49 protein-coding genes, 2 tRNA genes and 2 rRNA genes (1 of these 53 running past the window's edge) are annotated in these 57671 nt (G+C 43.1%); 23 read left to right on the top strand and 30 right to left on the bottom strand.

Translation table 11 applies throughout. The features are described 5' to 3' along the window. On the top strand, positions 1-944 hold the 3' portion of the coding sequence (locus BACPLE_RS06290; RefSeq protein WP_081458109.1) for an alkaline phosphatase. The gene continues 475 nt to the left of window position 1, outside the view; only the last 944 of its 1419 coding nucleotides appear in the window; the start codon falls outside the window, past its left edge; the stop codon is at positions 942-944. Between the two features lies 1 nt (position 945). Here the strand turns inward: BACPLE_RS06290 and BACPLE_RS06285 are convergent, their stop codons facing one another. Both BACPLE_RS06285 and BACPLE_RS06280 read right to left on the bottom strand, forming a co-directional pair. Continuing rightward, a complete protein-coding gene (locus BACPLE_RS06285; protein WP_007559969.1) occupies positions 946-1842 on the bottom strand; it encodes a helix-hairpin-helix domain-containing protein in 897 nt (298 codons plus the stop codon). Beyond that, positions 1842-3215: a sodium-dependent transporter gene (locus tag BACPLE_RS06280; protein WP_007559967.1), complete on the bottom strand. Its 1374-nt coding sequence runs from the start codon at positions 3213-3215 to the stop codon at positions 1842-1844. Before BACPLE_RS06280 ends, BACPLE_RS06285 begins: the two co-directional genes overlap by 1 nt. 90 nt (positions 3216-3305) lie before the next feature. Here BACPLE_RS06280 and BACPLE_RS06275 point away from each other — a divergent pair, with 90 nt between their 5' ends. Then, on the top strand, positions 3306-3701 hold the full coding sequence (locus tag BACPLE_RS06275; protein ID WP_007559966.1) for a VanZ family protein: 396 nt from the start codon (positions 3306-3308) through the stop codon (positions 3699-3701). Between the two features lie 106 nt (positions 3702-3807). On the opposite strand, the gene BACPLE_RS06270 is transcribed toward BACPLE_RS06275, so the two are convergent. The 5 genes from BACPLE_RS06270 to BACPLE_RS06255 all read right to left on the bottom strand — a co-directional run bounded on the left by BACPLE_RS06270 (position 3808) and on the right by BACPLE_RS06255 (position 8223). Beyond that, positions 3808-4311: an RNA polymerase sigma factor gene (locus tag BACPLE_RS06270; protein WP_007559964.1), complete on the bottom strand. Its 504-nt coding sequence runs from the start codon at positions 4309-4311 to the stop codon at positions 3808-3810. Between the two features lie 137 nt (positions 4312-4448). Next, a complete protein-coding gene (locus BACPLE_RS06265; protein WP_007559962.1) occupies positions 4449-4955 on the bottom strand; it encodes a CYTH domain-containing protein in 507 nt (168 codons plus the stop codon). Between the two features lie 15 nt (positions 4956-4970). Further along, positions 4971-5111 carry a hypothetical protein gene (locus BACPLE_RS19415; RefSeq protein ID WP_007559960.1) on the bottom strand — a complete coding sequence of 47 codons (141 nt, stop codon included), beginning with the start codon at positions 5109-5111 and terminating at the stop codon, positions 4971-4973. A gap of 86 nt (positions 5112-5197) precedes the next feature. Further along, complete coding sequence (gene prfB, locus BACPLE_RS06260) at positions 5198-6313, bottom strand: peptide chain release factor 2 (RefSeq protein ID WP_007559958.1); 1116 nt, start codon at positions 6311-6313, stop codon at positions 5198-5200. Positions 6314-6408: 95 nt separating this feature from the next. Continuing rightward, positions 6409-8223, bottom strand: coding sequence for an AMP-dependent synthetase/ligase (locus BACPLE_RS06255; RefSeq protein ID WP_007559956.1), 1815 nt, complete (start codon positions 8221-8223; stop codon positions 6409-6411). 124 nt (positions 8224-8347) lie between these two features. Here BACPLE_RS06255 and BACPLE_RS06250 point away from each other — a divergent pair, with 124 nt between their 5' ends. Then, a complete protein-coding gene (locus BACPLE_RS06250) occupies positions 8348-9412 on the top strand; it encodes a M20 family metallo-hydrolase (RefSeq protein WP_007559954.1) in 1065 nt (354 codons plus the stop codon). A gap of 112 nt (positions 9413-9524) precedes the next feature. On the opposite strand, the gene BACPLE_RS06245 is transcribed toward BACPLE_RS06250, so the two are convergent. From BACPLE_RS06245 to dut, 5 genes are all read right to left on the bottom strand, one after another. Next, positions 9525-13340, bottom strand: coding sequence for a TIM-barrel domain-containing protein (locus BACPLE_RS06245; RefSeq protein WP_007559952.1), 3816 nt, complete (start codon positions 13338-13340; stop codon positions 9525-9527). Between the two features lie 439 nt (positions 13341-13779). Next, complete coding sequence (locus BACPLE_RS06240) at positions 13780-15090, bottom strand: murein hydrolase activator EnvC family protein (RefSeq protein ID WP_007559950.1); 1311 nt, start codon at positions 15088-15090, stop codon at positions 13780-13782. Next, positions 15087-15920 (bottom strand): DUF4292 domain-containing protein, encoded by an 834-nt coding sequence (locus tag BACPLE_RS06235; RefSeq protein WP_040312516.1) that lies wholly within the window; start codon positions 15918-15920, stop codon positions 15087-15089. Before BACPLE_RS06235 ends, BACPLE_RS06240 begins: the two co-directional genes overlap by 4 nt. Further along, positions 15917-17701, bottom strand: a complete 1785-nt coding sequence (locus BACPLE_RS06230) for a tetratricopeptide repeat protein (RefSeq protein ID WP_007559948.1) — start codon at positions 17699-17701, stop codon at positions 15917-15919. The genes BACPLE_RS06235 and BACPLE_RS06230 overlap by 4 nt, the downstream gene beginning before the upstream one ends. 10 nt (positions 17702-17711) lie before the next feature. Further along, positions 17712-18146: a dUTP diphosphatase gene (dut, locus tag BACPLE_RS06225; RefSeq protein WP_007559946.1), complete on the bottom strand. Its 435-nt coding sequence runs from the start codon at positions 18144-18146 to the stop codon at positions 17712-17714. 138 nt (positions 18147-18284) lie between these two features. Between dut and BACPLE_RS06220 the strand changes: the two genes are divergently transcribed. Further along, the gene (locus BACPLE_RS06220; RefSeq protein WP_007559944.1) at positions 18285-19616 is read left to right on the top strand and encodes a deoxyguanosinetriphosphate triphosphohydrolase; all 1332 of its coding nucleotides are present in this window, start codon (positions 18285-18287) and stop codon (positions 19614-19616) included. A 9-nt stretch (positions 19617-19625) separates the two neighbouring features. Here BACPLE_RS06220 and BACPLE_RS06215 read toward each other — a convergent pair whose 3' ends face one another. Together BACPLE_RS06215 and BACPLE_RS06210 are read right to left on the bottom strand one after the other, a co-directional pair. Beyond that, positions 19626-20615, bottom strand: a complete 990-nt coding sequence (locus BACPLE_RS06215) for a GNAT family N-acetyltransferase (protein ID WP_007559941.1) — start codon at positions 20613-20615, stop codon at positions 19626-19628. A gap of 28 nt (positions 20616-20643) precedes the next feature. Further along, positions 20644-21462 (bottom strand): 1-acyl-sn-glycerol-3-phosphate acyltransferase, encoded by an 819-nt coding sequence (locus tag BACPLE_RS06210; protein WP_007559939.1) that lies wholly within the window; start codon positions 21460-21462, stop codon positions 20644-20646. A 266-nt stretch (positions 21463-21728) separates the two neighbouring features. Here BACPLE_RS06210 and rsmH point away from each other — a divergent pair, with 266 nt between their 5' ends. The 13 genes from rsmH to BACPLE_RS06145 are packed head-to-tail and all read left to right on the top strand — an operon-like array spanning position 21729 to position 37165. Next, a complete protein-coding gene (gene rsmH / locus BACPLE_RS06205) occupies positions 21729-22643 on the top strand; it encodes a 16S rRNA (cytosine(1402)-N(4))-methyltransferase RsmH (RefSeq protein WP_007559937.1) in 915 nt (304 codons plus the stop codon). A 3-nt stretch (positions 22644-22646) separates the two neighbouring features. Continuing rightward, positions 22647-22994 (top strand): FtsL-like putative cell division protein, encoded by a 348-nt coding sequence (locus BACPLE_RS06200; protein ID WP_007559935.1) that lies wholly within the window; start codon positions 22647-22649, stop codon positions 22992-22994. A 1-nt stretch (position 22995) separates the two neighbouring features. Continuing rightward, positions 22996-25119, top strand: a complete 2124-nt coding sequence (locus BACPLE_RS06195; protein WP_007559933.1) for a penicillin-binding protein — start codon at positions 22996-22998, stop codon at positions 25117-25119. A gap of 6 nt (positions 25120-25125) precedes the next feature. Next, positions 25126-26583 (top strand): UDP-N-acetylmuramoyl-L-alanyl-D-glutamate--2,6-diaminopimelate ligase, encoded by a 1458-nt coding sequence (locus tag BACPLE_RS06190; RefSeq protein WP_007559931.1) that lies wholly within the window; start codon positions 25126-25128, stop codon positions 26581-26583. Positions 26584-26600: 17 nt separating this feature from the next. Beyond that, the gene (gene mraY, locus BACPLE_RS06185) at positions 26601-27869 is read left to right on the top strand and encodes a phospho-N-acetylmuramoyl-pentapeptide-transferase (RefSeq protein WP_007559929.1); all 1269 of its coding nucleotides are present in this window, start codon (positions 26601-26603) and stop codon (positions 27867-27869) included. A gap of 4 nt (positions 27870-27873) precedes the next feature. Beyond that, positions 27874-29205 (top strand): UDP-N-acetylmuramoyl-L-alanine--D-glutamate ligase, encoded by a 1332-nt coding sequence (gene murD / locus BACPLE_RS06180; RefSeq protein ID WP_007559927.1) that lies wholly within the window; start codon positions 27874-27876, stop codon positions 29203-29205. Positions 29206-29234: 29 nt separating this feature from the next. Then, the gene (locus BACPLE_RS06175) at positions 29235-30485 is read left to right on the top strand and encodes an FtsW/RodA/SpoVE family cell cycle protein (RefSeq protein ID WP_007559925.1); all 1251 of its coding nucleotides are present in this window, start codon (positions 29235-29237) and stop codon (positions 30483-30485) included. Between the two features lie 39 nt (positions 30486-30524). Continuing rightward, positions 30525-31655, top strand: a complete 1131-nt coding sequence (murG, locus tag BACPLE_RS06170) for an undecaprenyldiphospho-muramoylpentapeptide beta-N-acetylglucosaminyltransferase (RefSeq protein ID WP_007559923.1) — start codon at positions 30525-30527, stop codon at positions 31653-31655. Beyond that, a complete protein-coding gene (gene murC / locus BACPLE_RS06165; protein ID WP_007559921.1) occupies positions 31645-33021 on the top strand; it encodes a UDP-N-acetylmuramate--L-alanine ligase in 1377 nt (458 codons plus the stop codon). Before murG ends, murC begins: the two co-directional genes overlap by 11 nt. Further along, positions 33018-33755 carry a cell division protein FtsQ/DivIB gene (locus tag BACPLE_RS06160; RefSeq protein WP_007559919.1) on the top strand — a complete coding sequence of 246 codons (738 nt, stop codon included), beginning with the start codon at positions 33018-33020 and terminating at the stop codon, positions 33753-33755. The genes murC and BACPLE_RS06160 overlap by 4 nt, the downstream gene beginning before the upstream one ends. Positions 33756-33758: 3 nt before the next feature. Further along, positions 33759-35336, top strand: coding sequence for a cell division protein FtsA (gene ftsA / locus BACPLE_RS06155; protein WP_007559917.1), 1578 nt, complete (start codon positions 33759-33761; stop codon positions 35334-35336). 29 nt (positions 35337-35365) lie between these two features. Beyond that, on the top strand, positions 35366-36676 hold the full coding sequence (ftsZ, locus tag BACPLE_RS06150; protein ID WP_007559915.1) for a cell division protein FtsZ: 1311 nt from the start codon (positions 35366-35368) through the stop codon (positions 36674-36676). Between the two features lie 39 nt (positions 36677-36715). Then, the gene (locus BACPLE_RS06145) at positions 36716-37165 is read left to right on the top strand and encodes a GatB/YqeY domain-containing protein (RefSeq protein WP_040312526.1); all 450 of its coding nucleotides are present in this window, start codon (positions 36716-36718) and stop codon (positions 37163-37165) included. Between the two features lie 89 nt (positions 37166-37254). On the opposite strand, the gene recO is transcribed toward BACPLE_RS06145, so the two are convergent. After that, complete coding sequence (gene recO / locus BACPLE_RS06140; protein WP_007559912.1) at positions 37255-37980, bottom strand: DNA repair protein RecO; 726 nt, start codon at positions 37978-37980, stop codon at positions 37255-37257. A 1-nt stretch (position 37981) separates the two neighbouring features. Continuing rightward, positions 37982-38497: a hypothetical protein gene (locus tag BACPLE_RS06135; protein WP_007559909.1), complete on the bottom strand. Its 516-nt coding sequence runs from the start codon at positions 38495-38497 to the stop codon at positions 37982-37984. Between the two features lie 377 nt (positions 38498-38874). Here BACPLE_RS06135 and BACPLE_RS06130 point away from each other — a divergent pair. The 4 genes from BACPLE_RS06130 to BACPLE_RS06115 all read left to right on the top strand — a co-directional run bounded on the left by BACPLE_RS06130 (position 38875) and on the right by BACPLE_RS06115 (position 44208). Then, positions 38875-38946, top strand: a tRNA-Glu gene (locus BACPLE_RS06130). A 43-nt stretch (positions 38947-38989) separates the two neighbouring features. Further along, entirely contained in the window at positions 38990-39244 is a 255-nt protein-coding gene (rpsT, locus tag BACPLE_RS06125; protein ID WP_007559907.1) for a 30S ribosomal protein S20, read from the top strand. Between the two features lie 163 nt (positions 39245-39407). Beyond that, on the top strand, positions 39408-41372 hold the full coding sequence (gene gyrB / locus BACPLE_RS06120) for a DNA topoisomerase (ATP-hydrolyzing) subunit B (RefSeq protein ID WP_007559905.1): 1965 nt from the start codon (positions 39408-39410) through the stop codon (positions 41370-41372). Positions 41373-41529: 157 nt separating this feature from the next. Beyond that, a complete protein-coding gene (locus BACPLE_RS06115; RefSeq protein ID WP_040312512.1) occupies positions 41530-44208 on the top strand; it encodes a 4-alpha-glucanotransferase in 2679 nt (892 codons plus the stop codon). Positions 44209-44275: 67 nt separating this feature from the next. On the opposite strand, the gene trxA is transcribed toward BACPLE_RS06115, so the two are convergent. From trxA to BACPLE_RS06060, 12 genes are all read right to left on the bottom strand, one after another. After that, a complete protein-coding gene (gene trxA / locus BACPLE_RS06110; RefSeq protein ID WP_007559896.1) occupies positions 44276-44752 on the bottom strand; it encodes a thioredoxin in 477 nt (158 codons plus the stop codon). A 218-nt stretch (positions 44753-44970) separates the two neighbouring features. Next, positions 44971-45192 carry a DUF2795 domain-containing protein gene (locus tag BACPLE_RS06105; RefSeq protein ID WP_002558131.1) on the bottom strand — a complete coding sequence of 74 codons (222 nt, stop codon included), beginning with the start codon at positions 45190-45192 and terminating at the stop codon, positions 44971-44973. Between the two features lie 62 nt (positions 45193-45254). Further along, the gene (locus BACPLE_RS06100; protein ID WP_007559893.1) at positions 45255-45824 is read right to left on the bottom strand and encodes a cob(I)yrinic acid a,c-diamide adenosyltransferase; all 570 of its coding nucleotides are present in this window, start codon (positions 45822-45824) and stop codon (positions 45255-45257) included. 18 nt (positions 45825-45842) lie between these two features. After that, positions 45843-46523, bottom strand: a complete 681-nt coding sequence (locus BACPLE_RS19275; RefSeq protein ID WP_040312503.1) for an O-methyltransferase — start codon at positions 46521-46523, stop codon at positions 45843-45845. Positions 46524-46679: 156 nt separating this feature from the next. Beyond that, a complete protein-coding gene (locus tag BACPLE_RS06090; RefSeq protein ID WP_007559889.1) occupies positions 46680-47165 on the bottom strand; it encodes a ferritin in 486 nt (161 codons plus the stop codon). A 121-nt stretch (positions 47166-47286) separates the two neighbouring features. After that, a complete protein-coding gene (locus tag BACPLE_RS06085) occupies positions 47287-48222 on the bottom strand; it encodes an acyltransferase family protein (protein ID WP_007559887.1) in 936 nt (311 codons plus the stop codon). 59 nt (positions 48223-48281) lie between these two features. Beyond that, a tRNA-Leu gene (locus BACPLE_RS06080) sits at positions 48282-48365 on the bottom strand. Positions 48366-48502: 137 nt separating this feature from the next. Further along, positions 48503-49816 (bottom strand): ribosome biogenesis GTPase Der, encoded by a 1314-nt coding sequence (der, locus tag BACPLE_RS06075; RefSeq protein WP_040312524.1) that lies wholly within the window; start codon positions 49814-49816, stop codon positions 48503-48505. A 32-nt stretch (positions 49817-49848) separates the two neighbouring features. After that, positions 49849-50730 (bottom strand): GTPase Era, encoded by an 882-nt coding sequence (gene era, locus BACPLE_RS06070; RefSeq protein ID WP_007559883.1) that lies wholly within the window; start codon positions 50728-50730, stop codon positions 49849-49851. Positions 50731-50805: 75 nt separating this feature from the next. Next, complete coding sequence (locus BACPLE_RS06065; RefSeq protein ID WP_040312523.1) at positions 50806-51807, bottom strand: beta-ketoacyl-ACP synthase III; 1002 nt, start codon at positions 51805-51807, stop codon at positions 50806-50808. A gap of 107 nt (positions 51808-51914) precedes the next feature. Beyond that, positions 51915-52100 carry a 50S ribosomal protein L32 gene (rpmF, locus tag BACPLE_RS18830; protein ID WP_007559879.1) on the bottom strand — a complete coding sequence of 62 codons (186 nt, stop codon included), beginning with the start codon at positions 52098-52100 and terminating at the stop codon, positions 51915-51917. Between the two features lie 16 nt (positions 52101-52116). Continuing rightward, positions 52117-52653: a YceD family protein gene (locus BACPLE_RS06060; protein ID WP_022052394.1), complete on the bottom strand. Its 537-nt coding sequence runs from the start codon at positions 52651-52653 to the stop codon at positions 52117-52119. A 382-nt stretch (positions 52654-53035) separates the two neighbouring features. Here BACPLE_RS06060 and nagA (BACPLE_RS06050) point away from each other — a divergent pair, with 382 nt between their 5' ends. Further along, a complete protein-coding gene (gene nagA / locus BACPLE_RS06050) occupies positions 53036-54202 on the top strand; it encodes an N-acetylglucosamine-6-phosphate deacetylase (RefSeq protein ID WP_007559876.1) in 1167 nt (388 codons plus the stop codon). A 21-nt stretch (positions 54203-54223) separates the two neighbouring features. Next, positions 54224-55393: an N-acetylglucosamine-6-phosphate deacetylase gene (nagA, locus tag BACPLE_RS06045; RefSeq protein ID WP_007559874.1), complete on the top strand. Its 1170-nt coding sequence runs from the start codon at positions 54224-54226 to the stop codon at positions 55391-55393. A 483-nt stretch (positions 55394-55876) separates the two neighbouring features. Here nagA (BACPLE_RS06045) and rrf read toward each other — a convergent pair. Together rrf and BACPLE_RS06030 are read right to left on the bottom strand one after the other, a co-directional pair. Continuing rightward, positions 55877-55985 (bottom strand): 5S ribosomal RNA (gene rrf / locus BACPLE_RS06035). Between the two features lie 103 nt (positions 55986-56088). Next, positions 56089-57671: ribosomal RNA gene (locus BACPLE_RS06030) — 23S ribosomal RNA — on the bottom strand; the annotation flags it as partial.

The following is a 57671-nucleotide window of genomic DNA, read 5'->3' as shown; positions in this document are numbered from 1 at the left end:
CAGGGTTTGATTTCTATGCCGGTTCAGACTTTCTACAACCACAGGACAAAAATAATCCTCAAGCAACGAATCTTTACTCACTGGCTGATCAATACGGATACATCATTGCCAGAGGATATAAAGATTATCTCAAGAAAAGTAAAAAAGCAGACAAGATGATTCTGTTCCAGTCGGAAGCCGCTTCTAAGGCGGACCGTTCTTCCATCCCATACGCTATTGACCGGGGAAAAAGTGACCTTACTTTGCAAGAAATAACCCGTTCGGCAATTAATTTCCTCTCTAAAGATTTATCAAAAGGGTTCTTCCTGATGGTAGAAGGTGGAAAAATCGACTGGGCATGCCATAGCAACGATGCCGCTACGACCTTTCATGAAGTAATCGACTTTGACAATGCCATTAAGGTCGCTTACGAATTCTACTCACAACATCCGGATGAAACCTTAATTGTAGTTACTGCCGACCATGAAACCGGAGGTTTTGTTTTAGGAAAAGGTCCGTATGAACTGAACCTGCAGGTACTCAAGAACCAGAAGGTTAGTGAAAGTGGATTCACCAAAGTCATCAACCAGCTTCGCTCTAAAACGAATAATCAGGTATCCTGGGAAACTGTACAACAGGCCTTAAAAGACAATTTCGGATTTTGGGATAAAATCCAATTAAACGAAAAACAGGAAGCTCGCTTGAAAAACGTGTACGAGCAGACTATGAAAAACCAACAAGTAAAAATGGAAAAGAGCGAATATGCTCAAGACGAACCTATTGCAGCAGAAGCTAAACGAATTATCAATGAAATAGCTTTAACTGGCTGGACAAGCGGAGGACACTCTGCAGGGTATGTACCGGTCTTTGCCATTGGAGCTGGAGCAGAGAAGTTCCAAAACCGGATTGACAATACCGAGATTCCGGTAAAAATAGCTGAAACAGCAGGTTATTCACGCAAATAAATCATTCAAAAGATAAATAAGGAGACAAGCGTTGAAGGTCTTTTTCGGTAAACTCTTCAAAGAGAGAAAGCCGGGAAAGACCTTTTATATTACCCCTTTTCCGGCGATACTCCAAAATAGCTTTGGCCTTATAAAAGTCCATATAAGGATGATTGCGCAATTTATCCAACCCATCTTTATTGACTCGTATTTTCCGAAAAGGAGTACCTTGCACAACAAACCATTTATTCAAACAGGTATCTACATGCGGAATCTCCTGCAACTGTTCCAAACGAACAAAACCTCCAAGACGGTTACGATAAGCCACAATCATTTTGGCGATACCGCTTCCTACACCCGGTATCCGCTTTAATTGAGCTGTATCCGCTTCATTCAAGGGCACAAGGGTTCCTTCCGGATATTTTTCTATTCTTTGTGGTTTAACTTGTTCATACACAGAATCTCGCTTACCCTCCTCTGTTGAAGGTATCTGAATATAGGGTTTCAGCAATAAATATTGCTCCTCCGTCAACCCATAAATGCGAGCAAAAGCTTCCGGAGTACGAAAAACGCCTCCTTTTTCCCGATACCGAAGAATATTACGAACTACAAAAGAAGGCAATCCCAGCTTTTTCAATTGTACGGAATCGGCTGTATTCGGATTAAAATCAAACAAAACGACCTCCTGCCCTTTCCTGACACCTGATGCCGTATAGTTGCGCTTAGCATAGGAAACCTCACGTTGCTTCACAGAAGCCAGAAAAGAATCTATCTCAGCAGAGTCTTCCTGACGTACATATTCTGGCTTATAGACTTTATGGCATATCAACCAAGAAATGCCTAAGATTACCAGTATGCCTAACAAAAGCAGAATTACTCTCCTCTCAGAACGGGAATAATAGAAAAAATCCTTCCACATTACCAGCTCAACAAGCCCAATTCATTGACAAATATAGCAAGAATACCAATAGGAGCAACAAATCGCAAGACTATCAGATACACTGGATAATAAGGAGCTTTTAACATACCATAATTAGTCACTTCTCCTCTTACGATTTTCTTGTCTAATACCCAACCGACAAACACGGCTGCAAACATACCGCATACCGGAAGCATAATTTTAGCAGTCAGATAATCCAATGCATCAAACATATTTAACCCACCAATCTTCAAACTACTCCATTCTCCTAAAGCTAATGAAGATACAATACCTATCAGCAGGCATCCTCCTGTAACAATACAGGCAGCTCGTCCTCGTGTAAAATGAAACTTCTCATGCAGAAAGGCCGTAGAAACCTCATGCAAAGAGATTGTAGACGTCAAGGCAGCCAAAGCCAATAACACATAGAAAGCCACAGAACATATATAGGCCAAGAAAGGTACATTGGCAAAAGCCTGCTGGAACACATTAGGCAAAGTGATAAATATCAAAGAAGGACCTGCATCGGGCTGAATACCCACAGAAAAGGCTGCCGGAAAGATAATCAATCCAGCCAACACAGCCACACACGTATCTATCAACCCTACACTCATGGCCGTATGCCCCAAACGAGTCTCCTTTCCAAAATAAGAAGCATAAGTAGAAAGACATCCCATCCCCAGGCTCATAGAGAAGAAAGCTTGTCCCATTGCCCCTAAAAAAACATCTGGAGTAACCTTACTAAAATCTGGATGAAGTAAAAATTTGATTCCCTTTTCAGCCCCAGGCAGCATGATAGAGCAACCAGCTAGCAGAATAACCAAAATAAACAGCAATGGCATCATGATTTTAGAAGATTTCTCTATCCCGTCTTTTACACCTTTCACAATAACGAAATGAGTAACAAACATAAACACAAACAACCACAGAAGCGGTCGGAACGGTTGTTGAGAAAAGTCTTGAAACATAGAGACATACTCTCCAGAGGTTTTTCCTGACAATCCAAACGAAACAGCTTGCCATACATACTCCAAGGTCCATCCGGCTACTACCGAATAATATCCCAATATCAAAAAGCCGGTTAATACTCCGGCATAGCCTACCCATTTCCAATGTGTACCCGGAGCCAACGTTTCATACGCTCCACCCGTACAGGCCTTTGCACGTCGGCCAATGGTAAATTCCGCAATCATTATAGGTAACCCGAATACAATGACACAGCCCAGATAAATTAATATAAATGCAGCTCCACCATGATTTCCTGTTTCATAAGGAAAACGCCAAATGTTACCCAAACCTACCGCAGAACCTGCGGCCGCAAGAATTGCACCTAATTTACTTCCAAAGTTTGCTCTTTCACTCTTATGCTGCATAAATCATTTTATTATAATTACACTTTAAAACGGGGACAAAAGTACAAAAAATATCGTATTTTTGCATGAAAATTTAAAGTTTTACACAAAATGCAGATTTTAAGACAATACCCATTTTCTATTTTGACAATTCTTGCCATTTGGTATTTATCCTTTTTTACTCCTCCACATACTCAACTGGAAGAAATTAATAATTTCGACAAACTAGTACATGTATGCATGTATGGTGGTCTCAGTTCCATTATATGGATAGAACACCTAATCCGGCATAAACAAATCAAAAAAATACAACTAACAATTGGAGGTATTCTGTTGCCCATCCTGATGAGCGGAATCATTGAAATCTTACAATCACAGTGTACAGACAACCGTAGTGGAGACTGGATGGACTTTATAGCCAATTGCACAGGCATACTCCTGGCATCTTTGGCAGGTTACTACATTTATCGTCCATTTATCAGAAAAAGGTTACACAATTCACACTAATATCTTTCCCCACTCCATAAACACACTAAACGCCGGGTGCTCTCACAGCAACCGGCGTCTATGTAATAATAAATATATTATTTTTAAAGATAGAGAGTTATCATGATCATCTGAAATCCTTTAAGTCTTCTTGTAACCTTTGACGGGTAAAGTAGATACGACTTTTCACCGTACCCAAAGGGAGGTTAAGTTTGTCCGCAATTTCCCGATATTTAAAACCTGACACATACATCGCAAAAGGTACACGATATTCTTTCGGCAATGCATTCACAATGCGGCGCATTTCCTTCAAATCGTAAGCCCCCTGCATGGAGTCATCCTCAATATCCACTCCCAGGTTCAAGAAGAACTGATTGTCGGTATTGTCAACGTATGTCTGATCACGCAAAGTCTTGCGATAATTATTGATGAATATATTACGCATGATGGTATAAATCCATCCTTTGAAGTTCGTTTCTGCTACATACTTTTCTTCATTATCCAAAGCCTTCAATGAAGTCTCCTGGAGAAGATCATTCGCTTCCTCACGGTCTGCCGTTAATTTATAAGCGAAATGAAGTAGTTCTGTCTGCATGCTCAACAAGTTCTGAGCAAAATTTGCCGTTTTCATAAATCTTTTAGTCTTTCTTTTCTTTAATTGAAACAATGTCTGTCTTTATTTCGACACTGCAATATTAGTAGAAAAACAAAGAGAGCTCTTCACAAAATCTGGTATTCAAACGGGTAAAAACTGTCAATTGAGAGTTTTTACCCCTTGTTCTGACAGTTTTCAGGAGAATTTTTACCCCATTCCCGATAAGGAAGTTTCATCAAGAACGAATTATAGTACTTCACTTGTCCGGTCACTTCCTCCCCCAAAAAAGGAGGAATCTCAAAAGTTTCCTTCTCATCGGTTAATTCAACTTCCGCCACGACCAGTCCATTGTTTTCTCCGTAGAATTCATCCACCTCAAAAACGTGCGTCCCCCACCGTACCAGATAACGAGTTTTGTCAATCATTCCCGGCTCGCACAACTTCATCAATTCTTCCGCCTCCTGCAAAGAAAGAGCATGCTCCCATTCATAACGACTCATACCCGATACGTCCGAAGGTCCCTTGATGGTCAGATAACCTTCTTCATTCTGGATACGTACCCGCACCGTGCGTCCTCTTTCACTACAGATATAGCCTTGTCTGATACGCTTCCTTCCATAAGCCATAGCCTTATAAGAATCATCACGCACCAGAAACTTTCTTTCTATTTCTTGCGGCATATTCTATCCAAGCTATCAAGAAGCCAACGTGTAACCTACAATCATTAAAATAGCCAATAGAATCAAGACAATACAAATCATCTTGAACAATCTATTGGCTTTTTCTTCCTCACGTTTCTCAAAATTCTGTCTTTTTACACTTCTGTTGCGTCCCATAAGTTTTCAATTTTAGATTTACAACCCTAAAATTACAACATCTTTGCAAAAAGACAAATAAAAAAGAGCGATTTTACTCAAAGTTATCAGATTTCGCTATCTGAAAACTCCATCAAGTAAGCTTTAATGAAACCGTCAATTTTTCCATCCATTACCCCGTTGACATCCGATGTCTGGTAGTTGGTACGATGGTCTTTCACACGACGGTCATCGAATACATAGCTTCGTATCTGAGAACCCCATTCGATTTTTTTCTTTCCGGCCTCAACCTTAGCCTGCTCTTCCATACGGTGCTGCAACTCCTTATCATAAAGGATAGAGCGCAACTGACGCATGGCGTTTTCCTTATTCTTCGGCTGGTCACGGGTTTCCGTATTTTCAATCAAGATTTCTTCTTCTTCGCCTGTGTAAGGGTCTTTATACTGATAACGCAGACGTACACCAGATTCTACCTTGTTTACGTTCTGTCCTCCGGCACCACCACTTCGGAATGTATCCCATGACAAACGAGCCGGTTCTACGGTTACTTCAATTGAATCATCTACCAAAGGAGTCACGAAAACAGATGCAAAAGAAGTCATTCGCTTACCCTGTGCATTGTAAGGAGATACACGAACCAGTCGGTGCACCCCGTTTTCGCCTTTCAGATAACCATAAGCATAGGATCCTTCAATATTCATCGTCACCGTCTTGATGCCGGCTTCATCCCCTTCCTGAAGGTTAGCTACCGACAACTTATATCCATTGCTTTCAGCCCAGCGCATGTACATACGCATCAGCATGGAAGCCCAGTCCTGACTTTCTGTACCTCCTGCACCTGAATTGATTTTCAGTACACAGTCCATCTGGTCAGCTTCCGAACGAAGCATATTCTTCAATTCCAGCTCTTCCACTGCAGAGATAGCTTTTGAATAGGCCTCATCCACTTCTTCCTCAGTAACCAGTTCATCTTTATAAAAATCAAAAGACAACTGCAGTTCATCCGCCAATGTCTTCACTTCCTGATAACCGGTAATCCACTGCTGCAAAGCCTTTACTTTTTTCATCTGTGCTTCGGCAGCCTTCTGGTCATCCCAAAAACCGGGTGCCTGCGTACGAAGCTGTTCTTCTTCCACCTGTATTTTCTTTCCTTCAATGTCCAGATAACGATACAAGGCTTCCGTACGTTCCTTCACGTCTTTCAGTTGCTCTATGGTAATCATAAAATACGATAAATTAGTCTGTTATTTTTTCTCGTTGCAAAGATATGAAAAAACAGGCACCTCTGAAAGAGTGCCTGTAGATAAAAGTCAGCTATTTAACCGACATTTTCTTCATACATTTTGTCAATAATATCCTTGTAGTTACGGGCTACCACCGCACGTTTCAGCTTCAGCGTGTTGGTCAGCTCGCCACGTTCCATACTGAACGGTTCCGGAAGAAGAGTAAAGCGCTTAACCTGTTCATAATGCGCAAACTCCTGTTGAAGCGTATCAATTCGAAGACGGAACAACTCAATAATCTGAGGATTCTCCAGCAATTCCTTTCTACTTCCAAAAGCAATGTGATGTTCCTGCGCAAACTTCTCCACCTGACTGTATTCCGGCACAATCAGGGCCGATACAAATTTCCGCTGGTCCGCAATAATGGTCACCTGATCAATATAACGGTCTACCACCAGCTTGGTTTCAATGGCCTGCGGAGCAATGTACTTACCATTGGAAGTTTTAAACAAATCCTTGATTCGGTCTGTCAAGTACAAGAAACCATCCTTCATATATCCGGCATCTCCCGTACGGAACCAGCCATCTTCTGTAAATGCCTGCTGGGTGATGGCCTCTTTCTTATAATATCCCTTCGTTATGGTACCTCCACGAAGCTGTATCTCGTTATTTTCTCCAATACGAACTTCTACTCCGTCGAGTACACGCCCTACCGCTCCCAAACGGAAATCTCCAATCCATTCACAAGAGACTGTAGCCGTACTTTCTGTCAGTCCATAACCAGCTATCATATTAATGCCTACCGAATGCACAAACTCTGCCACCTTCTCTGGAATAGCAGCTCCTGCCGTAGGAAAGAAATTCCCGTTCTCTATTCCTATCGTTTTCTTCAGCAGGCTATAAATCGTTTTCTCATAAAACTTATATTTCATATGCAACAAGGAAGGGGGCGTCTTTCCATTCATCAGATACGTAATGTTATGTTCACGCCCAACCCGAAGCGCATCCAGCATCAAACTCTTTTTCAAGCCCGTAGTCTCATTGATTTTTTCCTGTACGCCGGCATATACCTTTTCCCAAAAACGGGGAACGCTACACATAGCCGTAGGCCGTACTTCCTTGATTGTCTTCTGAATGTCCTGCGGACGCAGATTGATACACAGCATACATCCTTTATACAAGCAATAATACGACCATGCCCTTTCAAAGATATGCGTAAACGGCAAGAAATTCATGACGACATCATTTTCACCCAGGTTAGTCAAACGTGCGTTATGTCCTTTAAAAGCAACGTCGTAGTTAGAGTGATGCAGCATCACTCCTTTCGAATCACCAGTCGTACCAGAAGTATACAGAATATTCGCCAAATCATCCAAAGAAGACTCTGAGATGCGTTTATCCACTTCCGGCTGACAATCCTCTTCTTCACCCATCTGCAAGAAATCCGAGAAATAGATAGAATTATTGTCACCTTCGGCACGCTTTACTTCGGGATCAAATATAATAATCTTCTTCAATGAACGACATAAGCCCTGCACCCGGTAAGCCACATCATACTGATACTGCTCTCCTACAAACAAAAAACGAATTCCAGCATCTTCGACAATATAATGCACCTGCGCTTCTGAACTTGTGGCATACAAAGGCACAGTTACAATCCTATCTTTAAAAGCTCCAAAATCTACATACAGACACTCCGGCTTATTTTGAGAGAATACTCCTACATTTTCCTGTACTTCCACTCCTAATTTTACAAACGCACGGGCTGTTTTATCTACCAGATCAGCAAACCCGTTCCATGTGACAGGAATCCATGTAGCAGTGGTGTAATCACGGTATTTTAAGGCAACTTTATCCCCATATTTTTCAGCTTGTTGTCGTACAAGCCGAGACAAACATGAATTAACCATCTATCTTACTTTATTTTATTGGTTTATTCTGCAAATATAGGATTTTATTTGCAATGTCCGGCCAATCTAAAGCATTTCTCCTAAAAAAGACTATCTTTGCAAAGAATCAAAAAACGGATTATTTATGATAGACACAGGTTACTACACATCTGAAGCACTGACTCTGTTACATTCCCTGATTGGAATCCCGTCCATCAGTCGGGAAGAAGAAGCCGCAGCAGACTTCCTGCAGAACTACATAGAAGAAACGGGAATTATGACCGGAAGATCCGGAAATAACATCTGGTGTATCAGCCCCATGTTCGATATCAATAAACCTACCATCCTGCTCAATTCACACATCGACACCGTGAAACCGGTCAGCGGATGGAGAAAGCAACCGTTTACTCCCAAAAATGAAAACGGGAAATTATATGGTCTGGGCAGCAATGACGCCGGTGCCAGTCTGGTATCATTATTCCAGGTGTACCGTCACCTTAGCATGACAACCCAAAGCTACAACTTGATTTTCCTGGCTTCTTGTGAAGAAGAGGTATCCGGGAAAAACGGTATTGAAAGTGTTCTGCCTCAACTCCCTCCTATTGCATTAGGAGTAGTAGGTGAACCTACGGAAATGCAACCTGCCATTGCAGAAAAGGGACTTATGGTGCTCGACGTCACTGCACGTGGAAAATCCGGTCACGCCGCACGTAACGAAGGAGAAAATGCCATTTACAAACTACTTCCAGATATTGAATGGTTCCGTACATATAAGTTCCCGAAGGAATCACCCATCCTGGGACCTGTAAAAATGAGTGTCACTCAAATCAATGCAGGTACACAACACAATGTAATTCCTGATTTGTGCAGTATCGTAGTAGATATCCGGAGTAACGAATGTTACTCTAACGAGGAGCTGTTCGCTGAAATCTGTAAACATATACAAAGCGAAGCCAAAGCACGCTCATTCCGTCTCAATTCTTCCAGCATTCCGTCTGATCATCCGTTTGTAAAACGTGCCATAGAACTGGGGAAAGTGCCATTCGGTTCACCCACATTATCCGATCAGGCATTAATGCCCTTCCCTTCTGTAAAAATGGGGCCGGGAAAATCTTCCCGCTCGCACACAGCCGATGAATACATTCTCGTCAGTGAAATAGAGGAAGCGATTTCAACCTATGTGCAAATCTTGGACGGATTAAAAATCTGATAGAATCTTTATCTGCATTATAAAAAGAGAGGAAAATGATTGTCCAACTCAACAGACAACCATTTTCCTCTCTTTTTTATTTTATATCCGGGAACGAGTCCCGGATAATCTATCAAAACTTCACTGTATTCAGATTCTTGTCGACCAGCATACCGTCCAATACGTTCAAGTCAATCTTTTGTTTGCGTTTTGCCTTAAACTTGATTGTCATAAGTTCAGCATCCCCTTCCAAATAAGGTTTTTCTCCAATATTTACAAAGGTAGGATACAAAGCCTTCGTTCCATTCGTATGCAGACGATCATTGGTCAGGTTACGCATCTCCTTCATACCTGTCGTCTCTGCTCCTACATACTCCAATGCCTGCGGGTCATAAGGCAATGCAAAGCTGAGAGCATTGACCGAACGCAATCCCTTACCTGAAACACGAATTTCTACGGTTTCCCCTTCATTATACACCTTCTTAGATGAAGCAACTGTGATTTCTCCAGCTACTGAAGGTACCTGACGGCTGCTCACTCCAGACTCCATACGGATGGCTACTGCCGAAATATCATACGCATCAATCAGACCGTTCTCGTTCAGGTCACCCTTGCTGATATAACCTTCAAAGTCAGAATCTCCTCTGCGCAATCCTGTATAATTCATATAAGAGGTCAAATCGTTTTCATCTACCAGCTTATCCTGATTAATGTCACCCGGAATATAGCTTTCTGAGCCAGGCACCTTGAACACGTAAAGTTCACGACCTGAACCATACTGACCTGTAGCAGATACAACCGACAGCTTAATATAGCGTGCAACAGGCTGTTTCTCGAATACAAAGGTCTTCACGTCACTTCCTTTCCAGTCGAAAGTGCCAGCTTCGTGCCAATCAGACTTATCCATACTGTAATATACAGTACCCTTGCCCAATGTACCGTTCCCGGCATCCAGACGAGGCAGGTACTGGAATTTATCCAACTGATTTACACTATTCAGGTCAATAATCAAATCAAAAGGAACTGCAACCGTGCTCCACTTCGTATGCCATATATCTCCCTCATCGAAGTTAAAGAGTTTATTCACACCCTGACCTCCCTGGTTCGGACAAGTGGTTTCTCCCTTGATTCCATGAATGGCGAATTCCAACGGATCTGATTTAGTAGTAGCCGTCACATTAGTCCATTCTGATGCACCTGTAGCATTCACGGCGCGTACCTTGAACGTGCAAGTAGTTTCCGGACGTAAATCTTCAAACAGAAGTTGAGTGTTCCGAATGGTACTATACAGCATACCGTTATATTCTATTTCATAATAATCGGCATTATCAACCTTTTTCCATGAAGGTGTCAATGTATAAGCTCCTGTATTTTCTTCTGTTACCTCTGCTTCCGGAGCACGCAGTGTACCTTGGCTTACCAGCAGTTTCTCAGCAGGTGCAAATACAAAACCTTTCATTTCTAACTGAATATCGTTTTGAGTCACGTCCATTTCTTCCAGATTCACATGTACTACCGGATTCTTAATGACGTGCAGACGAGCCAGTTCACTGCCCGGAGTGGCAAAACGATTCAACTCCGGATTCGACTCATAATAATATACATTCGCTCCTTTCTGTAGTTCTTCCAAAGAAGTCACCGGAGTCAGTTTCACTTTCTTTCCGCCTACACGTACTGTCAGTTTCTTCGGCTGTGCAGTTACATTGATACGGAAATGGGTACGCTTACGCGCTACCATTCCTTCGAAAGAGCCTTGCACTGGTTCCACACACACTGTCAAGTCCTCTCCCTCTACCACGGAACGGATATGCGTAGTAGCATACTGTCCCGCACGATAAGCTTCAGATACTCCATCATCATCGTATTCCGTAAACTCTGTATCGCCACCCGGATAAAGTTCATATACACGTAAATGCTTATCCATCTGATTCACATTGTTATGCGCTGTAGTCACCGGTAAAATAGCTCCTTGCTTGATAAACAATGGAAGTTTCCACAAAGGAGTTTCAAAATTATTGAGAACCCGTCCGCCCTGATACAGGTCACCGGTAAAATAATCTATCCAATTCCCTTCAGGCAGATAAATGCCATTACGCACATCGTTCCCATCCGCATCGCCCTGTGTGTTCTGATATACCGGAGCCACCAGTACATAAGGCCCGTAAAGGAACTGATAGCGGGTAGCCGTTCCAAGTGTATAATCATTCGGATAATCCAAGAACATGGCCCGAACCATCGGTTTTCCGTCTACGGCTTCACGAGCTATGCTGTAAGTATAAGGCATGAACTCTGATTTCATCTTCAGATACCAACGATTGATGGAAGCAGCCGGCTCACCCAACACTTGCGGATATTTCGGGTTTGCTCCCCATCCGTCCATGTTCAACTGCATGGGAGTAAACGTTTTCCACTGGAAGTCACGTACATTGACCGGAATATTCTTTCCACCGAAAATACCATCCATATCCGAAGAAATATTAGGTTGTCCCGACAATCCTGAACCGATATAGGTCGGGATATGGAAACGAATGTATTCCCATTCACCTCCAGTCTGGTCACCCGACCAGATACCAGCATAACGCTGTGTACCTGCCCATCCATCCAGTGAAATAATAAACGGTCGAGCATTGTTACCATAATAAGGCATAATCTGTCCTACATCGGCCACTCCGTTCAATCCGAAAGAATAGCCAGCTCCTACCCAGGCTACGTCGGTTTTCAACACACGTACGCCTGCATCGCGCACTTCTTTCACAATGTCACGCTGAAGCAAAGCTTCTACTCCTTCTTTGGGATGCAAGTCCGACTGTGTCCACAATCCGATTTCCACTCCCTTGGCACGGGCATATTCACCCAGTTCCTTCAAGTTCTGGATATTACCATCCAGCGTAGAAGTCTGTCCGTAGCCGGCTCCATAACCGTCATTAGGCAGAATCCATCCTAACGGCATATCGGCCGCATTGTAACGGTCAATTACCGCACGCGCCGAGAACTGGTAATTGTTCTTTTCACCATTCAGCGATTCCTTGATACCGCCATTGTCTTTCTGGCTTTCCTTGTATCGTTTTCCGTCTTCAAACAGAATACCCTTTTCGTCTTCTTTCCAATAGTCACGGTTATAGGCATTCAAATGTCCCTCATAAAAACCAAACTTCGGTAAAAGCACCGGATTACCAGTCAGCTGATAAAAATCATTCAACAAGGCTACCGGACTGTCATTCACCATGAAAAAGACATCCAGATAGTTTTCCTCATGCGACAGCTTCACTACTTCCTTATCGGTTGCTCCGAAATCATACAGTCCAGGACGGAACGTGTACCACATAACCCCATACCCTTCTGTAGACCAGTAAAAAGGAGTAGGAGAAGCCACTCCACCATCTGTCCACTGGTTCGTATTGACAATACGGATGCTTTTCCCTTTGTGAGAAAAACGGCCATTCTGTACACCACCTCCATAAAAATACTCATCATCATGCGCTTTGAGTGACAGGCAGACTTGTTTTTCCATAAAGTCCACCGGACGTACTGATTCCACTACCACTTTCTGACGGATTTTATCCGTAATCTTAAACAGCGACGTACGCTTGTCCATTTCCACCTGAATTCTGGCAGTAGAAATCGTAATTACCCCGTCTTTGTCTGTCAGCGACAGCTCGCCAACCTCCTTCCGGGGACGGTCTACCAGAATCTGGGCTTCAGGAGAAGCCTGCGGGTCGCGCACAATGCCTCCCTGATTGTCCTGGAACATCCGGAAAATATTTTCACCATAAAAATCAAGCGTCATGCGCTGCTGGTTGGAAAAAACCACCTCTACTGCTGACGGGTTCAGCACACTGGCACTGCTGATAGTTATCTCAGTCTGCTGTGCAGCCCATACAGAGACAGGGGTAGTCAACAGGCCCCCAAGTACACACAGAGACAAGACAGAATAATACTTTAGTTTCATAGTATAAATGTTACTAACGGTTAGATTTCTTTTACTACATTACTTTCTACCAATCTTGTAAAAAGTGCACGAATGTATAACTAATTATTGAAGTAAAAAAGGAAATAAAACAAACATTTTTCATTTTATTATTTTATAAGGAATAGAAGATAATAAAATTAAAGTATACATTCTAATAATAACTCTGAAACCAATGTTACTATCTGTATTTTACTTGATGTTTTTCATCTAATGCATCATAAGTTTCTACGTTTCTCCCATAGAAAACCTATGTTTCTCAAAGTGAAACCCTACGTTTTCCACGAGAAAAACATAGGGTTTCGCCCCGAGAAACATAAAAAGCTACAAGTCATTCACCAGTAATTCTGGTTACAAATAAGAAAAAAGCTCCAGACACACATGAGTCTGAAGCTTCTTATATGAGTGAATCAACTAATTCTCAGCGATGTATCCAAAGTTCCGGATTCAATTTCACCGTTTCCTTACGCAACTGGAAATGCAAAATCGTTTCTCCTTCCGCATTAGTATGGATTTCTCCCAACACATCACGGGCACGTACCAAGCTACCTTTCTTAACACGTACAGTAGACAAGTTACAATAAACGGAAATATAACTTCCATGACGTACCAACACATTAGTCAAGCCATTGTACTGGAAGACAGCCGACACTTCACCATCAAAAATAGCACGGGCATTGGCTCCCGCCTTTCCTTTGATATCCATTCCCTTATTATCCAATTTCACATTACGAAGCCCCTTCACCTGATACTGTCCATAATGTCCCACCACCACGTATGGTCCGGTAATTGGCACGGGAAGAATACCTTTATTTTTCTCAAAGCTACTTGACAAACGGCGATCTTCCGAATCAACCTTATAGGCTTCTAATTTCTCAACAGGAGTCTTTACCGTCTCTTTTTTAGTGGACGCTGAAGTTTCAGTACTTCCCTTTGCTGCTTCCGCTTTCTTACGAGCTTCTTCAGCTTTACGACGCGCCTCTTCTTCCGCACGCTTACGAGCTTTTTCAATTTCAATCTCTATCAACCGGTCAATCTGCGCATTCAATTTATCTGCTGAACGACGCTGTTTGGCCAGTTCCGACTGAATGCTCCGTTGCTTCTTCTGCAAACCCGACAAAATCAGCTTGCGCTCCTGCTCCTGTGCTTCTAGTTTAGCTTTTTCCGCTTCTCCCTGCTTGAGCAAGTCTTCCTTCGCCTTCCGGCTGTTTTTCAAAGAATTTGCCTTTTCAGTTACTTGCTTTTGTTTCCGCTGTACCTGAAGGCCCTGCAAACGCTGATAATCAGCATATTCTCGCACGTACCGCAAACGCCGATACATTTGTCCGAAATCTTCAGCTGAAAAAATGAACATCAGCTTGTCTTGTATAGACTTGTTACGATAAATATACTTTACAGACAATTCATACTTCTGTCGCTTTTCTTTCAGTTCTTTCTGCAGGCTCTTTAAATCTCTCTCCAAACGACTAATTTCCTGCTGAATGGCCTTTACATCATTCTCTATGGTTTGAATGTATTTTTGTCGTTCTTCTATTTGTCCCGAAAGCAAGGCCAGATTACCCAGCTGACTTTTTACATCATTCTTGGTAGACTGCAATAAGGTTTCCGATTCGGCAATCTGCTGTTTCAGCTCGTTCCGCTGTTTTTCCAGTTGACGAATCTTAGGAGTTGTTTGAGCAGTAAGCACACAAACATAAAAACAAATACAAGATATGACTACAAAACGTTTCATTTTTCCAACCACATTTTGAGCAAGGTTGCCAGTTCTATCTTTTTATATTTGGAGGACAAACTTGTCCGTGTTTCCCAATCCTCTCCTACCGACATACGGGAGAGTTTCATATCCAGACTATAAGTTTTTCCACTCCCCATCAATTCGGCCAAAATATGCTGAGGAAAATAAGCTGCTCCTAGTTTGCCAAATTCACCATATGTCCAGTTCAACGCATACGGAGTACCAGAAAGAGCTACGGATGTATTTTCAAGCCATCCCTTATCGGCTGTAGTTCGAAAACTATAAGCCAGTTTCTTGGTATCCTTTACTTTCCACAACGCATAATTTCCTTCCGAAGTCATCCGGAAACGGTGCAAATCGGACACCTCAACAGTTTCCTTGCCGGGCAAAAAAATCTCATTCATAAACAATGACTGCAACACATTAAAGCTCAAATTCAAATTGGCTATCCGATTCAGGTCTTCAAAAGAAACTTCCACATACTGTTTGTGAAGACGGTCGACTGCCAGAATACGTTCCGGTGAAATTTCCAAGCGCGCCACTTCAATCCCCAACAAAGGAGCTACCGACAACTGTATGACTTCTCCTTTTTTCATACGGAGAGTGGCCGACAATTTTGTATTTTTGCTACTACCCGTGTTCAAGTTCAAGGCCACCTTTCCCGTCACACAGTTCCAGTGAGGAAGACTGGAAATCACCTTTTCTTGATATTCTTCTCCTTTCAGGCCTCCAATCATAGGAGCACGTTCCGTATGACGCAAAGAACCACAAGAAGAAGCCAATACAATCAGGCATACCACATATATCCAGTAAATCAGTCGTTTCATTCTATATATTTTTTCAATGCGATTTTACGTTTCAAGCGTTTCAACTCAGCTTCTGTACGAGGCGTTGCACCATCTTCTTCCTTATTTTCCATGCCATCCGCCTTTTTCCAGCATTCTAATGCTTTTTCTTTCTCACCTGACATATAATAGATATCACCGCAATGTTCCACAATCACCTGACTGCTATCTCCTCCGTTCTTCATAGCCTGTTCAATGTAAATACGCGCTTCCGTATAGCGCTTTTTCTCAAACAAAATCCAGGCGTAAGTATCCAGATAAGTGGCATTTTCAGGCTCTGCCTTGACGGTCTTGTAACTCATTTCCTCAGCTTTATCCAAGTTAGTCCGCTCTACAGACAGATAGTAAGCATAGTTGTTGAGTGTACCGATGTTGTTCGGGTTATAAACCAACGAAGAATCATAGGCTGCATAGGCCTCCGCTTTCATTTCTTTAGAATGGTACAAATCTCCCAGAATGGCATAAAAATCAGAAACAATTCCCTTATCGCTCTTTTCATTTACCTGCTTCAGTCCCTGCTGGAAAATCTCCATCGCTTTATCCGTTTCTTCTTTCTGATAATGAGCCAAGCCTAAATAGTAGTAAAACTCCATGGCGTCCGGATTGTATTCCAGCGCAGGAGTAGCCACACGAATCACTTCGTCCAGATTATTGTCACGAATGGCATAGCTGAGCAACTGTAAGCGGGCAGGCTTGTTTTCCGGATCAAGCGACAAGACCTGATTCAGTACAGGTACAGACTCTTTTTCCATGTGCTTTGTGATCATGTATTGTGCGCAAAGCATGGCCAGATCGGCATTTTGCTGCGGCCGGTCTAGAATTTCCTTAAACAAAGATACAATCTGTGTGCTGTCTTTTGTGGTCTGTTCCGACTGAAGGATAAGCTGACGCATGATTTCCATTTTGGTATTCGACTCTACATCCTCATTCAACAGAATGGTATCTAGTTGTTGGCGATACAAACTGTCCTTACCCAACTGTTTGTAATAAGAGGCCATCGAAAGCAAGGCCGGTGCATATCCTGGTTCTTCCTTCAAGATTCGCTGATAAACTGCGTAAGCTTCATCCGGCTTATCATTATTCAGGTACACATCTCCCAAAATCGTTTGATAACGTAAATCATACGGATATTCTTTCGACAAACTTTCAATTTCATTAAACGCCTGCTCCTGGTTATCCAACAGCAGGTACATTCTGAACTTCTCCATACTGATTTGCTCAGACTTGCCATCCAATTCTTCCAAACGATTCAACACAGAAACTACCTGTGAATAACTCTTTGTCTGATTATACAAATCGACCAAAGCCATTAACGGCTCCAGCCGAGATGGGAATTGATGTGCCATATCGTCATACACAGCAATGGCTTTCGCCCAATCACGCTTCCGCTGATAATAAGCCGCCAAAGTCTGTTTATACCAAAAATTTGATTCGTCAGAATGTACAGCCTTTTTCAACGCTTCTTCACCTTTCTGTTCCTGTCCCAGCACCATATAAAATTGAGATATCTCATACAAAGCTGGAGCGGAGCCCGGATAAATATCCAGACAGTGCTTATAAAGCTCAAACGCGGCATCATAGTCTCCCTTCTGTTTCAAGCGAACTGCCTCCAGAAAAAAGTAATTATACTTTCTGCGTTGTTCGTATGACAAGGTATCCCTTTCCTCATTTGCCAAGTTTCGCTTTGCCGAATGCTGCTTTCCGGTGGTACCACAGGCAAACAGCAGGAAAACCATCCCGATGATTCCTAATAGTTTTTTCATACATTCAGGTTTATACGGTTCCTGTGTGACCAAATCCTCCTGCCCCACGTTCCGTTTCGTCCAACACTTTCACTTCTTCCCATTCAGCCTGTTCATGACGGGCTATCACCATCTGCGCAATACGTTCACCGTCTTCAATCACAAATTCTTCAGCCGACAAGTTGACTAATATCACGTTGATTTCTCCTCGATAATCGGCATCAATGGTTCCCGGAGAATTCAATACGGTAATACCTTTTTTGATAGCCAGTCCACTACGTGGACGTACCTGAGCCTCATATCCTTGCGGCAACGCTAAAAACAAGCCGGTAGGTACCAGACAACGCTGTAAAGGCTTTAACACAATCGGTTCATTCAGGTTCGCACGAAGATCTACCCCAGCCGACTGCGGAGTAGCATATTGCGGCAATGGATGCCGGGAAGTATTTATAATCTGTATTTTCATCTATTTTATGCTTTTATGAAGTTGCGAAGTTACACAATCCACAGAATTAATAGTTACGTTTACCATTTTTTTATATTTTTGCACTTAACTTTTAGAGCTTCTTTAAATTTAAGTACCACATCACAAAGGAGTTACATTATGAACTGGAAACAATTGCTATCAAATAAAAGGTTCGGTCTGGAGAATCTTCATGAAGCCCGAAAAGAAGACCGTACAGAGTTCCAACGTGACTATGACCGACTGATATTCTCAGCCCCTTTCCGGCGTTTACAAAACAAGACACAAGTCTTTCCTTTACCGGGAAGTATCTTCGTACACAACCGACTGACACACAGTCTGGAAGTTTCATGTGTAGGGCGTTCACTCGGCAATAAAATCGCCTCCGAGCTATTAAAGCTTCATCCGGAACTGCATGATACGCATATTTCAGAAATAGGCTCCATTGTATCGGCTGCCTGTCTGGCACATGACTTAGGAAATCCTCCTTTCGGCCATTCGGGAGAGAAAGCGATCGGCACGTATTTTTCCGAAGGAAAAGGACGCACCTTACAAGCGTATCTTTCAGCAAAGGAATGGGATGACTTCACTCACTTTGAAGGGAATGCCAACGCATTCCGTCTGCTTACCCACCAGTTTCAAGGACGACGTCCCGGCGGTTTCGTATTGACGTATGCCACATTAGCCGCTATTGTGAAATACCCATTTTCCTCACAGTTGGCCGGCAGCAAGCAAAAATTCGGATTCTTTACCAGCGAAGAAGAGGCTTTTCAGAAGATTGCCCATGAACTGGGACTTAAAAAGATTAGCAAGGAAGGAGAACCATTGAAGTATTGCCGCCATCCGCTGGTGTACCTTGTAGAAGCGGCAGATGACATCTGCTACCAGATGATGGATATAGAAGATGCGCATAAACTGAAAATACTGACTACACAGGAGACCAAAGAATTGTATTTACGTTTCTTTGCGCCCGAGAAGTTAGACCATATTCAATCGATATGCAAAATGGTGGACGATACCAATGAGCAAATAGCCTACTTGCGTTCATCGGCCATCGGAGTATTAATCAGTGAATGTGTACGCACCTTTATTCTGCACGAAGAAGAAATTCTAAAAGGTGAATTTCAAGGAACGCTGATTCAAAAACTCAGTTCAAGAGTCAGAGATGCCTATGAAAACTGCTCACATACGGCTTTTGAAAAGATTTATTGCTCGAAAGATGTAGTCGACATTGAACTGGCCGGTTATCAGGTAATCACCACGCTGGTCGACTTAATGATTGAAGCAGTAAGATACCCGAAAAAGGCGTATTCCCAGCTGTTAATCAACCGAGTGTCCAGCCAATATCATATCCAGGCTCCTACCTTATATGAAAAAATTCAGGCTGTACTCGATTATATTTCCGGTATGACAGATGTCTATGCACTTGACCTATACCGAAAAATAAACGGGAACAGCCTGCCTGCTCTATAAAGAATATTATTATTTCTGCGTTTTATTTACCACCGGATTGGCTCCAGAAGTTATCTGCAGAGCCTCCGGATGTTCACGCAGATAGGATTCAATGTGACGCACACGCTTTTCTTCGAGAATCTCATCCACAGCAATCAAAATACCGGTTTCTTCCACATCGCCAAAGCCATCATTAATCGCCGTACCGAACATACGCATGGTCGGTGACAAACTCATATAGGCATTCACTAGAGGGGGAATGTTATAACCCAACTTGCGCACCTCTGTATTCAATACCTTATAATCTTCCTTAAAGGTATCGTAACAGAACAGCTTCTCAAGTACCTTTTCATCGGTTTCAATCAACAAAGGCTGCATCGGGGTAATTAACTTATCCTTATCATTGAAATGTTTCTTCAGGAAATAAAGAATCATATCACGTCCGAAGCGGTTATAGCTGGGATACATGGTCATCTTTCCAAAGAAATATTTTACCTGAGGCATTACCACCGTCAATGCTCCCAGACCGTCCCATAAATTATCCAAGGCAAACAGCCCTTTTGAACCTGCACGAGTAGACTGATATTCAAGCGTAACGAAAGAACGTCCTAATTCTATCGTAGTAGGCAAATAATCTTTCAAGAATTTCTCGGAGAAATTAAACATGTGCGCCGTTGCCAGCAAAGGCTTGCCATCGGCATCAAACTCCACTTCATCTCCTAACAGATAACGGTAGCCGCCCAGAATTTCTTCAGCTTCAGGATCCCATACGATCAATTGCTGATAAGGATTTTCCATCAAGTCATACTCATCAAGGTCCATTGACTTACCGGTTCCCCCTCCAGCGGCACGGAATGCAATTTCACGCAAACGCCCAATCTCCTTCAACACATTAGGCGCATTCTTCCATGTAACAATGTAAATCTCGTTGTTGCTCTTGTTCGTAAATCTTAAGCGTTTGTCTTCCGTCAGTTCCGATTTTAGAACTTCTTTGTCAATCGGAGCAATTATATCTTCCATAATCTAATGATTAAATCGTATTTTCTTTTCACAGTTTATAAACTAACTCTCTTACATAGTCTGCCCATTCCGTGGCCGAACGTGATTTATCAAACGTCTGCCATGGAATCGGTTTGCCAATTGTCACCTTAAAAGTCTTATGACGGTTTTTAAACATTTCATCAGCCAAATAAAGCATGGCTATGTTAAACTTAATCCCTAAAAATTTACACAGATTGGCTAGATTGTAGAAAAAATCAGAATTTCTTCCTTCAAAATGCACAGGAATAACATCCCGTTGTGTTTCCACACTTTTAGAGATAAAGGTTTTCTTCCAAACTAAATCTTTAATCACACCTTTTTGCCTTCTGGAACAGATGCCAGCCGGAAACATAATAATATGAGAATCAGAGCGGAATCCAGCCTCTACCATCTTAGGAAAATCACGCGACTGGGAGCCAGTCTTATTAATAGGAATACATAAGGGAGCTAATCCATGAAGATTCATCAGCAAATCATTTACAAGGTATTTTATACGACCATTGTAATGTTTGCCCAATATATAGCCTAAGGCGATACCATCCTGACCACCTAAAGGATGATTAGACACAAACGTACACAAGCCATCGGAAGGAAGATTCTCTATCCCTCTCACTTCCAGCTTAATGTCAAGGAATTCCATACAAGCCTCCAGAAAATCCACACCGGTCTTGTCTGCAACACTTTTCAGGAACACGTTAATCTCATCCTGATGCACAATATGCTTTAAGTATGACACTAAAAAACGCGGTATACGATTAGCTTTTTTCCCGGCTTTGTCTCTCAATACTTTATCAATGTCAATTAAAAATATTGAATTTTCACCCATTCTACAAAAGTTTACTTTGCAAAAGTAACTCATCTTTTGAAAAGACACTCATTTTATGACAAAAAATACACTTATACTGATAAAAAAAATTGCAGAACTGATTTCATTAAGACAAATCTTTGACGTTTCTTCCTCGTTTTACACAGAAAGAGTAACCTGTTGATAACTTATTCATATTTTCTATAGAAAACATGATGCGTGATTCTATGGAAATTTCTAATTTTACCGCTTGAATATATAATAAGGTGAATTTACAAGAAAATCGCATGGAGAAAACAGAGCCTACATATCATATACCAGTACTATTACACGAGAGCATTGAAGGTATGCATCTTCAATCAGGAGGTACTTACGTAGACGTAACCTTTGGAGGAGGAGGACACTCCAGAGAAATATTACGGAATATGGATGATAAAAGCCGGCTGTTCAGTTTTGATCAGGACGCCGATGCAGAAAGAAATATCATCAACGACAAACGTTTTACTTTTGTCAGAAGTAATTTTCGCTACCTGCACAATTTCCTTCGTTATTACGGAGTAGAAGAAGTGGATGCAATCTTAGCAGATTTAGGTGTTTCGTCTCACCATTTTGACGACTCGGAACGAGGATTTTCCTTCCGTTTTGACGGGAAGCTCGATATGCGTATGAATAAACGTGCCGGTATTACCGCTGCTGATATCATCAACACATATGAGGAAGAAAAGCTGGCAGATCTGTTTTATCTTTATGGTGAACTTAAAAACAGCCGTAAACTAGCTGCAACACTCGTAAAAGCCAGAGCACAAAAACCGGTTGAAACCATTGGAGAGTTCATCGAAATCGTAAAACCACTTTACGGAAGAGAGCGAGAAAAGAAAGAAATGGCAAAAGTTTTCCAAGCGCTCCGAATTGAAGTGAATCAAGAAATGGAAGCGCTAAAAGAAATGCTTTACGCCGCAACAGAAGCCCTCAAACCTGGAGGAAGGCTAGTAGTCATTACCTATCACTCGCTGGAAGACCGCATGGTAAAAAACATCATGAAAACGGGGAATATTGAAGGAAAAGCTAAACAGGACTTTTTTGGGAACGTAGAAACTCCGTTTAAATTAATAAACAACAAGGTTATTATCCCCAGCGAGGACGAAATACAGCGTAACCCACGTTCACGCAGCGCCAAACTGAGAATTGCAGAAAAGAAGTAACACATGGAACACCAAGAAATGACACCACAAGAATCTCCACATATTACATGGAGAAGCATATTAGGAGGAGAAGTACTGGTACACCTGATGAGAAAGCAGGCTAACTTAATCATACTGATTATGATTCTTGTCATCCTGTACATAGACAACCGCTATTCCAGTCAGCAAGAAATGATTGAAATAGACCGTTTGAAAAAGGAATTAATCGACACTAAATATGACGCTCTGACTATTTCCTCTGAACTGACAGAGAAAAGCCGCCAGTCGCGCATTGAAGAGTATATTTCTGCAGAAGGGACCCCACTGGAAACAGCTTCCACACCGCCCTATCTAATAAAAAACAAGGACTAAAATGGTACCAGGACAAAAAAATATCATACTACGATATACGCTTATTGTATTCATCATGGCATTGCTGGCTATTGCAATCATTGCAAAAGCGGCAATTATCATGTTTGCAGAGCGGCAATACTGGAAAGATGTGGCCGACCGTTTTATCAAAGAAAATGTAATTGTCCATCCTACCAGAGGAAATATCATTTCTTCAGACGGGAAACTGATGGCCAGCAGCCTGCCAGAATATAAAATCTATATGGACTTCAAAGCTGGAGGTGAAAAGAAAGACACCATGCTGATGAACCACCTGACCGAAATTTGCGAAGGACTTCATCAAATTTTTCCAGACAAGAGCGCCAAGGAATTTCGACAGCACATATTGAAAGGCAGACGACAGAAAAGCCGGAATTACCTTCTCTATCCACGTCGTATTTCTTACATAGAATACAAAGAAGCCAAGAAATTACCCGTATTCAACTTGAGTAAATTCAAGGGAGGATTTCATGAACTGGCTTTCAACCAGCGTAAAAAACCATTCGGTTCACTGGCGGCACGTACGTTAGGCGATATGTATCCGGATGTAGCATTAGGAGCAAAGAACGGAATAGAATTGACATACGATTCTATTTTGAAAGGGCAGGACGGTATTACTCACCGACAAAAAGTCATGAACAAATACCTGAATATTATCGACAAACCTGCCGTAGACGGTTGTGATATAATTACCACAATTGATGTCGGTATGCAGGATATTGCAGAAAAGGCTCTTGTAGACCAGCTAAAAAATCTTGAAGCGGTGTTTGGTGTAGCCATTGTCATGGATGTAGCAACCGGAGAGGTAAAGGCCAACGTAAACATGACCCGGGCTGGTGACGGAAACTATTATGAGATGCGAAATATCGCCGTAAGCAACTTGATGGAACCGGGTTCTACCTTCAAGACAGCTTCGATCATGGTAGCCTTGGAAGACAAGTTCATCACACCCGACTACATGGTAGATACGGGCAATGGTGTGGTCAATATGCACGGAAGCAACATGAAGGACTGGAACTGGTATAAAGGCGGATATGGAAAAATAGACGTAACCAGAATCATGGAAGTGTCATCCAATGTAGGCGTATCAAGCATCATCGACAAATTCTACGGAGATAATCCACAGAGATTTATAGATGGACTGAAACGCATGAGCATTGACAAGCCTTTAAATTTAGGTTTCGTAGGAGAAGCAAGTCCTCGTATATTGGGGCCTAAAGAACGATACTTCGCCAAGACCTCCTTACCTTGGATGAGTATCGGATATGAAACGATGATTCCTCCTATCTATATGCTAAATTTTTACAATGCCATAGCAAATAACGGAGTCATGGTCAAGCCTAAGTTTGTAAAGGCTATCGCAAAAGATGGAGAAATCATACAAGAATTCCCGACAGAGATTGTAAATCCTAAAATCTGTTCGGACACTACCCTTACCATGATTCAAGGGATTCTACGAAAGGTGGTTTCTGAAGGACTGGCCAAGCCTGCCGGAAGTAAACAGTTTAGTGTATCCGGAAAAACAGGTACCGCTCAGGTTTCTCAAGGAAAGGCTGGATACAAAGCTGGAGGTGTAAGTTACTTGGTCAGCTTCTGCGGCTATTTTCCATCTGAAGCACCTAAATACAGTTGTATGGTGTCCATTCAGATACCGCATGGTCCTGCATCAGGAGGTTTGCAAGCCGGTAGCGTATTCAGCCGGATTGCTGAACGTATTTATGCTAAGCATCTGTATCAGGATTTAGCCTCAGCAAAAGACTCTACTTCAATTATTATTCCTGAAGTAAAGAATGGTGACTTGCGCGAAGCATCTTATGTATTACAGAATCTGAATATTCAAAGTAACAGCTCAAGTATACCGAAAAGCAACACTCCTATTTGGGGAAAAGCAAACTGCACAACAACTTATGCTGAACTGAAACGAACAAATACAGAAAAAAATTTAGTACCAAACGTAAGAGGAATGGGAGCAAAAGATGCAGTTTATCTGCTGGAAAGCAAAGGACTCCACGTACGCTTATCTGGTACAGGAAAGGTAATCAGACAAAGCCTGAATGCAGGCTCTTATTTACATAAAGGACAAACAATTACATTAACATTAAACTAGAAAGAAATGAAACTTGAGAATATGCTAAAAGCTGTCAACGCACAGCAAATCATAGGAACTACCAACCTGGAAGTAAATGGTATTCACATGGACTCACGCATGGTAAAAAACGGATTCATGTTTGTTGCCGTAAAAGGAACGCAAGCTGATGGACATAACTATATCTCCAAAGCTATTGAAAATGGAGCAACAGTAATAGTCTGTGAACAGCTGCCTGTACAAATTGAATCTAATGTGACTTATGTACAACTGACAGATACAGAAGAAGCCGTTGGTAAACTCGCCACTACATTCTATGGAGATCCGACTTCCAAACTGGAATTAGTAGGAGTAACTGGTACTAACGGAAAAACGACCATTGCCACCTTATTATATAATATGTTCCGCTTGTTTGGATATAAGGCCGGATTAATCTCTACAGTGTGCAATTACATTGACGGAGAAGCCATCCCTACTGACCATACTACTCCAGACCCGATTACACTGAATCAGTTACTGGGACGTATGGCTGATGAAGGATGCAAATATGTATTCATGGAAGTCAGTTCACACTCTGTAGTACAGAAACGTATCAGTGGTCTGACTTTTGCCGGTGGTATTTTCACAAACATTACCCGTGATCATCTGGATTACCACAAGACATTTGAAAATTACCTGAAAGCCAAGAAAGCATTTTTTGACAATCTTCCAAAACAGGCTTTTGCACTGACTAACCTGGATGACAAGAACGGCACGGTCATGACACAAAATACCCAAGCCAAAGTAGCTGCCTACTCTCTGCATTCTTTATGTGACTTCAAAGGCAAAGTACTGGAAGATAGTTTTGACGGAATGCTGCTTGACATTAACAACCGCGAAGTAAACGTACAATTTATCGGACGCTTCAATGCATCCAACCTACTGGCTGTATATGGAGCAGCTTGCTTGTTAGGTAAACGCCCGGAAGATATATTGGTAAAACTGAGCATGCTTCGTCCTGTTTCCGGACGCTTCGATGCCAAACGTTCTCCCAAAGGCTATACAGCCATCGTTGACTATGCACATACACCTGATGCATTAGTGAACGTATTGGAAGCCATTCATGAAGTGTTAAGAGGAAGAGGACAAGTCATTACAGTAGTAGGTGCCGGAGGAAACCGTGACAAAGGGAAACGCCCTTTAATGGCGAAAGAATCCGCACAAAGAAGCGACAAAGTAATTATCACTTCTGATAATCCACGCTTTGAGGAACCGCAAGACATCATCAATGACATGTTAGCGGGACTTAGCAAGGACGACATGAAAAAAGTGATCAGCATTGTCGATCGCAAAGAAGCGATCCGTACCGCATGTATGTTAGCTCAACCACAAGATGTCATCCTGATTGCCGGAAAAGGACACGAAACCTATCAGGATGTAAAGGGTGTCAAATCACATTTTGACGACAAAGAAGTATTGGACGAAATATTCAAAGGAGAACTTTAAAAAATAGAAACAAGACAATGTTATATTATTTATTTCAATATCTAGAGCAATTCAATTTTCCAGGAGCACGAATGTTCGGGTACGTGTCGTTCCGTTCATTAATGGCCGTCATCCTCTCTTTGTTGATTTCTGCTATCTTTGGAGAATATTTCATTAATTTGCTCAAAAAGAAACAAATCACAGAAACTCAACGTGATGCGTCCATTGATCCTTTTAACGTCAATAAGGTTGGTGTTCCAACAATGGGAGGTATTATTATTATCGTAGCAATTCTGATTCCTTGCCTGTTATTAGGTAAATTACATAACATCTACATGATATTGATGCTGGTTACTACCTTATGGCTTGGGACTTTAGGTTTTTTGGATGACTATATCAAGGTTTTCCGAAAAGACAAGGAAGGACTTCATGGCAAATTTAAAATCATCGGCCAGGTAGGTCTCGGACTGATTGTAGGTCTGGCTCTGTACCTGAGTCCGGATGTAGTAATACGAGAGAACATTGAAATTCAACAAGACGGTCGTGTGGTTGACGTAGTTCATAAACCCGTGGATGAGAAATCAACCAAGACAACGATTCCCTTCTTCAAGAACAACAACTTGGATTATGCCGACTTTGTAGGATTCTTAGGAGAACATGCACAAGATGCCGGATGGATTGTCTTTGTATTCATCACCATCTTTGTGGTCACAGCCGTTTCCAACGGAGCCAACCTGAACGATGGTATGGATGGAATGGCAGCCGGAAACTCGGCCATTATCGGGGTTACCTTAGGTATACTGGCCTATGTATCCAGTCACATAGAATATGCAGAATACCTGAATATCATGTATATTCCAGGAAGTGAGGAACTGGTAATCTTTATCTGTGCCTTCATTGGAGCACTGGTCGGTTTCTTATGGTATAATGCCTTCCCTGCGCAAGTATTCATGGGCGATACCGGAAGTCTTACTATTGGAGGACTTATCGCTGTATTTGCCATCATCATACACAAGGAGTTATTAATTCCTATTTTATGTGGAGTATTCCTGGTCGAGAACCTGTCGGTTATTCTTCAAGTGAAGTATTTCCAGCGCGGTAAGAAAAAAGGAGTCAAACAGCGTATATTCAAACGCTCACCGATTCATGACCATTTCCGTACGACATTGGCACAGCTCGACCCAAACTGTACTTATTTGATCACACGCCCTCACAGCGTATTCCATGAGTCCAAGATTACAGTCCGCTTCTGGATTGTAACCATTGTATTAGCAGCAATTACGATAATCACACTTAAAATCAGATAAAGCAATGGCAAGAATTGTCATCTTAGGAGCAGGAGAAAGCGGCGCTGGTGCCGCTGTCCTGGCACAGAAAAAAGGATTTGACACATTTGTATCAGACATGTCCCTCATCAAGGACAAGTACAAAGCAATGTTGAACGAAAGAGGTATTCAATGGGAAGAAGGCAAACACACAGAAGAGTTGATTCTGAATGCGGATGAAGTGATTAAAAGCCCGGGAATTCCCAATGATGCTCCTATCATTCTGAAATTAAAGAATCAGGGCACTCCCATCATTTCGGAGATTGAATTTGCAGGCCGATATACCAATGCTAAAATGATTTGTATCACAGGCAGCAATGGTAAAACAACTACAACCTCACTGATTTATCACATTTTCAAGAAAGCAGGTCTGAATGTGGGACTGGCAGGCAATATTGGGCAAAGTCTGGCTTATCAGGTAGCTGAATGTAACTATGACTATTATGTCATTGAACTCAGCAGCTTCCAGCTCGACAACATGTATAAGTTCCATGCCAATATCGCCGTGCTGATGAACATTACTCCAGACCATCTGGACCGTTACGGATTCGAAATGCAGAATTACGTGGATGCCAAATTCCGCATTATTCAGAACCAAACGGATGATGATGCTTTCATTTTCTGGAACGATGACCCTATCATACAGAAGGAACTTCATAAATACGGTATTCACGGACAATACTTCCCATTCGCAGAAAAGAACGAAGAAGGAGTAGCTGCCTTTACCGAAGAAAACAAGGTGTACTTCACCCGTCCTATCGCATTCAATATGGAACAGGAGGAGCTAGCTCTGACTGGAACTCACAACCTCTTCAACTCTATGGCTGCCGGTATTTCTGCTAACATTGCAGGCATCCGCAAAGAATGCATCCGCGAAGCTCTGAATGATTTCAAAGGCGTAGAGCACAGACTGGAAAAGGTAGCACGTGTGAAAGGAGTGGATTATATCAACGACTCAAAAGCTACGAACGTCAACTCATGCTGGTATGCCCTTCAAAGCATGAAGACTAAAACCATCTTAATCTTGGGAGGAAAAGACAAAGGAAATGACTACAATGAGATTGCCGACCTTGTAAAAGAGAAATGTAGCGGACTGATATTCTTGGGACTCCACAACGAAAAGCTGCACGACTTTTTCGACAACTTTGGTCTTCCGATTGTAGACGTACAGAGCATGCCTGATGCTGTAAATGCGGCTTACAACATGGCAAAAAAAGGAGAAACCGTATTGCTAAGTCCGTGCTGCGCAAGCTTTGACCTGTTTAAAAGTTATGAGGACCGAGGCGACCAGTTTAAAGAGTGTGTAAGAAACCTATAAGCATCATTAAAAAGTTAGAATCATAGCACATGGATTTGCTAAAAAACTTTTTTAAAGGGGATAAAGCTATCTGGATTATTTATCTGTTCCTCTGCTTGATATCCATTGTAGAGGTATTCAGTGCATCCAGTACGCTTACCTATAAAAGTGGAGACCACTGGGGACCAATTACCAACCATCTGACATTGCTGATGGTTGGCACCATCGCTGTATGGATTGTGCATAATATTCCCTGCCGCTGGTTCAAGACTTTTATCGCCTTGCTACCTATCTCATGGGGATTACTGATAGCCGTATTCGTGATTGGTGCTCTTACCAACGGGGCCAAACGATGGATTGATTTAGGTTTCATTCAGTTCCAGCCCTCAGAAGTCGCAAAAATGGCAACCATCATTACCGTCGCATTCATTCTTTCGCGCATGCAGGAAGAAAATGGAGCCAACAAAAAAGCATTTAAGTATATATGCGGTATTACGGCTGCAACTTGTGGACTCATTGTGAGTGAAAACCTTTCTACAGCAGTTCTGTTGGCGGGAAGTGTTTTTCTTCTCATGTTTGTAGGGAGAGTCCCTTTCAAGCAACTCGGGTTACTTGCTGGTATCGGTATTGCCTGCATCATCATTGGTGTAGGAACTATCAAATATATTCCAGGAGAAGCCTGGGATAAAATTGGTCTTCACCGTATGGTAACCTGGCAGAGCCGTTTAAACAACCATTTTGATGAAAGTGAAATACCGGCTGCAAAATTTGACATTGACAATGACGCACAGATAGCCCATGCCAATATAGCCATTGCAAGCAGCCATATTTTAGGAAAAGGCCCGGGAAACAGCGTGCAGCGCGATTTCTTGTCACAAGCTTTTTCTGACTTTATCTATGCCATCATCATAGAAGAATTAGGACTTGTAGGAGGAGCTTTCGTAGCCATTCTTTACATCCTGCTTCTGATGAGAATTGCCAAAATAGCCAGGAATTGTGACAAGTCATATTACGTATTTCTCGTTACGGGCATTGGGATTCTGCTTGTGTTGCAGGCCACATTTAACATGCTGGTAGCTGTAGGAATCATGCCTGTCACCGGACAGCCTTTGCCACTCATCAGTAAAGGGGGTACTTCAACTCTTGTAAATTGCGTCTACATTGGAATGATTCTAAGCATCAGCCGATATGTAAATGACTTGAAACGTCAACGAGAAGAAGAGTTGCTCGCACAACAAACGATACAGCCTCAGGAGGTTGCTCCCGAAAATAATATCATACCACAGGAGAAATCCGTTTAAAAGTTTATTCTTACCTTTGCAGGTAAATCACATAAGAATATGGAAGAAAAATTACGCATCATAGTAAGTGGAGGTGGCACGGGAGGACATATTTTTCCCGCCGTTTCCATAGCCAACGCCATAAAGGAATTATATCCGGACACTGAGATTTTGTTTATCGGAGCAGAAGGACGAATGGAAATGCAACGCGTTCCTGCCGCAGGTTACAAGATTATCGGATTACCGGTCGCTGGATTTGACAGAAAACATTTATTAAAAAACATCAGCGTACTTATCAAGTTATTCAAAAGTCAGCTGATGGCCCGTAAAATCATAAAGAACTTCAAACCTCATGCTGCTGTAGGCGTAGGGGGCTATGCCAGTGGTCCTACCCTGAAAATGGCAGGCATGATGGGTATTCCCACGCTGATACAGGAACAAAACTCTTATGCCGGAGTCACAAATAAGTTATTAGCTCAAAAAGCTGAAAAGATCTGCGTGGCATACGAAGGGATGGAACGGTTCTTTGATAAAAACAAAATCATTCTGACTGGAAATCCAGTCAGACAAGGATTGTTGAACAAAAACATATCACGTGAAGAAGCCATCCGCTCGTTCGGATTAGACCCAGAGAAAAAGACCATTCTAATTATCGGAGGCAGCCTGGGAGCACGTACAATCAACAACTGCATGATGCAGGGATTCGACAAGATCAAAGAATCAGGAGTGCAATTTATCTGGCAGACCGGAAAAATCTATATCAATGAGGCCAAACAAGCTGTAAAGGCTTACGGAGAACTTCCGATGTTACACGTAACCGACTTCATATCCGACATGGCTGCAGCTTATAGTGCTGCAGATGTGGTAATCAGCCGTGCAGGTGCTGGTTCTATTTCCGAATTCTGCCTGCTAGGCAAACCAGTCATCCTGGTACCTTCTCCCAATGTGGCAGAAGACCACCAGACAAAAAATGCACTGGCACTTGTCAACAAAAATGCAGCTGTTTACATTAAAGATAGTGAAGCAACTCAAAAACTGCTGGATACTGCCATCGAAGCGGTTCACAAACCCGATTTATTGAAAGAATTAAGTAGCAACATTACCAAACTGGCTATTAAAGACTCTGCTAACATCATCGCTAAGGAAGTCTGCAAGCTAGCATTAAAATATAAAGAAAGTCATGAACATTAATACCATACAAGCAGTCTACTTCATTGGGGCCGGAGGCATAGGCATGAGTGCCCTGGTACGTTATTTCCTGTCAAAAGGGAAAAAAGTAGGCGGTTATGACCGCACTCCAAGCGAGCTGACAGAGAAACTGATTGCAGAAGGAGCAGACATTCATTATGAAGAGAGTGTATCTCTCATTCCAGAAGCATTTCTTCATCCGGAAACCACACTGGTGGTCTATACCCCTGCTATCCCTACAAGCCATCAAGAATTAGTTTATTTCCAGGAACATCAGTTTGAGATTCACAAACGTGCCCAAGTACTGGGAATGTTGACTCAGACTGAGAAAGGAATGTGCGTAGCCGGAACCCATGGAAAAACGACCACCTCTACCATGGCCGCTTTCTTGATGGACCATTCGCACGTGGGATGCAATGCATTTTTAGGAGGTATTTCCAAGAACTACCAGACCAATCTGTTATTATCGGATAAAAGTGACTACGTAGTTATCGAAGCAGACGAATTCGACCGCTCATTCCACTGGCTGACTCCGTATGCTACGGTAATTACCGCCACCGATTCAGACCATCTGGACATTTACGGTACGCACGAAGCTTATCTGGAAAGTTTCCGTAAATACACCTCACTTATCCGTCCGGACGGATACCTGATTATTAAGGAAGGACTGGAACTGAAACCTGATGTACAGCCGGGAGTTACCGTGTACACCTACTCTACCGAAAAAGGAGACTTCCATGCTGAAAATATCCGTATTGATGACGGTGAAATTTATTTCGACTACATATCTCCTTTAGGCAACATCACCAACGTGCAGTTAGGAGTACCAGTCTTTGTCAATATTGAAAACGGTATTGCCGCTATGGCTTTAGCACAAATCGGAGGTGCCACCACAGAAGAAATAAAGGCTGCAATGCCACAGTTCAGAGGTGTGGACCGTCGCTTTGATTTCAAGATAAAGAACTCACACATTGTCTTTCTAAGTGACTATGCACATCATCCGGAAGAAATCCGGCAGAGCGTAAGTTCTATCCGTAAATTATATCCTAACCGGAAAATCACGGCTGTATTCCAACCGCATCTTTACACGCGTACCCGTGATTTCTATCAGGATTTTGCCGATAGTCTGTCATTATTAGACGAAGTGATTCTTTTGGATATCTACCCAGCCAGAGAGGCTCCTATTCCTGGAGTAAGCAGTCAACTTATTTATGACAATTTACGACCGGGCATAGAAAAAAGCATGTGTTCCAAAGAGCAGATTATGGAAGTGCTGAAAAATAAAAAACTGGACGTACTTATTACGCTTGGAGCTGGAGATATTGACAATTACGTTCCACAAATTTATGAATTACTAAAAGATAGATGATTAAACGAATTCTCATACTCTGCATTCTTGTAATGGTTTCTATTTATCTTGTAGTAGCTGTTACCGTATTTAACCGCAAACCCGAAAATCAGGTCTGCAAGGGTATGGAATTGGTTGTCAAAGACAGCATTGACTACGGTTTTATTACTGAAGCAGAAGTAACCAAGTTACTAAAGCAAAAGAAACTATATCCGGGAGAAAAGCGTATTGGCACAATCAATGTCCGCCAGTTGGAAGAGACCCTTTCACAACATCCCTTCATCAGCAGAGCTGAATGCTATCTTACCTCAGGAGGAAAAGTTGGAGTCGAAATCTACCAACGTATCCCCCTCTTACGAGTCATGAGCAGCAATGGGGACAATTACTACATTGATCATTCCGGAAAAATTATGAATGCCACAGGAAAGCCTATTCATGTAGCAGTTGCCACAGGATTTATCGACCGGAAATTTGCTCAGCAAGAATTATATGAACTAGGACTATACCTACAGCGCAACCCGTTTTGGAAGGCTCAAGTAGAGCAGATAAACGTAACCCCTAAAAAAGAACTGGAAATTGTTCCCCGAGTAGGCGATCACATTCTTTTTTTAGGGAAAGCCACTGATTTTGAAGAAAAATTCAGTAAATTGCAAACGTTTTACAGCAAAGTGCTCAACCGTATCGGCTGGAACAAATATGAGCGGATCAGTATTGAGTTTAACAATCAAATTATCGGAACAAAAAAAGAAGACTAAGATATGGCAGTAACAGATTTTATAGCAGCTATCGAACTGGGTTCGACTCACATTACAGGAATCGCCGGCAAAAAGAATGCAGATGGAAGCATTCAGATTCTTGCCTATGCCAATACTCCTTCATCAGATTGCATCAAAAAAGGAGCAATCTTCAATTTGGACAAAACCACACAGGTACTAGTCTCCATTATCCAGAAGCTAGAAGAAGATTTGCAAGCTTCTATCAAAAAAGTCTATGTAGGAATAGGCGGACAATCCATACGGAGTACACGTAATAATGTAACCAAGCAATTAGGAGAAGAAACTAAAATATCACAGGCGCTGATTGAATCACTCATGGAAAGCAACCGGGAAATCTCTCTGATAGATCAGGAAATCCTGGATGTGGAACCGCAGGAATACAAAGTAGGAAACAATCTGCTGACTGAACCTGTCGGTATTTCAGCAGACCGTATTGAAGGGCGTTATTTGAATATTATCGCACATCATACTCTTAAAGATAGAATTACCAAATGCTTCAACCAGACTAAGTATGAAATAGCAGATTACTTCCTGTCTCCGGTCGTTACCGCCAATGTAGTTCTAACCGACAGTGAAAAACGCTCAGGTTGTGCACTCGTCGATTTAGGAGCAGATACAACTACCGTGGCCGTATATAAAAACAATATCTTGCGTCACCTGGCAGTTATTCCATTGGGAAGTAACAATATCACCAAAGATATTTGTAGCTTACAAATCGAAGAAGAAGATGCAGAACAATTGAAAATACGCTACGGATGCGCTCTGACTCCTCCGACAGAAGATGACGAAGCTGTGGATGAACAAGAATATAGCATTGAAGGTAAATGTTCCGTTCCCGCTCATAAACTTGAATACATTGTTGAGGCTCGTATCAACGAGATTATTTCCAATGTATGGAATCAGATTATGGTGTCTGAATACGGTGACAAACTGCTGGCGGGGCTGGTTCTCACCGGTGGAGCATCTAATATGCCCAATATGGATGAAGCGTTCAAGCAAATTACCAAAATTGAAAAAATCCGTATCGCAAAAGGTGGAAATATCACTTTAACCGGTGCCCTACAGTTACCGAAAGACGGTACACAAAACACACTCATCGGACTCTTGGCAGAAGGAAAAGAAAATTGCCTTAAGATTGACCCACGGAAAGGACATCAACTGGACTTCATTGACGAAATAAAAGAAAAGGAAGAAGAAGCTAAACGCAAAGAAGCTGAACGTATTCAGGCAGAAGAAGCCAGACGAAAAGCGGAAGAAGAAGCCGAACGTATTCGCAAAATCAATGAAGAGAAAAAACGTCAGGAAGAAGAACGTAACCGTAAACGATTGGAAGAATATACCGCATACGTAGAAGAAGCCAGTCTACTTCTCAGCAAGAAGAAATACAAAGCTGCATTGAAAGAAGTAGAAAATGCACGGCGCATGCACCTCGCTGAAAAGGAAGAAGAACTGAATGAATTGGAGAAGAAAATCAACAAGGAGAAAAAAGAAAACAGTTGGTTTGACCTCTTTGCCAAGAAAGTTACAAACCTTTCTGATGAAATATTAAAAGATAACTGATTATTCATTTACATAAACATATTAGGATTATGTCAGACGAAACAATGGTACCTTTCGATTTTCCGAAAGACTCTCCACATATAATAAAAGTAATTGGTGTGGGTGGCGGCGGCGGTAATGCCGTTAACCACATGTACAAAGAAGGTATCCATGATGTGACATTTGTGGTCTGCAACACGGATAACCAGGCGCTGGAAGAATCACCCGTACTCCGGAAACTACAATTGGGTAGCGAAGGACTAGGTGCCGGAAACCGTCCGGCCAAGGCACGTGCTGCTGCTGAAGAAAGCATCGAAGACATCAAGAATATGCTGAACGACGGATGCCGCATGGCATTCATCACAGCTGGTATGGGTGGTGGAACCGGAACCGGTGCAGCTCCTATCATCGCCAAAACGGCTAAAGACATGGAAATCCTGACCGTAGGTATCGTGACCATTCCTTTCCTGTTCGAAGGTAACAAGAAAATCGACCAGGCTCTTGACGGAGTGGAAGAAATGAGCAAGCATGTAGATGCCCTGCTGGTTATCAACAACGAACGCCTGCGCGATGTATATTCCGACATCAGTGTAATGAATGCCTTTGGAAAGGCAGACGACACACTGTCTATCGCCGCAAAGAGTATTGCAGAAATCATTACCTTGAGAGGTATCATCAACTTGGACTTCAACGATGTGAAAACCGTGTTGAAGGACGGTGGTGTAGCAATCATGAGTACAGGATACGGAGAAGGCGAAGGAAGAGTCACACAGGCTATTACCGATGCCCTTCATTCCCCATTGCTGAACAACAACGATATTTTCAACTCCAAGAAAGTGTTGTTCGTAATTACCTATAGCCCGAACAGCGAACTGATGATGGGTGAAATGGATGAAATCCATGAATTCATGAGCAAGTTTGGCAAGGACGTAGAAACCAAATGGGGTCTTTACACTGATGAAACCCTGGAAAACAAAGTGAAATTCACCATTCTGGCTACGGGATTCGGTATCAAAGACGTTCCCGGAATGGACAATGTGCTCAAACAGCGTTCACTTGAAGAGCAGAAACGCCTGGACGATCTGGAAGAAGAAGAGCAAAAGAAGGACGAACGTCGAAGCGACTACTACGGAAAGAGCATCCTGAAGAGCAGCATTCGCAAAAAACGTCCGAATATCTACATCTTCAGTCAGGAAGACTTGGCCAACGATGACATCATCAGCATGGTAGAAACAACTCCTACCTACAAGCGCACCAAGATGGAACTGGAGAATATCCGTTCAAAAGCGACTACAGAAGAAAAGATTGCACCGGAACCGGAAGCTGCAAACAACACCGGCTCTATGACAATTACTTTCTAAACATCACAAAGAGGACAACATTTAAACTTTATAATGAATATGGATTTATTTGAACAGATTAGCAACGATATCAAAGAGGCAATGAAAGCCAAAGACAAAGTCAGACTGGAGACTTTGCGCAACGTAAAGAAATGTTTTCTGGAAGCCAAAACCGCTCCGGGTGCCAACGATACCCTGACCGATGATGCAGCCCTGAAAATCATGCAGAAACTGGTGAAACAAGGAAAAGATTCAGCTTCTGTATACGAAGGACAAGGTCGCGCTGACCTGGCAGAAGAAGAAATGGCTCAGGTACGCGTGATTGAAGCATACCTTCCGAAACAGCTTTCTCCGGAAGAACTGGAAGCTAAACTGAAAGAAATTATTGCCCGTGTAGGTGCTACCAGCGGAAAAGACATGGGTAAAGTGATGGGAGTAGCTTCTAAAGAACTGGCTGGTCTGGCTGAAGGCAGAGCAATTTCTGCCAAAGTAAAAGAATTGCTGGGATAATCTCATTTATATCCCCATCCAAAAAACGGGATTCTCTTTTCTCAAATGAAAGGAGAGTCCCGTTTTTCTTATTCTATCATTATCGCACATCAAGCAAAAAGTTCCTTCAGCACATCAAGCGATTTCAGTTCAGGGAATTCCGGAAGATGCAAACGATAATATTCCATCATCACAGTCAGACAACGCTGCCGCTCCATACGGTTCATACCGAAAAGAAACATCGTTTCATAATTCATACGTGCCAACTGGCAGATGTGCGACGACTCCTCAGGAGACAGACAGATGCCATGCAAAGGCTTGTTCTCTACGAAACATGCATTCAGCATATCAAACCAGCTACCTTCCCGATAATCTTCCAGATTAGGATAAAAACCCAAGAACCTGGACAACCTGATCAGAAACACCAGGTGAAAATTAGCATAATCACTCCGGCAGGCATCCAGCCAGCGAATAGACGACACCAAATAAGCAAACAGCGGTTCGTTCTTCCCTTCCTCGCGTAAGGCATGCGACAAGAACTCAGCCAAAAACATCGCGATACTTAATTTGTACGGATCGTAAGGCACAGACTCCAACGGATAAGACAATCTTGCTTCCTTCACCGGAGGCAAAGAAGTACGGGAACGCACATCGGCTTCTACCTCAACCAGGGAAAGCGGACGAAACAACGCCCCGTTTACCAGCGACTTGCGCGAACGCGTGGCAGGTATCACAAACGACATACTTCCATGCTGACAAGTATAGATATGCACAATATTCGATTTGTCACTGTACCTGACTACGTGCAGCACTACTCCATCCAACTTCTGCAACATATCAGCAAGAAAAGAACAAATTCAGCACTTTGTCACGGTCCTTTCTCCGTACCGTCAGCGAAACACTGCCCGAACCTTCCTCAGAAGATACCATCAGCAAAGGAATATCCTTTAGCAAAGTCACCAGACTTTTTTCCGACATCTTCCCTTTGCGATCATCCGCCTCTTGTACACATATCACTTCCACCTCTTTCTCTACCGTCACTTCCGCAAATACGGAAAGTTCCTTACAAACGTTCTGCAAAGCAGAAGCATCCGCCCCCGTCACTACAGAAAAACTTCCGGCCGAAGAAGCCATGGCAAAAACAGGCATGTCATAATGCGCCATCACGGCAAGAGCCCTCTCTAAAAAACGAAAAGAGGCCACCGCCTCCAACGTACGTAAACGCACATACACTAATTCCGTGCACTCAGCCAACACCTGGAAAGAAGAAGGCTCCCCTTCTTTATCTCCCCATTCTGCCAGACAGACCTTTCCATTATACAGGCCGACGGACCTTAATTTACAGCATTCCATCTTTCAAATTATCCTAAATATAAAATCTATTTTTGCGGACGAAAGATAGAAAAAGTCCTTATACAAAACAAACAAAACCCGTAAACTTTTTCTTCACACCACGAGACACTTTTTATGTTTCCTTCCCGCGAAACCTACGTTTTTCAAGGCGGAACCGTAAGTTTTACGAAAGAGAAACATAGAGTTTGGCTATGGGAAACATAGAAAACAACAAAAAGAATCCCTCTTAATGGAGGGGGATAAAGAAAAACGCAACAAATTTGATAAAAAAAGAAGCGAATGTTTTGGAGATTTCAAAATTCTTCCTACCTTTGCATCCGCAAACGAGAGATATGTATCCTCGTGAGACTTCAGGAGTTCTTCCTGAAATAAAGGATGGCCCGTTCGTCTATCGGTTAGGACGCAAGATTTTCATTCTTGAAAGGGGGGTTCGATTCCCCCACGGGCTACATAATAAACAAAAATCAAGAACAATATTAAAGATTAGTCGAGATGGCAAATCACAAATCATCTATTAAAAGAATCAGACAGGAAGAAAAAAGAAGACTTCACAACAGATATTATGCTAAGACAATGCGTAACGCAGTGAAGAAACTTCGTGCAACTACAGACAAAGCTGAAGCTGTTGCATTGTATCCTAGTGTACAGAAAATGTTGGATAAGCTGGCTAAGCGCAACATTATCCACGCGAACAAGGCTGCTAACTTGAAGTCTAAACTGGCTGCTCACATCAGCAAATTGGCTTAAGTCTACGCTTGACGCAAGAAAGATATTAAGGCTGGATGATTACATCTAGCCTTTTGTCGTATAGACTCGGTTCATGTCTTTTTCACGATTTTTAGAGTGCTGAAAATCGCTTCGTTCCAGTTTTTTTAGTATCTTTGAAAGCTTAAAAAAACGAAGAAAAAACATGAGTGAAGAACTGACACAGAACAGCGGAAGCAACTACTCGGCCAGCAGTATCCAAGTGCTGGAAGGACTGGAGGCCGTTCGTAAACGCCCCGCCATGTATATCGGCGACATCAGCGAAAAAGGCTTGCATCACCTGGTCTACGAGGTAGTGGACAACTCCATTGACGAAGCCCTTGCCGGTTATTGTACACATATAGAAGTAACTATCAACGAAGACAACTCGATTACCGTACAAGACAACGGTCGCGGTATTCCGGTCGATTTCCACGAAAAAGAAAAAAAATCAGCCCTCGAAGTCGTAATGACCGTGCTTCATGCCGGAGGTAAGTTCGACAAAGGTTCCTATAAGGTTTCCGGAGGTCTGCACGGTGTGGGTGTATCCTGCGTGAACGCCTTGTCTACTCACATGACCACCAACGTATTCCGCAACGGAAAAATCTACCAGCAGGAATATGAATGCGGAAAACCGCTGTATGCCGTAAAAGAAGTGGGCACAACCGACATTACCGGTACACGCCAGACTTTCTGGCCGGATGGAAGTATCTTCACCGTAACCGAATACAAATACAGCATTCTTCAGGCTCGCATGCGCGAGCTGGCTTACCTGAACAAAGGAATCACCATCACCCTGACCGACAAGCGCGTAAAGGAGGAAGATGGTTCTTACAAGCAGGAAAAATTCCACTCAGAAGAAGGCGTAAAAGAATTCGTACGTTTTCTGAATTCCAACAATACACCGCTTATTGATGACGTAATCTACTTGAATACCGAAAAACAAGGTATTCCCATTGAATGCGCCATTATGTACAACACCGGATTCCGCGAAAACCTTCACTCGTATGTGAACAACATCAACACCATCGAAGGTGGTACACACGAAGCCGGATTCCGTATGGCACTGACACGTGTATTGAAGAAATATGCAGAAGAAAGCAAGGCTCTTGAAAAAGCCAAGGTGGAAATCTCAGGTGAAGACTTCCGCGAAGGACTGATTGCCGTGATTTCTGTAAAAGTATCGGAACCTCAGTTTGAAGGGCAGACCAAGACCAAGTTGGGTAACAACGAAGTGAGCGGTGCTGTGAATCAAGCTGTGGGAGAAGCCCTGACTTATTACTTGGAAGAACATCCGAAAGAAGCAAAGATTATTGTCGACAAAGTGGTACTGGCTGCTACCGCACGTGTGGCTGCCCGTAAGGCCCGCGAATCGGTTCAGCGTAAAAGTCCGATGGGCGGCGGCGGACTGCCGGGAAAACTGGCCGACTGCTCCAGCCGTGTAGCCGAAGAATGCGAACTCTTCCTCGTCGAGGGTGATTCTGCAGGTGGTTCGGCCAAGCAAGGAAGAAGCCGTCAGTTCCAGGCCATCCTGCCATTGCGCGGTAAGATTCTGAACGTGGAAAAAGCTATGTGGCACAAAGCGTTCGAAAGCGATGAAGTGAACAACATCATTCAGGCGCTGGGCGTACGTTTCGGTGTGGACGGCGAAGAAGACAGCAAGAAAGCCAACATTGACAAGCTGCGCTACCACAAGGTCATCATCATGACCGATGCCGATGTCGATGGTTCTCACATCGACACACTGATCATGACACTGTTCTACCGCTATATGCCTGAAGTAATTCAGGGTGGTCACCTGTATATCGCTACTCCTCCGTTGTACAAATGCAGCAAGGGTAAAATCAGCGAATACTGCTATACAGACGAAGCCCGTCAGGCTTTCATCCAGAAATATGGTGAAGGAAACGAACAAGGCATCCACACCCAGCGTTACAAAGGTTTGGGTGAAATGAATCCGGAACAGCTGTGGGAAACTACCATGAATCCGGAAACCCGTATCCTGAAACAGGTAAATATCGAAAACGCGGCCGAAGCCGACTATATATTCTCCATGCTAATGGGCGACGATGTAGGTCCACGCCGTGAATTTATCGAGAAAAATGCGACGTATGCAAATATCGACGCATAATCTCATTTTTTAATTCATTATTATTAAATCCATCCTCACATCTTACACGAGGGAACCTCCGGAAGCCGAAAGGACATCCGGAGGTTTTTTATTTGCATGAATCCATGAGATTCATTATTTTTGGACAAAACTATGAGCCACAACTAATACATAAGATATGAAAATTACTTTTCGCATACAATACCGTACAGTCTGGGGAGAAAGCCTGTGCGTGCTTCTCAGCCAGAATCACATACAACATACCGTAGAAATGACTACCCGCAACGGAGAAGAATGGACCGGAAAGGCAGAATTCGACTTTCACCCTTCCGAACCTATCTGCTACCGTTATGCCGTAAGCCGTCAAGGAACCCTTGTACGCCAGGAATTTGGCGCCATCCCCCATTCGTTCTATCCGGGCAACCTGCAACAACAGCACTACCTCGTAGAAGACTGCTGGAGAGATCTGCCACAAGATGCCTACCGCTATACATCGGCTTTCAACAATACGTATGCGCTGGAGCAACCTTCCCGATTGTCTGACAATACCGGCAGGTGTATCACCTTCCGCGCACTTTGCCCCGGCCTGAGTACCCACAGACAGCGCCTGGGCCTCATCGGTAGCTGTGCGGCACTGGGCAGTTGGGAGTACTGCCGCCCGCTGCGAATGAAGGAAGTACAACCCAACGTATGGCACCTGACACTGGATGCCTCCTCATTAGAATATCCTTTTGAGTATAAGTTCGTGGCCATTCATGAAGAGACCGGAGCCGTAGAAAAATGGGAAACCCGCCCGAACCGGATATTCCCTCTGCAACCGTTGCAACGCGGAGAAACCTACCTGCCCATGGAAACGGAAGTATTCTTTGACGATGCCCCGCAACGGATAGCCGGCTGCGCCATTCCCGTATTCTCCCTTCGCTCGGAAGGCAGTTGCGGTGTTGGCGACTTCGGTGACCTGAAGCTACTGGCCGACTGGGCAGATGAGACCGGACAGAAAGCAATTCAGATTCTTCCCATCAATGATACGACTATGAGCGGCACGTGGACTGACTCTTACCCTTATAACAGCATCTCAATCTACGCTTTTCACCCGATGTACATCGACCTTCGCCAGCTCCCTGCCCTGAAGGACAAGAAAGCCGCAGAAGCGTTCGAAAAAGCACGCATCGAAGTGAATTCCCTTCCCATGATGGATTATGAAAAGGCCAATAAACTGAAGATGGACTACCTGAGGAAAGTATACCAGATGGAGGGAAAAAAAGTACTTGCCTCGGAAGAGTTCCTGAACTTCTTCCAGCATAATGAGGAATGGCTTCAGCCTTATGCTGCTTTCTGCTACCTGCGCGACTCGTATGGTACACCGGACTTCAATCACTGGCCGAAATATTCTACCTACGAAACCAATGAAATAGCCAAACTGTGTACGCCCGGAAACAAAGCCTATACCAAAATCGCCTTCTACTATTACCTGCAATACCAGTTGCACGTGCAACTGCTCGCCGTAAGTACGTATGCCAGAGCAAAAGGTATTCTGCTAAAAGGCGACATCCCCATCGGTATCAGCCGTTCCAGCGTAGAAGCCTGGGTAGAACCTCATTATTTCCACCTCAACGGTCAGGCAGGTGCTCCTCCCGATGCTTTCTCCGTCAACGGACAAAACTGGGGATTCCCAACCTATAACTGGGAAGTGATGGAAAAAGACAATTACCGCTGGTGGCGCCGCCGTTTCTCCAAGATGGCAGAATACTTTACAGCTTACCGCATCGACCATATCTTAGGCTTTTTCCGCATCTGGGAAATTCCCGACCATTCGGTACACGGTCTGCTCGGACAGTTCTCTCCTTCCCTTCCCCTTAGCATGGATGAAATCAGAAGCTTTGGTCTGAATCTGGACCGAGAGTTCATGACACAGCCGTTTATCAACGACAAGGTGCTGGAAGAAGTCTTCGGCACACAAAGTGAATACGTACGGCAACATTTTATCACGCCCAACGGAAAAAGAGGCTACGCATTACTGCCGGAGTTTGATACCCAGCGAAAAGTGGAAGCTTATTTCAATGGAAAAGAAGACGAGGATAGCCTGAAACTAAAAGAAGGGCTTTATTCCCTGATCAGCAACGTGCTGTTTGTCACAGACCACCACGACGCCGAGAAACTCCATCCTAGAATTGCTGTACAGAATGATTCCGTATTCCAACAGCTGAACTGGAAGCAACAGGGAGCCTTCAACCATCTGTACAATCATTACTACTACCAGCGCCACAACGAATTCTGGTATCAGGAAGCCATGAAAAAACTTCCGGTTCTCACCCAATCCACTCCTATGTTAGTATGCGGAGAAGATTTAGGTATGGTTCCGGAGTGTGTGCCCTGGGTAATGAGGCAGTTGCAGATACTCTCACTTGAAATCCAACGCATGCCCAAACAAATGTACGAAGACTTCGGACACCCTGAAAACTATCCGTTCCTATCGGTATGCACCATCGGTACGCACGACATGTCCACTTTCCGCGGATGGTGGGAAGAAGACCCAGCCCTCACGGAGCGCTTCTATCATCAGGAAATGCATCATCAGGGAGAGATTCCCGTACATGCTCCCGGATGGCTCTGTAAGGACATCGTATTCCATCACCTGAAAAGCCCTTCACTGCTCTGCATTTTGGCATGGCAGGACTGGATGAGCATCAACGAACAGCTACGCAATCCGGATATAGAAGGAGAGCGCATTAACATACCAGCCCATCCACGGCATTACTGGCGATGGAGAATGCACCTCACACTGGAGCAACTACTGAAAGAAAAGGAATTGAACCAGACAATCCGTGAATTGATTGAAGACAGCAACCGTAGATAGAAACATACAATGAGGGCCTGAAATTCCAACAACTTCAGGCCCTCCTCATTTTTTTCTTATCAGAAATTTATTTCTTTCCCAATAAAAACTCGTCAATGGTCTTTCTCAAAGCTTCTTCAGGCAAGGCTCCTTGCGCTACCTGAGGAGTTCCCTTTGCCGGAATGAACAGAAGGGTCGGGATGCTGCGTATACCAAAAGCAGCGGACAACTCAGGCTCCTTATCTGTATCAATCTTATAGACCACAATCTTTCCTTTATATTCCGCAGCCAGTTTCTCCAGTACCGGGGCGATAGCCTTACATGGACCACACCAAGTGGCATAGAAATCCACAATAGCCGGTTTATCACCTTCGTATTTCCATTCTTTCGGATTCTTCTCATAATTATATACCTTAGCCAGGAAATCAGCTTTAGTCAGATGAATAACGTTGGCTTGTACAGCTGCACTCTCCTGTACTTCAGCCTTGGTTTCTTTACCAGCATTATTTCCACAAGCCGGAGTCAGCATGGCAGCAGCCAGCGCCATCAACAGCAATCTTTTCATAATTCACAAAATAACGGGTTATCAATTCTTTTCTTTGTGCACAAAAATAGTGCATTTTGTAATAAGAACAAATTTTGAATCAAACAAGTTGAGAGAAACGCGTGTTTATAACTTTTATTGAGAAAGTCCGATGGAATACTATAAAACATCAGCGGGACAAACAAATATACTTTGTTCATCCCGCTGAGATTTAATCTTTTAATCTGCCCTGACAGCTATTAATACTCTTCCTCGTTGAAGAAGAAATCTTCTTTACTCGGATAATCAGGCCAGATATCTTCTATACTTTCATAAATTTCTCCTTCGTCTTCCATTTCCTGCAAGTTTTCAATTACTTCCAGTGGAGCACCTGAACGCATTGCATAGTCAATTAACTCGTCTTTAGTTGCTGGCCAAGGAGCATCTTCCAGCTTTGAGGCCAATTCCAATGTCCAATACATAGTATATAATTTTAAACAGTTTTACTTCTTTATATTGATTCGCAAAAATATAACAAATTCCTTCACTCGCAACGCTTATCCCAATAAATTTCGCTTTCGTCTGTTAAATTGTTTAACCGACGTGACAAAACGAACAGATAATCAGACAATCGGTTCACAAAACACTTTGCCTGATCCTCTAATTCATAGGAAAGACTTTCTTCCAAGGCCTGAATCCGACGTTCTGCCCGACGACAGACCGTACGACAGACATGACAAACGGAAGCCGGATAACTCCCTCCCGGAAGGATAAAACCTGCAAGCGATGGCAAAGAGGCGTTTATCTCATCGATAGCCTGCTCCAGACGCTGCACGTTCTCTACTGAGATATGACTCTCTACCGGAAAAGTAGTCTTTTCCAAGTCGGTAGCCAGATAAGAGCCTAATGAAAACAGTTTATGCTGCACAAAACGCAATAACTCTTCATGCTCTGCATCCTTCATTACCGAAATCAATAATCCGATAAAAGAATTCAATTCATCTATGGTTCCGTATGCATCCAAACGTATATCAGCTTTTGAAACACGTACTCCTCCTACCAGCGAGGTGGTACCTTTATCACCTGTCTTGGTATAAATCTTGGTCATTTTCATATATTTAAGGTCTTAAAGTCAAAGAAAGTTCACGATACGATGCTCCTTTACACGCTCTTTATCAAAAAATACCAGTCCGACATCGTAAAGGTCGAATGTAATTCCCGTACGAGGATCTGCTATAACTTCTTTCCACCACCTTTTCTTCTCTGGAGTAGCATAGGGATTACCAATAATAAAACAAGTGTGTTTACCTGCCAGCGGAACCAGCCGTTCAAACATCTCCTTATATGCTGGAGTATGGGCAATATGTACCACTTCCGGCTTTACACCTTCCTTGAGCAACCTATCCATATCTGCCTCACAGTTTCCGGTCAGGTAATCAATAGAAGATTTTCCGGAAAGAATCCGTTTCACTGCATCTTCCGATTGTTCTGAGAACGTATAAACCTGCATGCCTGCATTGGCTTCGGCCATATAACGGGTACTTATTCCGCTGCCAGTTCCCACTTCCCATACTACAGAAGGCCGTAGATGATTAATCAGACGAAATAAGAACTTATCGACTTTTTCCCGATAATGAGGCAAAAAAGCCACCACACGTCTCAAGTGATGCAATGGCGCATAGGCATAGAATGGCAAACGTTCGTAAATGACAAACGTAATAAAAAAGAAATCGGAAGGAGAATGTACTCCGTATCCGCAACGATGCCGAAAACGACGACACCAGTTCCACCCTCTTAATATAAAATCCCCCATTTTTCGGACGCTAATATTGGTTGATAACGGGGGACAAAGATAAAATTTATAGTGGAAAAACGAAAAGGATAGTGTAATTATGATACAAAATATCCTGAATGGATGCAGAAATCATTCCGCTTCCATCCAGGATCAATATTTCATGAAAAACGTGGTTTATTTACGTTGTCCCAATTTGTCATCCAAATACAGAATGCCAGCTGCATCACCACATTTTCTGAGCTTCTCTACAATGTTCTGTGCAGTAGCTTCTTCTTCTACCTGTTCACGAACATATCCCCACAAGAAATCCTGTGAAGCTTTGTCTTTTACTTCAGAGGCGACATTTACCAACTCGTCAATTAAGCTGGATACATGACATTCGTGCTTGTATACATGTTCAAATACTTCCTGTACGCTGCCCCATCCTTGTGGAACGACGTCAATTTTATCCACTTTAGCTGCGCCACCACGTTTAACTAAGTAATCAGCTAAATCATAAGCATGCTGCAATTCTTCTTGTGACTGTTTACGCATCCATGAAGCAAAACCGTCGAAACCTTCTTTCTGCAAGTAGAAAGACATGGACAAATACAAGTTAGAAGACCACATTTCCGCAGTAATCTGCTCGTTGATGGCATTTTGCAATTTTTCTGAAATCATAGTTCTATGTGTTTAAATAAGTAATTCAACATCTATAAAATAAACCACAAAAAAGATGCCAGAAAAGTTCTTACCACGTTTTTTCCAACGAACTGACAGGATGTCACCAAACCAAGTCTATCTACGAAAGCATGTGAGCTTTTCCCAAAAAGAAACGGGATAAATTCAGCTTATCCATAACCCAGGCTATCGCAAACGAACCGATTACACAGAAGCATAAGGACACACATAAAAAGAGCATCCCGGTAGGTTCAAAAGCCAATACAGGTACCAAAGGCTTCGCCGCCATTGTAAATACCGGAGAAAACACTAACAGTACAAAGGTATGAGAGCCTATGTAGCCCAATCCCCTTTTCAAACAATCAGGTAAATAGCGATATACAGCCAACAGAAAACTAATCATCAGATAAGTCAGAGCTGCCCCGGAAAGAGTTGATTTATTCAAATTTGTCTCATCAGCAGCCAGCCATATTACAGGCAGCAAAGCCCAGAATGAAGCTGAAAAGAAAGTACGGAAGTCAAGTGAGCTCCGTCTCAAAGCCACTCCAGCGGTAAAGTAAAGTGCATTTATCAAAGAAAGTATTCCACAAGCTGACAATACGGCATAGCATAAGGCCAGTATAATTAAGACGGAAACAGTATTACTCCACTTTCCAGCCAATTTGTCCACCAATAAATAAACAAGTCCACACAGCATCAACGTATGAAGATACCAATAGGGCCCCAAAGGATGCAAGAACAATTTATCCAGCCACAGAGAAACACTTAAATGCTCCACTGATTCACGAACCGGCAGAATAGCAGACATGATGACATAACCTGTCTCCATCACAGCGTATGGAATAAAAATCCACCACATCGTACGCAGAAACGGACGTATCCCCTTGGCTATGTTCATGACATAACCGGAAATGATCAAGAAAGCAGGCATGTGGAAAGTATAAACCAAAGCTTTAGCGTATGGATATTTGTCACCGATATATACAAGATGAAACACTATCATCAATAAAATAAAGATGGATTTCAGATAATCAAGCTCTGCAATACGATTTTTCATGGAGCATAAGAATTGATTGGTAATAAAAAAAGGTTGACTTAATCAAGTCAACCTCTCTGTACCCAGACCCGGGGTCGAACCGGGATGGATGTTACTCCACTGGTGTTTGAGACCAGCGCGTCTACCGATTCCGCCATCTGGGCATTTGTTTTTCGTTTGCGTGTGCAAAGATAGACACAATTTTCTAAACACACAAGAAAAATGCTGATTTTTATCAAAAAAATCTCTTGTTGTCCTTGTATTACACAAGTAGCAACAAGAGATTCTATAGTTTCACCGTTTATTTCTGACGGATAAAGATATTTATCGGAGTTCCCGAAAGTTTCCAACGTTCACGAATCTTATTCTCAAGGAAACGACGGTAAGGCTCTTTCACGTATTGCGGCAAGTTGGCAAAGAACACAAATGAAGGAACCTGTGTATTCGGCAACTGTGTAATATACTTAATCTTGATATACTTTCCTTTATTTGAAGGTGGCGGATAAGCCTCAATCAGCGGCAGAAGTTCCTCGTTCAGACGAGCTGTCGGGATTCTTGTCGTACGTGCCTGGTAAACTTCCTTCGCCAGTTCAAGCACTTTCAGAATACGCTGTTTTGTCAATGCTGATGTAAAGACAATCGGAAAGTCAGTAAAAGGAGCCAGACGATTGCGAATCGCATCTTCATATCCTTTCATTACCTTAACCGTTTTATCCTCAATCAAGTCCCATTTGTTGACAACTACCACAAGTCCTTTCTGGTTTCGCTGTACCAAAGAGAAGATGTTCAAATCCTGACCTTCAATACCACGTGTAGCATCCAGCATCAGAATACATACATCCGAATTTTCGATGGAGCGGATGGAGCGGATTACTGAATAATACTCCAAGTCTTCGCTCACTTTATTCTTTTTACGGATACCGGCTGTATCGACCAGATAGAAATCAAAACCAAACTTATTGTAACGGGTATAGATAGAATCGCGCGTAGTACCCGCAATCTCTGTCACAATATTACGGTCTTCTCCAATAAAGGCATTAATAATAGACGATTTTCCGGCATTCGGACGTCCTACCACAGCAAAGCGAGGTATATCATCATCCAAGATTTCAGGAGTTTCCTTCTTGAACTTGCTCAATACCAAATCCAGCAAGTCACCTGTACCGCTTCCACTTAAAGCAGAAACACAGTAAGGATCACCCAAGCCTAAAGAATAAAACTCAGCCGCATTATACTGCAGGTCATTATTATCCGTTTTATTTGCTACTAAAAGTACAGGAGTCTTGGAACGGCGCAAGATTTCGGCTACTTCCATATCCAAATCAGTAACTCCATTCATTACGTCTACCACAAACAGAATGACATCGGCTTCATCAATTGCCAGCATTACCTGTTTGCGAATTTCCTCCTCGAATACATCGTCCGAGTTCACCACCCATCCTCCGGTATCTACTACTGAGAATTCCTTTCCCAGCCATTCCGACTTACCATACTGTCGGTCGCGGGTTGTACCGGCCTGTTCATTTACAATCGCCTGACGACTCTTGGTCAGACGGTTAAACAGTGTCGACTTTCCCACATTGGGACGTCCCACAATCGCAACTAAATTTCCCATAATTATCTTCATTTACGGCTTCGCAGCCGATATTAATCCAATTGATAACCAAAATTTTTCAATTCCTTGTCAGAGCTTCTCCAGTCCTTATCCACCTTAACAAATGTCTCCAGGTAAATGGATTTACGGAAAAAGTGTTCCAACGTCTTACGTGCTTCAGTAGCCACTTTCTTCAAGGCTTTTCCCTGACGACCGATAATAATACCTTTCTGAGAATCACGCTCCACATAAATCACCGCATTGATATGGATACTTTTCTCGTCTTCCTTGAACTGTTCTACTACGACCTCTACTGAATAAGGAATCTCCTTGTCATAATACAACAAGATTTTTTCGCGAATAATCTCTGTCACAAAGAAACGGGCAGGCTTATCCGTCCATTGGTCCTTTCCAAAATAAGGAGGAGAATCCGGCAACAGCTCCTTAATACGCTTCATCACCACATCCACATTGAATTTGGCCATTGCAGAGATAGGAATAATTTCCGCTTCAGGCAGCATCTCGTGCCATTCATCTACCAATTTAACCAAATCCTCCTGATTAGTCAGGTCAATCTTGTTAATCAGCAACAAAACCGGCACCTTCAAGTTGCGCACCTTTTCCATAAACTCCGCATTCTTGTCCGGTTTTTCCACCGTATCAGTGACATACAGCAACACGTCTGCATCCACCAATGCCGATTCCGAGAAGTTGAGCATAGACTCCTGAAGCTTATAGTTAGGCTTCAATACTCCCGGGGTATCAGAGAAGACAATCTGCATATCCTCCGTATTAAGAATACCCATAATACGATGGCGAGTTGTCTGAGCCTTGAAAGTCGCGATGGAGATGCGTTCCCCCACCAGCAAGTTCATCAAAGTAGATTTTCCGACATTCGGATTACCTACAATATTCACAAATCCGGCTTTGTGCATAAGTAAATATTAGTTCACAGACAAAAAAACGCATCGATTGGGATGCGTTTTTTATCTGTAGTGTTAATTCTTTCTTTATTTATTTCCGTCATAACCCCACTTCACATAGCAGGCACCCCAGGTAAATCCTGCACCAAACGCAGTGAAGATGATATTATCGCCCTTCTTCAGTTGCTTTTCATAATCCCATAAGCAAAGTGGCAAAGTTCCGGCACTGGTGTTACCATAGCGCTGGATATTAATCATTACCTTATCCAATGGAACTTCCAGACGAGAAGCAACCGCATCAATGATTCGCAGATTTGCCTGATGAGGTACAATCCAGTTGATATTGTCCTTGTTCAAACCATTACGTTCTGCAATCTGAGCCGTTACGTCAGACATATTAGATACAGCATATTTGAATACCGTTCTACCTTCCTGATACAGATAATGCATCTTATTGTCGATTGTAAAATAAGAAGGAGGACAAACCGAACCACCTGCTTTCATGTGCAGGAAAGGAAGTCCTTTACCATCTGTACGCAAGATAGAATCCATGATACCATAGTCTTCTGTTGTAGCTTCTACCATGCAAGCCGCAGCACCGTCACCGAAAATCGGACATGTAGCGCGGTCTCCATAGTTCACCATTGAAGACATCTTATCTGCACCTACAATGATAATTTTTTTATGACGACCAGACTGAATCATGCTGGCAGCAGTTTCCATGGCATACAAGAATCCGCTACAAGCAGCCTGCAAGTCAAATGCATACGCATTCTTCAATCCCAGTTTGTCACAAAGAATAGAAGCAGTAGAAGGGAAATGATAGTCAGGAGTTGTAGTAGCTACAATCACGCAATCAATAGAAGCCGGATCTGAGTCCGTTTTCTGCATCAACTGCTTGGCAGCCTTACGGGCCAAATATGAAGTTCCCAAACCTTCTTCGTTCAGGATACGTCTTTCTTTCACCCCGATACGAGTCATAATCCACTCATCGTTGGTGTCAACCATTCTCGACAATTCTTCGTTTGTCAGGACATAATCAGGTACATATCCACCGACTCCCGTAATTACAGCATTTATTTTTTCCATCATTTCTTAATTTCGTGGCTTATAAAAAAACAGCCGGGGAGCCGAAATGGCTCTCCGGCTTTAATTTCCCTGGAACATGCAAAGATGTTCTACAAAGCGTCAAGTTATTAAAGAGCAGCTTCTTTTTCGATAGCTAATTTACCTCTGTAATAACCACAAGCCCCACATACTGTGTGATAAACATGCCATTCGCCACAGTTCGGACAAATAGCTAAAGTAGGAGCAACTGCCTTGTCATGAGTTCTTCTCTTCGCAGTTCTCGTTTTTGATTGTCTTCTTTTAGGATGTGCCATTTTTCTAAACTTTTATTTAATTATTATCTAATATTTTCTTCAATTCGTTCCATCTCGGATCTATCTCACGTGCTTCTGAAGGCTCATCTGTCATTTCCTCCTCATCCAAGAAGTCATCCATTTCATCTTCTTCATCCGCAGAAGTACGCAAATGTTTGTTCAAGGCTCCCATCATCCCTTTATTACATTTTCCGGGAGCATGCACATGCTTCATCGGTATGCTCAATGCGATAAACTCGTACATAAACCAAGCGACGTTAATATAACCGTCTTCTTCTGGCACAATCACCATATCGTCTTCGTCCGAAAATTCGAGTCCGAGTTTTACCTTCAATGTGTCATCCGTTTCTACCGGCAACTCCATATCATCCAAGCAGCGATCGCACGGCACAACTACAGAACCCTCAATATGGAAATTCAAGACATAAATGCCCATTGTTTTCTTCACATCCAACTGCACCTGCAGTTTTCCTTTTTGAATCTCCGGAGCATCAATATCTGCGAAGAACTGATTTGTCAGTGAAAACTCATAATGAGCTGAGTTTTCCTTCATGTTCTTCAATTCTATTTTATATGTAGCAAGTTTTCCCAAGTCGCAATACTATATAAATCGGGCGACAAAGATACAAATAATAATTCATTTTATCTAGTCTTTCTACTTTTTATTTATTAAAAATACTTGTTTATCCAACAATTCACCTCTTCAATACCTATTTTAATATACCTATATTTCCTTAATATTAAGACTCGACTACTGGCTGAACTTTTCATATTCTCTACTTTTTTCTTTATATACCCAGTATTGTACCCTAAAAAGAATAGACTTTTAATATAATTAACCCTATCATCATAAATAAATATAGTATTAATAGCGCATTTAATTAGCAAATTAAGTAACTTTGCAGCACATATCAAAGAAATAAAACCTTATCCGTATGTTAACTCAAATAATTAATGCCCGTATTTTAACACCTCAAGGCTGGCTAAAAGACGGTTCTGTACTAATCAGAGACAATAAAATCCTGGAAGTAACTAATTGTGACCTGGCTATCGTCGGTGCTACACTCATCGATGCTAAAGGAATGTATATCGTACCGGGAGGAGTCGAGATCCATGTACATGGCGGAGGTGGACGTGACTTTATGGAAGGCTCTGAAGATGCATTCCGCGCAGCCATCAAAGCTCACATGCAGCATGGTACCACAAGTATTTTCCCGACGCTTTCTTCGTCTACAATTCCCATGATTCGTGCCGCTGCTGAAACTACGGAAAAATTAATGAGTGAACCCGACAGTCCAGTACTGGGACTTCATCTGGAAGGACATTATTTCAACATGAAAATGGCAGGGGGACAGATGCCGGAAAACATTAAAAACCCTGATCCGGAAGAATACATTCCACTTTTGGAAGAAACGCACTGCATCAAACGCTGGGATGCGGCTCCTGAACTTCCAGGTGCCATGCAATTCGGTAAATACATCACATCAAAAGGGGTATTGGCAGCCGTAGGACATACACAAGCTGAGTTTGAGGATATCTATACAGGATTCCATGCCGGTTATACTCATGCAACTCATTTCTATAATGCGATGCCGGGATTCCACAAACGCCGCGAATATAAATATGAAGGAACTGTAGAAAGTATCTATTTAATGGACGACATGACGGTAGAAGTAGTGGCCGATGGTATCCATGTGCCTCCTACGATTCTCCGTCTGGTACACAAAATCAAAGGAGTTGAAAAGACAGCTCTGATTACCGACGCATTAGCATGTGCAGCCAGCGACAGCAAAGAAGCTTTTGACCCTCGTGTCATCATTGAAGATGGAGTTTGTAAACTAGCCGATCGTTCTGCACTGGCAGGTAGCATCGCTACCATGGACCGCCTGATCCGTACCATGGTACAAAAAGCAGAGATTCCATTGGAAGATGCAGTCAGAATGGCTTCAGAAACACCAGCCCGCATCATGGGTGTCCTCGACCGTAAAGGTACATTGGAAAGAGGAAAAGATGCAGACATCATCGCCCTCGACCGTGACCTGAACGTACGTGCCGTATGGGCCATGGGAAAACTGGTGGAAGGTACCAATAAACTTTTTTAATGACTTAATTATTCGACGCTTATGTTGACACAAATTATAAATGGTCATATCCTGACTCCACAAGGATGGCTGAAAGACGGTTCTGTACTTATCAGCGATGGGAAAATACTGGAAGTAACCAACAGCGACCTGGCTGTTATCGGTGCAACTGTAATCGATGCCAAGGGTATGTATATCGTACCGGGATTCGTAAGCATGCACGCACATGGAGGTGCCGGACATGATTTTACAGAAGGTACTGCCGAAGCTTTTCAAAAGGCTACACAGGCCCATCTGACCCACGGAGCAACCTCCATCTTCCCGACACTAAGTTCTACCAGCTTTGACAATATCAAACATGCAGTAACTACATGTGAAGAACTAATGAAAGCGCCTGGAAGCATTATCCAAGGTCTTCACATCGAAGGGCCATATCTTAACAAAAAAATGGCTGGAGCACAGTGGGAAGAGTTCCTGAAAGATCCAGATCCAGAGGAATACATTCCATTGCTGGAAAGCACACAGTGCATCAAACGTTGGGACATCAGCCCAGAATTACCCGGAGGACACGACTTTGCAAGATATACCCGTTCAAAGGGTATTCTGACAGCAGTCACTCACACCGAAGCTGAATATCCAGAAATTAAAGCCGCATTTGAAGCTGGATTCACTCATGCAGCACATTTCTACAATGCGATGCCAGGATTTCATAAACGTCGCGAATATAAATACGAGGGTACAGTAGAAAGCGTATACCTGACAGACGGAATGAGCGTGGAAGTAATTGCCGACGGCATTCACTTGCCTGCCACTATCCTGAAATTAGTCTACAAACTCAAAGGAGTAGAGCAAACCTGTCTGGTTACTGATGCACTTAAGTATGCAGCCAACAATGGAGAAGCTATTGATGACCCTAAATATATTATAGAAAACGGAGTATGTAAATTAGCTGACCACTCTTCATTGGCAGGAAGTTTGGCAACGATGGATGTACTGATTCAAACTATGGTAAAGAAAGCAGCGATTCCATTAGCAGATGCCATTCGCATGGCTTCTGAAACTCCTGCTAAACTGATTGGTATTGATTCACGCAAAGGAACCCTCCAGAAAGGGAAAGATGCCGATATCGTCATTCTTGACAAAGACATTAATGTACGATGTGTATTTTCTAACGGAAAAATTGTGGAAGGCACCAATACAATGATTCACTAACCTAACCTAATTATATTATAGAAATCAATCAAGAATTCCCTGGACTGTGAAGTCCGGGGATTTTTTTATCCTTATACTTCAGGGAAGTTAACACAATACGGACTTTCTATCTATCCCTGCTTCCAGAGTAGCTTCTTAATTATCTAAACATGTCAGAAAGTTGTAGACGGGAAATAGTCCTATGGCGAAGTAAACATATCTCCAATCTAGTTTCTCTTCTCAAGCTGTTTTCGCCCGTTCTGAGCGTATCCGGAGCTTCCGATGAAGAATGACTCTCCTTTTTCGGAGAAAACGTCTCCAGGTGCATTTCTGAAGGCCGTCCGGGTGAGCGGTAAAGAAGCAAGAGGAAAAAGGAAGGAAAGAAACCGTCAGCAGAAAGAGGAAGCCTGCTGCGGAAGGAGCGGAAACGGACGCAGGCACAGACGCACGGACAGTACGGATACAAAAAAACCCTGAAGTATCTCTACCTCAGGGTCTCTGTTAAGACGGCGACTACCTACTCTCCCACTTGCGCAGTACCATCGGCGTGACGAAGCTTAACTTCTCTGTTCGGAATGGGAAGAGGTGGAACCTTCGTGCAATAGTCACCTGAATATCTTTATATATTCATGACTCACAAGCAAGCAACTTCAGCACTTCTTTCATGCTAAACGTATATATCATCCTTTCGATGACTTCCATCCGCTCCGCGCGGATAAGGAAAGCTGACGGGCAATTAGTAATGCTCGGCTTTGCTGTCTCCAGCTTTACACCTGCATCCTATCAACGTTGTCGTCTTCAACGACCCTGAGAAATCTAATCTTGTGGCCGGCTTCGCACTTAGATGCTTTCAGCGCTTATCCGATCCCGACTTAGATACCCGGCGATGCGCCTGGCGGCACAACCGGTAAACCAGAGGTCGGTCCAACACGGTCCTCTCGTACTAGTGTCAGAGCCACGCAAATTTCATACGCCCACGATAGATAGAGACCGAACTGTCTCACGACGTTCTGAACCCAGCTCGCGTGCCACTTTAATGGGCGAACAGCCCAACCCTTGGGACCTTCTCCAGCCCCAGGATGTGACGAGCCGACATCGAGGTGCCAAACCACTCCGTCGATATGAGCTCTTGGGAGGGATCAGCCTGTTATCCCCGGAGTACCTTTTATCCTTTGAGCGATGTCCCTTCCATACGGAAACACCGGATCACTATGCTCTAGTTTCCTACCTGCTCGACTTGTCTGTCTCCCAGTCAAGCGCCCTTCTGCCATTACACTCTGCGGACGGTTACCGATCGTCCTGAGGGCACCTTTAGAAGCCTCCGTTACGCTTTTGGAGGCGACCACCCCAGTCAAACTACCCACCAAGCAATGTCCTTCAACCTGAAGTTAGAACTCAAACAAACGAAGGGTCGTATTTCAACAGCGGCTCCACAAACACTGGCGTGCCTGCTTCAAAGCCTCCGACCTATCCTACACATCGCGTGCCCAAATTCAATGCTAAGCTATAGTAAAGGTTCACGGGGTCTTTTCGTCCCATCGCGGGTAATCGGCATCTTCACCGATACTACAATTTCACTGAGCTCACGGTTGAGACAGCGTCCGGATCATTACACCATTCGTGCAGGTCGGAACTTACCCGACAAGGAATTTCGCTACCTTAGGACCGTTATAGTTACGGCCGCCGTTTACTGGGGCTTCAATTCAATGCTTCTCTTGCGATGACATCTCCTCTTAACCTTCCAGCACCGGGCAGGTGTCAGGCTGTATACGTCTACTTTCATATTAGCACAGCCCTGTGTTTTTGTTAAACAGTTGCCTGGACCTATTCTCTGCGCCCTCCCATTTCTGGGTAGGGACCCTTTATCCCGAAGTTACAGGGTCAGTTTGCCTAGTTCCTTAACCGTGATTCACTCAAGCGCCTTAGTATATTCAACCCGACTACGTGTGTCCGTTTGCGGTACGGGTACCTCTGAAGTTATGTTTAGCGGATTTTCTCGGCAGTCTGCTTACCCGCACTATCACTGCTTCCCGAAGGAATTGGTGTACTGTCAAGTTCGACTCTTTCCGTGGATTTGCCTGCGGAAATCAACGTCTACACTCTTTAACCGGCTATTCCGTCAGCCGGCGGCGGTGTCACTGCTGCGTCCCCACGTCACCCTCAAAGGTAGTAACGGAATATTAACCGTTTCTGCCATCGGTCTCGCCGTTCGGCTGAACCTTAGGACCCGACTTACCCTGATCCGATTAGCGTTGATCAGGAAACCTTAGTCTTTCGGCGAGGGGGTTTCCCGTACCCC

The sequence above is a fragment of the Phocaeicola plebeius DSM 17135 genome (genome assembly GCF_000187895.1).
Lineage (GTDB): Bacteria > Bacteroidota > Bacteroidia > Bacteroidales > Bacteroidaceae > Phocaeicola > Phocaeicola plebeius.
The sequence above is the reverse complement of the archived record's forward strand: the minus strand, read 5'-3'. Positions and strand labels throughout refer to the sequence as shown.

What these genes read in the sequence shown, in the direction of transcription:
- prfB (WP_007559958.1), bottom strand. Translation starts at nt 6,313, where the DNA reads ATGATTACCATAGAGCAACTGAAAGACGTGAAGGAACGTACGGAAGCC.
- rpmF (WP_007559879.1), bottom strand. Translation starts at nt 52,100, where the DNA reads ATGGCACATCCTAAAAGAAGACAATCAAAAACGAGAACTGCGAAGAGA.
- BACPLE_RS06195 (WP_007559933.1), top strand. Translation starts at nt 22,996, where the DNA reads ATGGTACCAGGACAAAAAAATATCATACTACGATATACGCTTATTGTA.
- BACPLE_RS06200 (WP_007559935.1), top strand. Translation starts at nt 22,647, where the DNA reads ATGGAACACCAAGAAATGACACCACAAGAATCTCCACATATTACATGG.
- BACPLE_RS06235 (WP_040312516.1), bottom strand. Translation starts at nt 15,920, where the DNA reads ATGAAACGACTGATTTACTGGATATATGTGGTATGCCTGATTGTATTG.
- BACPLE_RS06175 (WP_007559925.1), top strand. Translation starts at nt 29,235, where the DNA reads ATGGATTTGCTAAAAAACTTTTTTAAAGGGGATAAAGCTATCTGGATT.
- BACPLE_RS06245 (WP_007559952.1), bottom strand. Translation starts at nt 13,340, where the DNA reads ATGAAACTAAAGTATTATTCTGTCTTGTCTCTGTGTGTACTTGGGGGC.
- BACPLE_RS06240 (WP_007559950.1), bottom strand. Translation starts at nt 15,090, where the DNA reads ATGAAACGTTTTGTAGTCATATCTTGTATTTGTTTTTATGTTTGTGTG.
- BACPLE_RS06255 (WP_007559956.1), bottom strand. Translation starts at nt 8,223, where the DNA reads ATGGTTAATTCATGTTTGTCTCGGCTTGTACGACAACAAGCTGAAAAA.
- era (WP_007559883.1), bottom strand. Translation starts at nt 50,730, where the DNA reads ATGCACAAAGCCGGATTTGTGAATATTGTAGGTAATCCGAATGTCGGA.
- BACPLE_RS06085 (WP_007559887.1), bottom strand. Translation starts at nt 48,222, where the DNA reads ATGAAAAATCGTATTGCAGAGCTTGATTATCTGAAATCCATCTTTATT.
- BACPLE_RS06145 (WP_040312526.1), top strand. Translation starts at nt 36,716, where the DNA reads ATGGATTTATTTGAACAGATTAGCAACGATATCAAAGAGGCAATGAAA.
- murD (WP_007559927.1), top strand. Translation starts at nt 27,874, where the DNA reads ATGGCAAGAATTGTCATCTTAGGAGCAGGAGAAAGCGGCGCTGGTGCC.
- BACPLE_RS06230 (WP_007559948.1), bottom strand. Translation starts at nt 17,701, where the DNA reads ATGAAAAAACTATTAGGAATCATCGGGATGGTTTTCCTGCTGTTTGCC.
- murC (WP_007559921.1), top strand. Translation starts at nt 31,645, where the DNA reads ATGAACATTAATACCATACAAGCAGTCTACTTCATTGGGGCCGGAGGC.
- gyrB (WP_007559905.1), top strand. Translation starts at nt 39,408, where the DNA reads ATGAGTGAAGAACTGACACAGAACAGCGGAAGCAACTACTCGGCCAGC.
- BACPLE_RS06215 (WP_007559941.1), bottom strand. Translation starts at nt 20,615, where the DNA reads ATGGAAGATATAATTGCTCCGATTGACAAAGAAGTTCTAAAATCGGAA.
- rsmH (WP_007559937.1), top strand. Translation starts at nt 21,729, where the DNA reads ATGGAGAAAACAGAGCCTACATATCATATACCAGTACTATTACACGAG.
- mraY (WP_007559929.1), top strand. Translation starts at nt 26,601, where the DNA reads ATGTTATATTATTTATTTCAATATCTAGAGCAATTCAATTTTCCAGGA.
- trxA (WP_007559896.1), bottom strand. Translation starts at nt 44,752, where the DNA reads ATGAAAAGATTGCTGTTGATGGCGCTGGCTGCTGCCATGCTGACTCCG.
- BACPLE_RS19415 (WP_007559960.1), bottom strand. Translation starts at nt 5,111, where the DNA reads ATGGGACGCAACAGAAGTGTAAAAAGACAGAATTTTGAGAAACGTGAG.
- BACPLE_RS06265 (WP_007559962.1), bottom strand. Translation starts at nt 4,955, where the DNA reads ATGCCGCAAGAAATAGAAAGAAAGTTTCTGGTGCGTGATGATTCTTAT.
- nagA (WP_007559876.1), top strand. Translation starts at nt 53,036, where the DNA reads ATGTTAACTCAAATAATTAATGCCCGTATTTTAACACCTCAAGGCTGG.
- BACPLE_RS06250 (WP_007559954.1), top strand. Translation starts at nt 8,348, where the DNA reads ATGATAGACACAGGTTACTACACATCTGAAGCACTGACTCTGTTACAT.
- BACPLE_RS06220 (WP_007559944.1), top strand. Translation starts at nt 18,285, where the DNA reads ATGAACTGGAAACAATTGCTATCAAATAAAAGGTTCGGTCTGGAGAAT.
- BACPLE_RS06275 (WP_007559966.1), top strand. Translation starts at nt 3,306, where the DNA reads ATGCAGATTTTAAGACAATACCCATTTTCTATTTTGACAATTCTTGCC.
- BACPLE_RS06060 (WP_022052394.1), bottom strand. Translation starts at nt 52,653, where the DNA reads ATGAAGGAAAACTCAGCTCATTATGAGTTTTCACTGACAAATCAGTTC.
- BACPLE_RS06285 (WP_007559969.1), bottom strand. Translation starts at nt 1,842, where the DNA reads ATGTGGAAGGATTTTTTCTATTATTCCCGTTCTGAGAGGAGAGTAATT.
- BACPLE_RS06065 (WP_040312523.1), bottom strand. Translation starts at nt 51,807, where the DNA reads ATGGAAAAAATAAATGCTGTAATTACGGGAGTCGGTGGATATGTACCT.
- nagA (WP_007559874.1), top strand. Translation starts at nt 54,224, where the DNA reads ATGTTGACACAAATTATAAATGGTCATATCCTGACTCCACAAGGATGG.
- dut (WP_007559946.1), bottom strand. Translation starts at nt 18,146, where the DNA reads ATGAAAATACAGATTATAAATACTTCCCGGCATCCATTGCCGCAATAT.
- rpsT (WP_007559907.1), top strand. Translation starts at nt 38,990, where the DNA reads ATGGCAAATCACAAATCATCTATTAAAAGAATCAGACAGGAAGAAAAA.
- BACPLE_RS06105 (WP_002558131.1), bottom strand. Translation starts at nt 45,192, where the DNA reads ATGTATTGGACATTGGAATTGGCCTCAAAGCTGGAAGATGCTCCTTGG.
- BACPLE_RS06160 (WP_007559919.1), top strand. Translation starts at nt 33,018, where the DNA reads ATGATTAAACGAATTCTCATACTCTGCATTCTTGTAATGGTTTCTATT.
- BACPLE_RS06135 (WP_007559909.1), bottom strand. Translation starts at nt 38,497, where the DNA reads ATGGAATGCTGTAAATTAAGGTCCGTCGGCCTGTATAATGGAAAGGTC.
- ftsA (WP_007559917.1), top strand. Translation starts at nt 33,759, where the DNA reads ATGGCAGTAACAGATTTTATAGCAGCTATCGAACTGGGTTCGACTCAC.
- murG (WP_007559923.1), top strand. Translation starts at nt 30,525, where the DNA reads ATGGAAGAAAAATTACGCATCATAGTAAGTGGAGGTGGCACGGGAGGA.
- BACPLE_RS06115 (WP_040312512.1), top strand. Translation starts at nt 41,530, where the DNA reads ATGAAAATTACTTTTCGCATACAATACCGTACAGTCTGGGGAGAAAGC.
- recO (WP_007559912.1), bottom strand. Translation starts at nt 37,980, where the DNA reads ATGTTGCAGAAGTTGGATGGAGTAGTGCTGCACGTAGTCAGGTACAGT.
- BACPLE_RS06090 (WP_007559889.1), bottom strand. Translation starts at nt 47,165, where the DNA reads ATGATTTCAGAAAAATTGCAAAATGCCATCAACGAGCAGATTACTGCG.
- BACPLE_RS06280 (WP_007559967.1), bottom strand. Translation starts at nt 3,215, where the DNA reads ATGCAGCATAAGAGTGAAAGAGCAAACTTTGGAAGTAAATTAGGTGCA.
- BACPLE_RS06270 (WP_007559964.1), bottom strand. Translation starts at nt 4,311, where the DNA reads ATGAAAACGGCAAATTTTGCTCAGAACTTGTTGAGCATGCAGACAGAA.
- BACPLE_RS06100 (WP_007559893.1), bottom strand. Translation starts at nt 45,824, where the DNA reads ATGAAAATGACCAAGATTTATACCAAGACAGGTGATAAAGGTACCACC.
- BACPLE_RS06190 (WP_007559931.1), top strand. Translation starts at nt 25,126, where the DNA reads ATGAAACTTGAGAATATGCTAAAAGCTGTCAACGCACAGCAAATCATA.
- BACPLE_RS19275 (WP_040312503.1), bottom strand. Translation starts at nt 46,523, where the DNA reads ATGGGGGATTTTATATTAAGAGGGTGGAACTGGTGTCGTCGTTTTCGG.
- ftsZ (WP_007559915.1), top strand. Translation starts at nt 35,366, where the DNA reads ATGTCAGACGAAACAATGGTACCTTTCGATTTTCCGAAAGACTCTCCA.
- der (WP_040312524.1), bottom strand. Translation starts at nt 49,816, where the DNA reads ATGGGAAATTTAGTTGCGATTGTGGGACGTCCCAATGTGGGAAAGTCG.
- BACPLE_RS06210 (WP_007559939.1), bottom strand. Translation starts at nt 21,462, where the DNA reads ATGGGTGAAAATTCAATATTTTTAATTGACATTGATAAAGTATTGAGA.